This window comes from Streptomyces sp. NPDC006134 (assembly GCF_040628835.1).
Lineage (GTDB): Bacteria > Actinomycetota > Actinomycetes > Streptomycetales > Streptomycetaceae > Streptomyces.
Genome location: NZ_JBEXTV010000008.1, coordinates 1 through 55,393, shown reverse-complemented (window position 1 = coordinate 55,393; position 55,393 = coordinate 1). Strand labels below are relative to the sequence as shown.

48 protein-coding genes and 1 pseudogene (1 of these 49 cut by a window edge) are annotated in these 55,393 nt (G+C 72.9%); 27 read left to right on the top strand and 22 right to left on the bottom strand.

What is annotated here, in order from left to right; all coding sequences use genetic code 11:
• Positions 1–755: the 3' portion of a site-specific integrase gene (locus ABZ340_RS07260; RefSeq protein ID WP_358780761.1), read on the top strand. 319 nt of this gene lie to the left of the window's left edge; 755 of the gene's 1,074 nt are visible here — the last part of the coding sequence; the start codon falls outside the window, past its left edge; the stop codon is at positions 753–755.
• Positions 756–1,082: 327 nt separating this feature from the next.
• Here ABZ340_RS07260 and aceE read toward each other — a convergent pair whose 3' ends face one another.
• From aceE to ABZ340_RS07240, 4 genes are all read right to left on the bottom strand, one after another.
• Positions 1,083–3,938, bottom strand: coding sequence for a pyruvate dehydrogenase (acetyl-transferring), homodimeric type (gene aceE, locus ABZ340_RS07255; RefSeq protein WP_358780760.1), 2,856 nt, complete (start codon positions 3,936–3,938; stop codon positions 1,083–1,085).
• A 214-nt stretch (positions 3,939–4,152) separates the two neighbouring features.
• A complete protein-coding gene (locus ABZ340_RS07250) occupies positions 4,153–4,878 on the bottom strand; it encodes a GntR family transcriptional regulator (RefSeq protein WP_358780759.1) in 726 nt (241 codons plus the stop codon).
• Positions 4,879–5,136: 258 nt separating this feature from the next.
• Positions 5,137–5,499, bottom strand: coding sequence for a MazG-like family protein (locus ABZ340_RS07245; RefSeq protein WP_358780758.1), 363 nt, complete (start codon positions 5,497–5,499; stop codon positions 5,137–5,139).
• A gap of 51 nt (positions 5,500–5,550) precedes the next feature.
• Entirely contained in the window at positions 5,551–6,096 is a 546-nt protein-coding gene (locus tag ABZ340_RS07240) for a DoxX family membrane protein (RefSeq protein WP_358780757.1), read from the bottom strand.
• Between the two features lie 124 nt (positions 6,097–6,220).
• On the opposite strand from ABZ340_RS07240, the gene ABZ340_RS07235 reads away from it, so the two are divergent.
• Both ABZ340_RS07235 and ABZ340_RS07230 read left to right on the top strand, forming a co-directional pair.
• A complete protein-coding gene (locus tag ABZ340_RS07235; protein ID WP_358780756.1) occupies positions 6,221–6,547 on the top strand; it encodes a nuclear transport factor 2 family protein in 327 nt (108 codons plus the stop codon).
• A 166-nt stretch (positions 6,548–6,713) separates the two neighbouring features.
• Positions 6,714–7,697: an aldo/keto reductase gene (locus ABZ340_RS07230; protein ID WP_358780755.1), complete on the top strand. Its 984-nt coding sequence runs from the start codon at positions 6,714–6,716 to the stop codon at positions 7,695–7,697.
• A gap of 396 nt (positions 7,698–8,093) precedes the next feature.
• Here the strand turns inward: ABZ340_RS07230 and ABZ340_RS07225 are convergent, their stop codons facing one another.
• Positions 8,094–8,873, bottom strand: coding sequence for an SDR family oxidoreductase (locus ABZ340_RS07225; protein WP_358780754.1), 780 nt, complete (start codon positions 8,871–8,873; stop codon positions 8,094–8,096).
• A 143-nt stretch (positions 8,874–9,016) separates the two neighbouring features.
• On the opposite strand from ABZ340_RS07225, the gene ABZ340_RS07220 reads away from it, so the two are divergent.
• Positions 9,017–10,660, top strand: a complete 1,644-nt coding sequence (locus tag ABZ340_RS07220) for an alkaline phosphatase D family protein (protein ID WP_358780753.1) — start codon at positions 9,017–9,019, stop codon at positions 10,658–10,660.
• On the opposite strand, the gene ABZ340_RS07215 is transcribed toward ABZ340_RS07220, so the two are convergent.
• Entirely contained in the window at positions 10,647–11,717 is a 1,071-nt protein-coding gene (locus tag ABZ340_RS07215; RefSeq protein WP_358780752.1) for a Gfo/Idh/MocA family oxidoreductase, read from the bottom strand. The genes ABZ340_RS07220 and ABZ340_RS07215 overlap by 14 nt on opposite strands.
• Positions 11,718–11,976: 259 nt before the next feature.
• Here ABZ340_RS07215 and ABZ340_RS07210 point away from each other — a divergent pair, with 259 nt between their 5' ends.
• The 3 genes from ABZ340_RS07210 to ABZ340_RS07200 all read left to right on the top strand — a co-directional run bounded on the left by ABZ340_RS07210 (position 11,977) and on the right by ABZ340_RS07200 (position 16,047).
• Positions 11,977–13,371: a multidrug effflux MFS transporter gene (locus tag ABZ340_RS07210; RefSeq protein ID WP_358780892.1), complete on the top strand. Its 1,395-nt coding sequence runs from the start codon at positions 11,977–11,979 to the stop codon at positions 13,369–13,371.
• An 11-nt stretch (positions 13,372–13,382) separates the two neighbouring features.
• Positions 13,383–14,498, top strand: a complete 1,116-nt coding sequence (locus ABZ340_RS07205; protein ID WP_358780891.1) for a serine hydrolase domain-containing protein — start codon at positions 13,383–13,385, stop codon at positions 14,496–14,498.
• 556 nt (positions 14,499–15,054) lie between these two features.
• Positions 15,055–16,047, top strand: a complete 993-nt coding sequence (locus ABZ340_RS07200) for a small ribosomal subunit Rsm22 family protein (RefSeq protein WP_358780751.1) — start codon at positions 15,055–15,057, stop codon at positions 16,045–16,047.
• A gap of 153 nt (positions 16,048–16,200) precedes the next feature.
• Here ABZ340_RS07200 and ABZ340_RS07195 read toward each other — a convergent pair.
• Positions 16,201–16,386, bottom strand: a pseudogene (locus tag ABZ340_RS07195) (DUF6243 family protein); the annotation flags it as partial.
• A gap of 121 nt (positions 16,387–16,507) precedes the next feature.
• Between ABZ340_RS07195 and ABZ340_RS07190 the strand changes: the two are divergent.
• Together ABZ340_RS07190 and ABZ340_RS07185 are read left to right on the top strand one after the other, a co-directional pair.
• On the top strand, positions 16,508–17,197 hold the full coding sequence (locus tag ABZ340_RS07190; protein WP_358780750.1) for a TetR/AcrR family transcriptional regulator: 690 nt from the start codon (positions 16,508–16,510) through the stop codon (positions 17,195–17,197).
• A 269-nt stretch (positions 17,198–17,466) separates the two neighbouring features.
• Positions 17,467–18,201 carry a bifunctional DNA primase/polymerase gene (locus ABZ340_RS07185; RefSeq protein ID WP_358780749.1) on the top strand — a complete coding sequence of 245 codons (735 nt, stop codon included), beginning with the start codon at positions 17,467–17,469 and terminating at the stop codon, positions 18,199–18,201.
• Between the two features lie 153 nt (positions 18,202–18,354).
• Here the strand turns inward: ABZ340_RS07185 and ABZ340_RS07180 are convergent, their stop codons facing one another.
• Entirely contained in the window at positions 18,355–19,281 is a 927-nt protein-coding gene (locus ABZ340_RS07180; protein ID WP_358780890.1) for a hypothetical protein, read from the bottom strand.
• A 235-nt stretch (positions 19,282–19,516) separates the two neighbouring features.
• Between ABZ340_RS07180 and ABZ340_RS07175 the strand changes: the two genes are divergently transcribed.
• The gene (locus ABZ340_RS07175) at positions 19,517–20,161 is read left to right on the top strand and encodes a PhzF family phenazine biosynthesis protein (protein WP_358780748.1); all 645 of its coding nucleotides are present in this window, start codon (positions 19,517–19,519) and stop codon (positions 20,159–20,161) included.
• A 112-nt stretch (positions 20,162–20,273) separates the two neighbouring features.
• Here ABZ340_RS07175 and ABZ340_RS07170 read toward each other — a convergent pair whose 3' ends face one another.
• Together ABZ340_RS07170 and map are read right to left on the bottom strand one after the other, a co-directional pair.
• Positions 20,274–20,921 carry a biliverdin-producing heme oxygenase gene (locus ABZ340_RS07170; RefSeq protein WP_358780747.1) on the bottom strand — a complete coding sequence of 216 codons (648 nt, stop codon included), beginning with the start codon at positions 20,919–20,921 and terminating at the stop codon, positions 20,274–20,276.
• 226 nt (positions 20,922–21,147) lie between these two features.
• Positions 21,148–22,005, bottom strand: a complete 858-nt coding sequence (gene map, locus ABZ340_RS07165) for a type I methionyl aminopeptidase (RefSeq protein ID WP_358780746.1) — start codon at positions 22,003–22,005, stop codon at positions 21,148–21,150.
• A gap of 58 nt (positions 22,006–22,063) precedes the next feature.
• Here map and ABZ340_RS07160 point away from each other — a divergent pair, with 58 nt between their 5' ends.
• The gene (locus ABZ340_RS07160; RefSeq protein WP_358780745.1) at positions 22,064–22,294 is read left to right on the top strand and encodes a hypothetical protein; all 231 of its coding nucleotides are present in this window, start codon (positions 22,064–22,066) and stop codon (positions 22,292–22,294) included.
• A gap of 62 nt (positions 22,295–22,356) precedes the next feature.
• Here ABZ340_RS07160 and ABZ340_RS07155 read toward each other — a convergent pair whose 3' ends face one another.
• Complete coding sequence (locus tag ABZ340_RS07155) at positions 22,357–22,959, bottom strand: hypothetical protein (RefSeq protein ID WP_358780744.1); 603 nt, start codon at positions 22,957–22,959, stop codon at positions 22,357–22,359.
• A gap of 130 nt (positions 22,960–23,089) precedes the next feature.
• Between ABZ340_RS07155 and npdG the strand changes: the two genes are divergently transcribed.
• Both npdG and ABZ340_RS07145 read left to right on the top strand, forming a co-directional pair.
• A complete protein-coding gene (npdG, locus tag ABZ340_RS07150; protein WP_358780743.1) occupies positions 23,090–23,806 on the top strand; it encodes an NADPH-dependent F420 reductase in 717 nt (238 codons plus the stop codon).
• Between the two features lie 64 nt (positions 23,807–23,870).
• The gene (locus tag ABZ340_RS07145; RefSeq protein ID WP_358780742.1) at positions 23,871–24,062 is read left to right on the top strand and encodes a hypothetical protein; all 192 of its coding nucleotides are present in this window, start codon (positions 23,871–23,873) and stop codon (positions 24,060–24,062) included.
• Between the two features lie 60 nt (positions 24,063–24,122).
• On the opposite strand, the gene ABZ340_RS07140 is transcribed toward ABZ340_RS07145, so the two are convergent.
• Entirely contained in the window at positions 24,123–24,920 is a 798-nt protein-coding gene (locus ABZ340_RS07140; RefSeq protein WP_358780741.1) for a site-2 protease family protein, read from the bottom strand.
• Positions 24,921–25,050: 130 nt separating this feature from the next.
• On the opposite strand from ABZ340_RS07140, the gene ABZ340_RS07135 reads away from it, so the two are divergent.
• Positions 25,051–25,596: a Uma2 family endonuclease gene (locus tag ABZ340_RS07135; protein WP_358780740.1), complete on the top strand. Its 546-nt coding sequence runs from the start codon at positions 25,051–25,053 to the stop codon at positions 25,594–25,596.
• Positions 25,597–25,643: 47 nt separating this feature from the next.
• The gene (locus tag ABZ340_RS07130; RefSeq protein WP_358780739.1) at positions 25,644–29,009 is read left to right on the top strand and encodes a BTAD domain-containing putative transcriptional regulator; all 3,366 of its coding nucleotides are present in this window, start codon (positions 25,644–25,646) and stop codon (positions 29,007–29,009) included.
• Positions 29,010–29,013: 4 nt separating this feature from the next.
• Here ABZ340_RS07130 and ABZ340_RS07125 read toward each other — a convergent pair whose 3' ends face one another.
• The 3 genes from ABZ340_RS07125 to panB form a co-directional block, all read right to left on the bottom strand.
• The gene (locus ABZ340_RS07125; RefSeq protein ID WP_358780738.1) at positions 29,014–29,820 is read right to left on the bottom strand and encodes an ABC transporter permease; all 807 of its coding nucleotides are present in this window, start codon (positions 29,818–29,820) and stop codon (positions 29,014–29,016) included.
• On the bottom strand, positions 29,817–30,842 hold the full coding sequence (locus ABZ340_RS07120) for an ATP-binding cassette domain-containing protein (protein WP_358780737.1): 1,026 nt from the start codon (positions 30,840–30,842) through the stop codon (positions 29,817–29,819). Before ABZ340_RS07120 ends, ABZ340_RS07125 begins: the two co-directional genes overlap by 4 nt.
• A 266-nt stretch (positions 30,843–31,108) precedes the next feature.
• Entirely contained in the window at positions 31,109–31,975 is an 867-nt protein-coding gene (gene panB / locus ABZ340_RS07115) for a 3-methyl-2-oxobutanoate hydroxymethyltransferase (protein WP_358780736.1), read from the bottom strand.
• A gap of 300 nt (positions 31,976–32,275) precedes the next feature.
• Here panB and ABZ340_RS07110 point away from each other — a divergent pair, with 300 nt between their 5' ends.
• Both ABZ340_RS07110 and ABZ340_RS07105 read left to right on the top strand, forming a co-directional pair.
• Positions 32,276–33,328, top strand: a complete 1,053-nt coding sequence (locus ABZ340_RS07110; RefSeq protein ID WP_358780735.1) for an endonuclease/exonuclease/phosphatase family protein — start codon at positions 32,276–32,278, stop codon at positions 33,326–33,328.
• 136 nt (positions 33,329–33,464) lie between these two features.
• Positions 33,465–34,679, top strand: a complete 1,215-nt coding sequence (locus ABZ340_RS07105; RefSeq protein ID WP_358780734.1) for an MFS transporter — start codon at positions 33,465–33,467, stop codon at positions 34,677–34,679.
• Positions 34,680–34,983: 304 nt separating this feature from the next.
• Here the strand turns inward: ABZ340_RS07105 and ABZ340_RS07100 are convergent, their stop codons facing one another.
• Complete coding sequence (locus ABZ340_RS07100) at positions 34,984–35,949, bottom strand: zinc-binding dehydrogenase (RefSeq protein WP_358780733.1); 966 nt, start codon at positions 35,947–35,949, stop codon at positions 34,984–34,986.
• Between the two features lie 88 nt (positions 35,950–36,037).
• Between ABZ340_RS07100 and ABZ340_RS07095 the strand changes: the two genes are divergently transcribed.
• Entirely contained in the window at positions 36,038–36,661 is a 624-nt protein-coding gene (locus tag ABZ340_RS07095; protein WP_358780889.1) for a helix-turn-helix domain-containing protein, read from the top strand.
• A gap of 54 nt (positions 36,662–36,715) precedes the next feature.
• On the opposite strand, the gene ABZ340_RS07090 is transcribed toward ABZ340_RS07095, so the two are convergent.
• Positions 36,716–38,077: a glutamine synthetase family protein gene (locus tag ABZ340_RS07090; RefSeq protein ID WP_358780888.1), complete on the bottom strand. Its 1,362-nt coding sequence runs from the start codon at positions 38,075–38,077 to the stop codon at positions 36,716–36,718.
• A 369-nt stretch (positions 38,078–38,446) separates the two neighbouring features.
• Between ABZ340_RS07090 and ABZ340_RS07085 the strand changes: the two genes are divergently transcribed.
• The 3 genes from ABZ340_RS07085 to ABZ340_RS07075 all read left to right on the top strand — a co-directional run bounded on the left by ABZ340_RS07085 (position 38,447) and on the right by ABZ340_RS07075 (position 41,601).
• Positions 38,447–39,118, top strand: a complete 672-nt coding sequence (locus tag ABZ340_RS07085) for a DUF3105 domain-containing protein (RefSeq protein WP_358780732.1) — start codon at positions 38,447–38,449, stop codon at positions 39,116–39,118.
• Positions 39,115–39,735 (top strand): DUF305 domain-containing protein, encoded by a 621-nt coding sequence (locus tag ABZ340_RS07080; protein ID WP_358780731.1) that lies wholly within the window; start codon positions 39,115–39,117, stop codon positions 39,733–39,735. The genes ABZ340_RS07085 and ABZ340_RS07080 overlap by 4 nt, the downstream gene beginning before the upstream one ends.
• Positions 39,736–39,846: 111 nt before the next feature.
• On the top strand, positions 39,847–41,601 hold the full coding sequence (locus ABZ340_RS07075) for an NAD+ synthase (RefSeq protein ID WP_358780730.1): 1,755 nt from the start codon (positions 39,847–39,849) through the stop codon (positions 41,599–41,601).
• Positions 41,602–41,685: 84 nt separating this feature from the next.
• On the opposite strand, the gene ABZ340_RS07070 is transcribed toward ABZ340_RS07075, so the two are convergent.
• Positions 41,686–42,147, bottom strand: coding sequence for a VOC family protein (locus tag ABZ340_RS07070; RefSeq protein ID WP_358780729.1), 462 nt, complete (start codon positions 42,145–42,147; stop codon positions 41,686–41,688).
• A 27-nt stretch (positions 42,148–42,174) separates the two neighbouring features.
• Positions 42,175–42,684 carry a pyridoxamine 5'-phosphate oxidase family protein gene (locus ABZ340_RS07065; RefSeq protein WP_358780728.1) on the bottom strand — a complete coding sequence of 170 codons (510 nt, stop codon included), beginning with the start codon at positions 42,682–42,684 and terminating at the stop codon, positions 42,175–42,177.
• Between the two features lie 190 nt (positions 42,685–42,874).
• Here ABZ340_RS07065 and ABZ340_RS07060 point away from each other — a divergent pair, with 190 nt between their 5' ends.
• Positions 42,875–45,871, top strand: coding sequence for a bifunctional [glutamine synthetase] adenylyltransferase/[glutamine synthetase]-adenylyl-L-tyrosine phosphorylase (locus tag ABZ340_RS07060; RefSeq protein WP_358780727.1), 2,997 nt, complete (start codon positions 42,875–42,877; stop codon positions 45,869–45,871).
• 143 nt (positions 45,872–46,014) lie between these two features.
• On the opposite strand, the gene ABZ340_RS07055 is transcribed toward ABZ340_RS07060, so the two are convergent.
• Both ABZ340_RS07055 and ABZ340_RS07050 read right to left on the bottom strand, forming a co-directional pair.
• Entirely contained in the window at positions 46,015–46,899 is an 885-nt protein-coding gene (locus tag ABZ340_RS07055) for a phosphatase PAP2 family protein (RefSeq protein WP_358780726.1), read from the bottom strand.
• A 153-nt stretch (positions 46,900–47,052) separates the two neighbouring features.
• Positions 47,053–48,081, bottom strand: coding sequence for a LacI family DNA-binding transcriptional regulator (locus ABZ340_RS07050; protein WP_358780725.1), 1,029 nt, complete (start codon positions 48,079–48,081; stop codon positions 47,053–47,055).
• Between the two features lie 423 nt (positions 48,082–48,504).
• Between ABZ340_RS07050 and ABZ340_RS07045 the strand changes: the two genes are divergently transcribed.
• From ABZ340_RS07045 to ABZ340_RS07030, 4 genes are all read left to right on the top strand, one after another.
• A complete protein-coding gene (locus ABZ340_RS07045; protein ID WP_358780724.1) occupies positions 48,505–49,773 on the top strand; it encodes an extracellular solute-binding protein in 1,269 nt (422 codons plus the stop codon).
• Between the two features lie 107 nt (positions 49,774–49,880).
• Positions 49,881–50,885 carry a sugar ABC transporter permease gene (locus ABZ340_RS07040; RefSeq protein ID WP_358780723.1) on the top strand — a complete coding sequence of 335 codons (1,005 nt, stop codon included), beginning with the start codon at positions 49,881–49,883 and terminating at the stop codon, positions 50,883–50,885.
• Positions 50,886–50,892: 7 nt separating this feature from the next.
• Positions 50,893–51,807: an ABC transporter permease subunit gene (locus tag ABZ340_RS07035; protein WP_358780722.1), complete on the top strand. Its 915-nt coding sequence runs from the start codon at positions 50,893–50,895 to the stop codon at positions 51,805–51,807.
• Between the two features lie 189 nt (positions 51,808–51,996).
• Positions 51,997–53,700, top strand: a complete 1,704-nt coding sequence (locus ABZ340_RS07030) for a glycoside hydrolase family 13 protein (RefSeq protein WP_358780721.1) — start codon at positions 51,997–51,999, stop codon at positions 53,698–53,700.
• Positions 53,701–53,788: 88 nt separating this feature from the next.
• On the opposite strand, the gene ABZ340_RS07025 is transcribed toward ABZ340_RS07030, so the two are convergent.
• Complete coding sequence (locus ABZ340_RS07025; protein ID WP_358780720.1) at positions 53,789–54,376, bottom strand: helix-turn-helix domain-containing protein; 588 nt, start codon at positions 54,374–54,376, stop codon at positions 53,789–53,791.
• A 138-nt stretch (positions 54,377–54,514) separates the two neighbouring features.
• On the opposite strand from ABZ340_RS07025, the gene ABZ340_RS07020 reads away from it, so the two are divergent.
• A complete protein-coding gene (locus ABZ340_RS07020; RefSeq protein ID WP_358780719.1) occupies positions 54,515–55,297 on the top strand; it encodes an oxidoreductase in 783 nt (260 codons plus the stop codon).
• Positions 55,298–55,393: the final 96 nt, after the last annotated feature.

The following is a 55,393-nucleotide window of genomic DNA, read 5'->3' as shown; positions in this document are numbered from 1 at the left end:
CCTGCATCAACTCGGCCGTGCGCAAGCGCATCATCCCGTTCTCGCCGTGCGTGGACATCGCGCTGCCCGAGATCACCCGCAGGCGAGTGGTGCCCGCGACCCGCGAGCAAGTGTGGGCGCTGTACAAGGCGATGCCCGAGCACAACCGCGCGCTGATCATGGTGGGCGTGGGGTGCGGGCTCCGCTCAGGTGAGGCGTTCGGGCTGTGCCGGGACGCCATCGACTTCGCGGCCGGCACGCTGACCGTCAAGCGGCAGGTCATCGTGCTGAAGCACAAGCAGCCCCAGCTCGTCAACTACACCAAGACGAAGACCAGCCAGAACCGCGAGGTGCCGCTCCCGGGCTTCGTGCACCGTGCGCTGCTCGATCACCTGGACAGTCAGTCCGTCCTGGTGGACACGGAGGGGAGGGAGATCCTGTTCCGCTCCTCGCGAGGGAACGTGATCCGCCGGAACGCCTTCTACAAGACGTTCAAGCGGGCGCTCGTCGCAGCGGGTCTGCCCGAAGACTTCCGCTTCCACGACCTGCGGCACTCGTTCGCCTCGCATGCCCTTGATCAGGGCGTATCCGAGTCGACCGTCCAGTTCTACATGGGCCACGCGACTCGGGATGAGCTCTGGGAGGTGTACCGCCATCAGGTGAAGGGCGCGGCGGCGCGGGACAGGAAGGCCCTTGAGACGGTCTACTACGAGGACACCGAGGGCGTTGTGATCCCGGACGAAGTGTTCGACGATGATGACGAGGCCGCCGCCTAGAAGTGGCGGCGAAGCGCACCCCTCCGCGGGGTGTGGCGATGGCGTGGCGACCGGCTTCTTCCGAACCACGTTTCCGCAGGTGAGAACCTGTATGTGCACTGTTCCCGGCGTACAGCCCGGCTCGTCTGCCGCCCCCTCGGTGGAGAACGCCGGCCCGTGTACGCGGTCATGGGTTCGCAGGCCGCCGGCTTCGAGGAGATCTCCGCGTGGGCCGCAGCCGACGGCAGGCCCGTTCCCCGCCCGCGCCTGATCCCGGTCGGCCCGCGTGTGGACCATGAGGGGGACACCGCCCCCGGGCCCGCCGGAGACCCGAGGGCGGCCCGGTCCCTACCGGCCCCGCTGCGCGGTGAGGACGTCCTGTTTGCGGACGCGGCCTCCGATGCCGCTGCCCCGGACGGCGGACAGGTCCACGCCGCTGTCCCGGGCGAGCCGGCGCACCAGCGGGCCGGCGTAGACGTCGGTGTCCGCCGTGCCGGTGTTCCCGGCGGCCCCGGCGGCCCCGGGGTCCCCGGCGACCGGCTCGCCGGAGGCGGGCAGGCCGTAGTGGGCCGCGGCGCGGGACGGCAGGCCGGGGTCGACGGCGCCGTCGGCCGCCAGCGTGCGCAGGGTGTGGACGACGATGGACTCGGCGTCGACGCCGAAGTGCCGGCGGGCGTGGGCGCGGCTGTCGGACAGGCCGAACCCGTCGGTGCCCAGCGAGGTCCACCGGCGCGGAACCCACGGCGCGATCTGGTCGGGGACGGCGCGCATCCAGTCGGAGACCGCCACGACCGGTCCGGAGCCGCGGCCGAGGGCCTCCGTCACGTACGGGACGCGGCCGGCGCGCTCCGCCTCCATGGCCTCGCGGCGCAGCAGCGTCCAGGACGGAGCCGACCAGACGTCGGCGGCCACCTGCCAGTCCTCCGCGAGCAGGCGCTGGGCCTCCAGGATCCAGTGGATCGCCGTACCGGAGGCCAGCAGCTGGACGCGGGGCGCCGCCGGGTCGGTGAGGCCGGACTCCCGGTAGCGGTACAGGCCGCGCACGATGGCGTCCTCGATGCCCTCGACGGCGGGCATCGCCGGCTGCGCCTTGGGCTCGTTGTAGACGGTCAGGTAGTAGAAGACGTCCTCGGCGGCCTCGCCGTACATCCGGCGCAGACCGTCCTTCACGATCACCGCCACCTCGTAGGCGAACGCGGGATCGTACGGCAGACAGGCCGGGTTGGTGGAGGCGATGAGGTGGGAGTGGCCGTCGGCGTGCTGGAGGCCCTCGCCGGTCATCGTGGTGCGGCCCGCGGTGGCGCCGACCACGAAACCGCGGCCGAGCTGGTCGGCCAGCGCCCAGAACTGGTCGCCCGTGCGCTGCCAGCCGAACATCGAGTAGAAGATGTAGAACGGGATCATCGGCTCGCCGTGCGTGGCGTACGAGGTGGCGGCGGCCGTGAAGGAGGCCAGCGAACCGGCCTCGGTGATGCCCTCGTTGAGGATCTGGCCGCTGGTGCTCTCCTTGTAGTAGAGGAGCTGGTCGCGGTCGACCGGTTCGTAGGTCTGGCCCTTCGGCGAGTAGATCCCCGCGGAGGGGAACAGCGACTCCATGCCGAAGGTGCGGGCCTCGTCCGGGACGACGGGGACCCAGCGCGGGCCCGTCTCCTTGTCCCGCATCAGGTCCTTGACCAGGCGGACGAAGGCCATCGTCGTCGCGATCTCCTGGGTGCCCGAGCCCTGGGCGAGCGCGGCGAACGGCTTGTCCGCGGGCGGGGGCAGCGGGCGGTGCCGGACCCGCCGTTCGGGCGTCGGGCCGCCCAGGGCGCGGCGGCGTTCGCGCAGGTAGGCGACCTCGTCGGAGTCGGGGCCGGGGTGGGCGTAGGGGACCAGGCCCTCGCCCAGACGGGAGTCCGGGATGGGCAGCTCCAGCAGGTCCCGCATGGCGCGGAACTCCTTGCCGGAGAGCTTCTTCATCTGGTGGTTGGCGTTGCGGGACTCGAAGCCCGGACCCAGCGTCCAGCCCTTGACCGTCTGGGCCAGGATCACCGTCGGGGCGCCCTGGTGGGCGAGCGCCGCCCGGTACGCGGCGTACACCTTGCGCGGTTCGTGGCCGCCGCGCGAGGTGCCCACGATCCGCGCCAGGTCGGCGTCGGAGTACGGCGCGGCCAGCGCCGCGAGCGGCCCGGCGAACAGGCGCTCGCGGATGTAGGCGCCGTCGCGCGCGGCGAACGTCTGCAACTGCCCGTCCGGCAGCGTGTCCAGCGCGGCCAGCAGCAGCCCCTCGGAGTCCGCGGCGAGCAGCCCGTCCCACTCCACGCCCCACGGCACCTTGACCACGTTCCAGCCGGCCGCCCGGAACTGCGCCTCCAGCTCCTGCATGATCTTGAAGTTGCCGCGGACCGGGCCGTCCAGGCGCTGGAGGTTGCAGTTGATCACGAAGGTGAGGTTGTCCAGCTCTTCGCGGGCGGCGAGCGCGAGGGCCGCGGTCGACTCGGGCTCGTCCATCTCGCCGTCGCCGAGGAAGGCCCACACGTGCGAGCCGGAGGTGTCCTTGATGCCGCGGTGGGTCAGGTAGCGGTTGAACCGCGCCTGGTAGACGGCGGAGAGCGGGCCCAGGCCCATGGAGACGGTCGGGAACTCCCACAGCCACGGCAGGCGGCGGGGGTGCGGGTACGACGGCAGGCCGCCGCCTTTCGCCTCCATCCGGAAGCGGTCCAGCTCGAACTCGCCGAGCCGCCCCTCCAGGAAGGCGCGGGCGTAGATGCCGGGGGAGGCGTGGCCCTGGACGTACAGCTGGTCGCCCGAACCGGCCGCGTCCCCGGCGTCCTTGCCCTTGAAGAAGTGCTGGAAGCCCACCTCGTACAGCCAGGCCGCGGAGGCGTAGGTGGCCATGTGGCCGCCCAGGCCGCCGCGTTCGTTGCCGCGGGTGACCATGACGGCCGCGTTCCAGCGGTTCCACGCGGTGATCCGCGCCTCCATCGCCTCGTCGCCGGGGTAGGGCGGTTCGGCGGCGGTCGGGATGGTGTTCACGTACGGAGTGGTCGCCAGGTGCGGGAGCGGCGCGCCCGACCGCCGGGCGTGGTCGACCACCCGGCGCAGCAGCCGTCCGGTGCGTTCCGGGCCCACGGCGCGCAGGGCGCCGTCCACGGAGGCCAGCCACTCGGCCACTTCCTGGGGGTCCGGCTCCGGCAACTGGTCCAGCTGGTGTTTCGGGGACATGGGGTCAGTCCCTCCTCGACTCGGGTGGCATCAGGGGCGGCCGTGATCACGGCGCCGTGCCCCTGGCGGCCGGTCCTGTGGGTCGGATCGGCCGACTTCCGTCGACGAGCCCTCGCGTATTCCGGAGTTCGGAAAGGTTTTTTCTCATTGCAGAAGCTAGGAGGGGTGGAGGGGATGGGTCAACGCTTACTGGTGAGTAATTTTCAATGATCGATCATTTTTCGGCCGTGGGCTGTGCGGCGTACTCCATGACGTGCAGCTCCATCAGGCGCCCGATGTAAGGGTCCCGGCGGCGCAGGCCGTCGACGATCGCCTGGTGGTCCTCCACGTTCTCGTGCGGCTCCGTGCGCAGCCAGCGCAGGGACAGGCGGGTCCACGCCTCCACGCCCAGCCACTCCCAGTGCCGGACCAGGACCGGGTTGCCGCAGGCGTGCACGAGCGTCCGGTGGAAGGCGACCGCGTGGGTGATCTGCGCCTCCAGGTCGGCCCGCTCGGCGGCCCGTGTCATCGCGGCCAGGTGTCGCTCCAGGGCGCCGACCTCGCCGGCCATGCGCCGGGCCGCCAGCTCCGCGGCCCGGCGCTCCAGCGCGGCCCGCACCAGGTAGACGTCCCGGAGCCGTTCGAGGGACAACTCCCTGACCGTGACCCCCCGGTTGGGCGCGGAGCGGACCAGTTCCATCGTCTCCAGCTCGCGCAGGGCCTCGCGCACCGGGGCCTGGCTGATGCCGAGCTCCAGGGCGATCCTGCGTTCCACGATCCGGTCCCCGGGCTCCCAGCGGCCGGCGACCAGGCCGTCCAGCAGGAAGCGCCGGACCTGCTCGTGCAGGGGTGCGCGGTTCAGGGGCGCGTGGTTCGAGGGAACGCGGTTCAGGGGCGTGCGGTTCGGGGGCGGAGCCTTGTCCGGTGGCTCCGGGTGGGCGGGGGTGGGGAGGGAGGGCATCTCGACTCCGGGTCTTCTCAGGATGTTTGAGCAATGATCGATCATCCGCTACGGTACGGGAACACGACGAACCGCGCAGACGGATCGCCCCACGGGTCGGTCCGCTCCGTGCGCCGGGTGTGGGCCCGGCCTCGCGACCTTCGGATTTCTCACCGGCGCCACGGGCGCCCTCTGCCGTACGGCGGTGCGGGGGACGGCAGGTACGCCGACCCCCGCCACCTCGCCACCTGCGGTGCCGCCCGGTGCGCCACCGCCCGCTCAGCCGCCGAGCGAGCGTTCCCTGACCCGGTTCAGGTGACGGGTGAAGACCTCCCGCGCCTCGGGGGTGAGCGTGCGCAGGGTCACCAGCGCCGTGATCACGACGTCGCACAGCTCGGACTGGACGTCCTCCCAGGTGTGGGTGACGCCCTTGCGTGGGTTCTGGCCGGTCGCGCCGATCACCGCCTGGGACACCTCGCCGACCTCCTCCGACAGCTTCAGCACGCGCAACAGCACCTCCTCCTCGCCGTCGGCCGGTCGGCTCGCCTCCAGCCACCGCCACAGGGCGTCGACGGTGTCCCAGAGGCCGGGCCCGGCCGGGGCGGGGGCGGGGGCGGGGAGAGGGGGGATGCGGTCGTTCATGCGGGGCAGCCTGCCACGCGGGCGGTCGTGCGTGTCGGGGAGACCGGCAGGTCATTCCTCGAACAGAGGTTCCTGCGTGCCTTCCGTCGCCCTCCGCAGCCGCCGGTTCCGCGCCCCGATCACCAGCGCCGTGCCCGCGCCCACCGCCGCGAACGCCGCCGGCACCATCCAGCCGCGGTTGACCGCGTGACCGAGCGCGTGGTCCACGGAGAGGCGGCCGGGCCCGGTGACGGCGAGACCGGCGGCGGTCAGGCCGAGGGACACCGCGTACTCGTAGCCCCCGGACTGGGCGAAGAAGCCGTTCGGGGCGTGCACCGCGGCGGCGCCCGCCATCGCGCCGGCCGCCGCCGCGCCCGCGGCCGGGGTGGCCAGGCCCAGAGCGAGCAGCGCGCCGCCCCCCGCCTCCGCCAGGCCCGCGGCCATGGCGCTCGCCCGGCCCGGCGCATAGCCCATCGACTCCATGGCCTGGCCGGTCCCCTCGAGGCCGCCGCCCCCGAACCAGCCGAACAGCTTCTGCGCCCCGTGCGCGGCCAGCACGCCACCGGTGCCCAGACGGAGCAGCAGCAGTCCCAGATCACGTCGGTCGTAACAGTTCACGTCGGCTCCCTCGGCGGACGGCGGTCCCCTCGCCCCTCCACCGTCGCACCGCCGGTGCCCGGCGGGCCCGCCCTGGGTGCCGTTCGGGTGGCGGGGCCCGGCGGCCGGTGTGACGCTGACCGGCATGACGATTCAGACCACCCGCCTCAGCGACCCCGCCGTCCGCGCCTTCGTCGCCGCCGTCAACGCCCATGACCGCGAGGCCTTCCTGGCGCTGCTCGCGCCCGGCGCCACGATGGCCGACGACGGCCTGGACCACGACCTCGACGACTGGATCGACCGGGAGATCTTCTCCTCCAACGGCCACCTGGAAGTCGACCGGGAGTCCAACGGCGGCCGGGCCCTGCTCGCCCACTACCGCAACGACACCTGGGGCGAGATGCGCACCCGGTGGAGCTTCACCGTCGACGAGGACGGCCGGATCTCCCGCTTCGAGACCGGGCAGGCCTGACGGCCGGGGGCGAAGGGCAGGAGTCCGGGGCCGGGGCTGGGGCCGGGGCCGAGGGGCAGGAGTCAGGGTCCGGGTCCGGGGCCGGAGACCCGCGGACCCGGCAGCTCGAAGAAAGGTTCCCGAAGACCTTGCCTTGGCGCGCGCTCCAACTCCTAGCGTTCCGGGCATGGAAACCACACGCGTCCTGGGACGCAGCGGTATCGAGGTGAGCGCCCTCGGGTTCGGGTGCTGGGCGATCGGCGGGGAGTGGCAGGACGCCGACGGGCAGCCGCTGGGCTGGGGGAAGGTGGACGACGAGGAGTCCGTGCGGGCGATCCGGCGCGCCCTCGACCTCGGCGTCACCTTCTTCGACACCGCCGACGTCTACGGCACCGGGCACAGCGAGCGCGTCCTGGGCCGCGCCCTCGGCAAGCGCAGGGACGATGCCGTCGTCGCCACCAAGTGGGGCAACGTCTTCGACGAGGACACCCGCACCCTCACCGGCAGCGACGACTCCCCGGAGCACGCCCGCCGCGCGCTGACCGCCTCCCTGCGCCGCCTCGGCACCGACCGCATCGACCTCTACCAGCTGCACATCGCCGACGCGGACCCGGCGCGCGCCGCCGAACTGCGCGACGTGTGCGAGGAGTTCGTACGGGAAGGGCTCATCCGCGCCTACGCCTGGAGCACCGACGACCCGGAGCGGGCGGCCGTGTTCGCGCGAGGGGAGCACTGCGCGGCCGTCCAGCACATGGCCAACGTGCTCCAGGACGCGCCGGAGATGTTCGCGCTCGGCGAGGAGACGGGCCTCGCCTCCGTCATCCGCAGCCCGCTCGCGATGGGGCTGCTGAGCGGGAGGCGCCGGGCCCACCGGCCGCTGGAGGCGGGAGACATCCGCAGCCGGCCGCCCTTCTGGCTCCAGGGCTTCGACGACTCGGGCGCCGATCCCGCGTGGCTGGCCCGCGTCGACGCGCTCCGGGACGTCCTCACCAGCGACGGCCGTACGCCCGCCCAGGGCGCCCTGGCCTGGCTGTGGGCGCGCAGCCCGCGGGCCGTGCCCATCCCCGGGTTCCGTTCGGTCGCGCAGGCCGAGGAGAACGCGGGCGCGCTGGAGAAGGGACCGCTCGGCGGGGAGCAGATGGCGGAGGTGGAGCGCATCCTCGGGCGGTGACCGCTCCTGCGCGCGGTGACCACCTCCGCGTGCGGCCGCGCGACGCGAGGAGAGGAGGCGCGAGGAGAGGAGGCGCGACGAGACGAGATTCGACGAGAGGGAACTCGACGAGAGGGAACTCGTCGCGACGAAACTCGACGCGACCAGGTGTGCGGCAGCCGTCCCACGCACCGGCGTGCACCCGCGGTCCCGCGGGTCCACCCCCGGCCGGTGCGGTGGGACGGCTGCCGTCTTCCCCCCTCGGTATGGCTTGCGGAAGACCAGTGCCCCAAGTGTGAAGCTTCGGTGCGGGGGAGTCGAGCATAAGCCCGTCACCGGCCGCGATAGTGCGGAAGCTGCAACTCCGCTTGTGCGGATCGAGGGCCGCGCGCGTCCGCGGGGCGGGGTGGCGCCGCCTCAGCCCCGTCCGATGTACGGCATCGCCGTCGCCAGCACCGTCGCGAACTGCACGTTGGCCTCCAGCGGCAGCTCCGCCATGTGCCGCACCGTGCGCGCCACGTCGGCGACGTCCATCACCGGCTCCGGCGCGATCTCGCCGTTGGCCTGGAGGGCGCCCGTCTGCATCCGCGCCGTCATGTCGGTCGCCGCGTTGCCGATGTCGATCTGGCCCACCGCGATGTTGTGGCGCCGGCCGTCCAGCGACAGCGACTTGGTCAGGCCCGTCAGCGCGTGCTTGGTCGCGGTGTACGCCACCGAGTGCGGACGGGGTGTGTGCGCCGAGATCGAACCGTTGTTGATGATCCGGCCGCCCTGCGGCTCCTGCTCCTTCATCTGCCGGTACGCCGCCTGCGCGCACAGGAACGCCCCGTTGAGGTTGGTGTCCACCACGTGCCGCCAGGCGTCGTAGGACAGTTCCTCGACCGGCACGCCGCCCGGCCCGAACGTCCCCGCGTTGTTGAACAGCAGGTCCAGCCGCCCGAAGCGGTCGCGCACGGCGTCGAACAGGGCCGTCACGTCCTCCGGCCGTGACACGTCGGCGCGGACGGTGAGTGCGGTGCCGCCCGGCACGAGGGCGGCCGTCTCCTCCAGCGTCTCGGGGCGGCGGCCGGCCAGGGCCAGCGACCAGCCCGCGCGCAGCAGTTCGACGGCGACCGCGCGGCCGATGCCGGACCCCGCACCGGTCACCACGGCGATCCGGGAGCCGGTGTCCGGCCGGTTCGTTTGCATGGCATTCATGCGCCCGCAGCGTACGGGAAGGTCCGCCATCCGGAACTCATCCGCCCGCCATGCGGATGTTGTGTACGTGCCAATCGGTGGTCGTCTCCGGCGAATCCAATGCCCCTTGCACCTATTCATGAGGTTCGCCAGGGGAGGACCGGATGACACCCGCAGACCGTCCGTCACAGCACACCCCGGAACTGCGCGCCGCCGCACGGCACTTCGGCCGCCGCCGCTTCCTGACCACCACCGGCGCCGCCGCCGCGCTCGCCTTCGCGGTGAACCTGCCGGCCGCGGGCGCCGCGAGCGCCGCCGAACTCGACGCCGCCCGGATCACCGACGACCCGTTCACCCTCGGCGTCGCCTCCGGCGACCCGCTGCCCGACTCCGTCCTGCTGTGGACGCGCCTGGCCCCCGCCCCGTACCAGCCCGACGGCGGACTGCCCGCCCAGCGGGTCACCGTCACCTGGGAACTGGCCCTCGACGAACGGTTCCGCCGGGTCGTCAGACGCGGCCGGGCCACCGCCCACCCGGAGTTCGACCACACCGTGCACGTCGAGGTCGGCCACCTCGCGCCCGCCCACGTGTACTACTACCGCTTCCGCGCGGGCAGCTGGGTCAGCCCGGCCGGCCGCACCCGCACCGCCCCCGCCCGCGGCAGCCGGGCCGGGGCCGGCCTCAGCTTCGGCCTGGTCTCCTGCCAGAAGTACGACGAGGGCTACTACACGGCCTACAAGCACCTGGCCGAGGAGGACGTGGACGTCGTCTTCCACCTCGGCGACTACCTCTACGAGTACGCCGTCAACTCCGCCGGCGGCTCCCGCGTCTACCCCACCGGCACCCTGCCCGCGGAGTTCAACCGCGAGACGGTGACGCTGGAGGACTACCGCCTGCGGTACGCCCTGTACAAGTCGGACCCCGACCTGCGGGCCGCGCACGCCGCGCACCCCTTCGTCGTCACCTGGGACGACCACGAGACCGAGAACAACTACGCGGACGACACCCCCGAGAACAGCGTCCCGCCGGAGGAGTTCCTGCTGCGCCGGGCCGCCGCCTACCGGGCCTACTGGGAGAACATGCCGCTGCGCCGCCCCCAGCTCCCCGAGGGCCCCGACCTGAAGCTCTACCGCCGCCTGCACTGGGGCCGGCTGGCGCAGTTCGACGTGCTCGACACCCGCCAGTACCGCTCCAACCAGGCCTACGGCGACGGCTGGCAGTACTCCGGCCCCGAGTCGGAGGACCCGAGCCGCACGCTGACCGGCGACGCCCAGGAACGCTGGCTGATCAACGGCTGGCACCGGTCGGACGCCGTGTGGAACGTGGTGCCCCAGCAGGTCACCTTCTCCCGGCGGTACAACTCCACCACCCTGCCGTCCAAGGTCTCCATGGACTCCTGGGACGGCTACCCGGCCTCCCGCGAACGGGTGCTGGCCGGCGCGCAGGCCGCCGGTGTCGAGAACCTGATGGTCCTCACCGGCGACGTGCACGTGCACTACGCCTTCGACATCAAGCGCGACTTCTCCGACCCCGGCTCCAAGACCATCGGCACGGAGATCGTCACCACCTCCGTCACCAGCGGCCGCGACGGCGCGGAGAAGCCGTCCAACTGGGACACCCTCATGACCGCCAACCCGCACATGAGGTTCTTCAACGGGCGGCGCGGCTACGTGACGGTGTCCCTCGGCCGGGAGCTGGCGCGGGCCGACTACAAGACGGTGTCCCACGTGACGACGCAGGGCGCGCCGCTCACCACTGCGGCCTCCTTCGTGACGGAGGTGGGCGACCAGGGCCTCAAGCCGGCGTGACGACGGCGTCCTCCGTCCCGCCGGCCCCACCGGTACCGCCGACCATGGCTTCGGCGTCGGCGGTCTCGGCCGGGTAGCGGACGCCGACGCGGTCACGGATCGTGTCGAGCGTCCGCATCACGGCGAGCGTGCCGTCGAGCGGGACGAGCGGGGACTCGGTCTCCCCGGCGCGCAGCGCCCGCATCACCTCCCGGGCCTCGTGCCGGTAGCCGGCCCGGGGGCCGTCGGCCGGATCGGCCGCGAACTCCTCCGGTTCGCGGCCGTCCCGGTGCAGTACGAACCGGTCCGGGTCGAAGAAGCCGGACGGAAGGTCGATGCGGCCCAGCGAGCCGGTGACCGACGCCGACGTCGCCGTACCCCCGACGAGGGAGCAGTGCACCGAAGCAAGAGCGCCGCTCTCCCAGGAGAGCAGCGCACCCGTCTGGAGATCGACGCCCTCCGGCGAGAGCACCGCTCGCGCCGCCACGTCCGACGGCTCCCCGAGCAGCAACTGCGCGAACGACACCGGATACACACCGAGGTCGAGCAGCGCGCCCCCGCCCTGCGCCGGGTCCCGCAGCCGGTGCGAAGGCGGGAAAGGCCCGGACAGCCCGAAGTCGGCCTGCACCGTGCGCACTTCCCCGATCGCCCCGTCGTCCACCAGCGCCTTCAGCCGGCGCACCAGCGGGTTGCAGTACATCCACATCGCCTCCATCAGGAAGCGGCCACGCGCCCGCGCCAGCGTCACCAGCTCCGCGGCCTCGCGCACGTTCAGCGTGAACGGCTTCTCGCACAGCACGTTCCGGCCCGCCTCCAGGCACAGGCCGGCCGCCGCCCGGTGCGCCGCGTGCGGGGTCGCCACGTACACGACGTCGACGTCCTCGTCCGCCGCCAGCCCCGCCCAGTCGCCGTACGCCCGCGGCACCCCGAACCGTCCGGCGAACGCCCGCGCCGCCTCCTCCGTCCGCGAGGCCACCGCCACGATCTCCGCGTCCGGCAGATCGACGAGGTCCGCCGTGAACGCCGCCGCGATCCCCCCGGTCGCCAGGATTCCCCAGCGCACTTTCTCTTCCGACACCCTGTCCCCACCCTCGCTCACGTTCGTACACGTCCCCACAAGCCGTCCTGCGGGTCCTCGGCACGAGCTGAGAGCATAGGTGCCGGATCTGTCGAAGAGGGAGGGGCACATGCCCGAACACAGGGCATCGATACCGAACACGCCACAGGAGACAGCACAGAAGACCCCGCAGCAGGCACCGCGGAAGACGTCACAGAAGACGACGCAGAAGGCGTCACAGAAGACGACGCAGCAGACGACGCAGAAGGCGTCACAGAAGATGTCGCAGAAGACGTCACAGAAGAAGACCGGGCAGGCGGCCGGACCGGCGACGGAACCGGCCGCCGACGCGCTGCGCGGCCCCCGCCGCACCAGCCTGCTCGTCACACTGATCCTCGGCGGCCTCACCGCCACACCCCCGCTGGCGATGGACATGTACCTCCCCGCGCTGCCGGAGGTCACCGAGGCCCTGCACGCACCCGCCGCCACCGTCCAGCTCACCCTCACCGCCTGCCTGGCCGGCATGGCCCTCGGGCAGATCGTGGTCGGCCCGATGAGCGACCGGTGGGGGCGGCGGCGCCCGCTCCTCGCCGGCCTCGCCGTCTACGTCGTCGCCACCGTCCTGTGCGCGCTCGCGCCCACCGTCGAACTCCTCGTCGCCTTCCGCCTGGCGCAGGGCCTCGCGGGCGCCGCCGGCATCGTCATCGCCCGGGCCGTCGCCCGCGATCTGTACGACGGCGTGGCCATGGCCCGCTTCTTCTCCACCCTCATGCTGATCTCGGGCGTGGCCCCGGTCGTCGCACCGCTCGTCGGCGGGCAGATCCTGCGGGTGACGGACTGGCGGGGCGTGTTCGTCCTCCTCACGGTGGTCGGGGTGCTGCTGGGCGGGATCGTCTGGGCGAAGCTCCCCGAGACCCTGCCGCCGGCCGAACGCCACGGCGGCGGCGTCCGCGACGCCCTCGGCTCGATGCGGACCCTGCTCGCCGACCGCGCCTTCACCGGGTACATGCTCGCCGGCGGCTTCGCCTTCGCCTCGCTGTTCGCCTACATCTCGGCCTCGCCGTACGTGGTCCAGGAGATCTACGGCGCCTCCCCGCAGACGTTCAGCCTGCTGTTCGGCCTCAACTCCATCGGCCTGGTCGCCGTCGGGCAGATCAACGGCAAGGTGCTGGTCGGCAGGGTGGGCCTGGACCGGGTGCTCGGCATCGGCCTCGCGGTCGTCATCGCCGCCGCCACCGCGCTGCTGCTGATGTCCCTGGGCGTCTTCGGCGAGGTGGGGCTGGCGCCGATCGCCGCCGCGCTGTTCGTGCTGATGTCCGCCATGGGCATCACCCTGCCCAACACCCAGACTCTCGCCCTGATGCGGGTCCGGCACGCCGCCGGCTCCGCCTCCGCGCTGCTGGGCACCTCCTCCTTCCTCATCGGCGCGGTCGCCTCCCCGCTCGTCGGCATCGCCGGCGAGGACACCGCCGTGCCGATGGCCGTCGTCCAGCTGGTCGCGGCGCTGGTGGCACTGGCCTGCTTCGCGGGAATGTGCCGTCAGGGGAAGGGACGGGCCACCGCGGAGGGCGGAGAACCCGTCCGCGCGGGGAACACCGAGAGGGCCGAGGGGACCGAGAGGCCCGAGAGCACCAAGAGGGCAGAGAAGGCCGAGAGGACCGGGGAGGACAGCTGAGCGTGCCGAGACTGCGCAGCGACACGCCGGGGCGGGCCGGACTCGACCCCCGGCAGCTGCGCCACCTCGTCGAGGACGTCCACGACCTCACCACCGGCGAACGCCCCTGGGCCGCGGGCGCCGTCGTGGTCGCCGGGCGCGGCCCGGTACTGGCCGTGGAGGAGGCGGCGGGCTGGGCCGTACGGTACGCCTCGTACGACCCGCGGACCGACACGGGCGTGGAGCTGCCGGCCGCCTCCCGCGTGCCGATGACCGTCGGCACACCCTTCGACCTGGCCTCCCTCACCAAGCTGTTCACGTCCGTCGCCGCCGTGCAGCAGATCGAGCGGGGCACGCTCGGCATCGACGCCAGGGTCGGCGCCTACCTCCCGGAGTTCCACGCCGCCGCCCGGCACGGCATCACCGTACGGCAGTTGCTCACGCACACCTCCGGCCTGCGGCCCGAACTCCCGCTGTACGACTGCGCCGACGACGGGGAACGGCTGGCCCGGCTGAAGGCGGAGCCACCGGTGGGCGTACCCGGCACATACTGCTACTCCGACCTGAACATGCTGCTCCTCCAGCACGTCCTGGAACGCGTCACCGGCCGCACTCTCGACGTCCTCGTCCGTGACGGGATCACCCGCCCGCTGGGCATGACCGCGACGCGCTTCGGCCCGTGCCCGGGCGCGGCGGCCACCGAGGACCAGCGGCGGCCGTGGGCCAAGGCGGACCGGGGGATGCTGCGCGGCGTCGTCCACGACGAGAACGCGTGGGCGCTGGGCGGCGTGGCCGGCCACGCGGGGCTGTTCTCCACCGGGCGGGACCTGGCCGTGTTCTGCCGCGCCCTGCTGGCGGGCGGCGCGTACGGGACCGCCCGCATCCTCGGTCCCGACTTCGTGGAGCTGCTCCTGACCCCGCCGGGACTGGGCTTCGCCCTCGACCAGCCCTGGTTCATGGGGGAGTTGGCGGGGCGGGGAGCGGCCGGGCACACCGGGTTCACGGGCACGATGCTGGTCCTGGACCGGGCGACGGACACGTTCCTCGTGCTGCTGGCGAACGCGGTGCATCCCCGCCGGCGACGACCGGACAACGCGCCGCGCGCGGCGGCGGGGAGCCGGATGGCACGGGCGGTGAGGGAGAGGTGAGGGGAGGTGGGGGAGGTGGGGGATGAGGGTGGTGCTCACGGAGGGGAGCGGTGATCTCTGAAGTGAGCGCTGATCTCTGAAGTGAGTGTTGATCTCGGAGAGGAGCGGCGATTGCAAAGGGGAGCGCTGACCTCAAAGAGGAGCGCTGACTTCGAAGAGAGGTGACCCCGAAGGTGAGCGGTGCTCTCGAAGGGGGGCGACGCTCTTGAAGGGGGGCGACGCTCTTGAAGGGGAGCGGCGATCTCGCGGAGTCGGCGCCTTCAAAAAGGAGCGCCGTCCTCAAAGGAGATCGGCGCTCTCAAGGGTGAGCGGGGCGCTCGGAGGAGAGCGACGCCTTCGAGGGAGAATGTCGCCCTTGAGGGAGAGCGGCGCCCTCGGAGGAGAGTGGCGATCTCAGAGGAGAGCGGCGACCTCGAATGAGAGCGGTGGCCTCGAACGAGAGCGACGACCTCGAATGAGGGCGGCGGCCTCGAGCGAGAGCGACGACCTCGAACGAGAGCGGCGACCTCGAATGAGAGCAGTGCTCGCGCGAGCGACACCCCCGTAGAATCACCGGGTGACCGCTCCCGTATCCCCAGCCGAAACCCTGCGTGCCGCCCTCGCCGGGCTGCTCGACGGGCTGCCGCCGCGGCAGGCCGCGCAGGCCGTGGAGCGGCTGATCGCCAACTACCGGGGCGCCACCCCGACCGACGCGCCGATCCTTCGGGACCGCGCGGACGTGGTCGCCTACGCCGCCTACCGGATGCCCGCGACCTTCGAGGCGGTGAGGTCGGCGCTCACGGCGTTCGCGCAGGCCGTGCCCGCCTGGGTGCCCGGCAGTCATGTCGACGTCGGTGGCGGGACCGGTGCGGCGACCTGGGCCGTCAGCGCCACGTGGGACGGTGCCCGCCCGGTCACCGTGCTCGACTGGGCCGAGCCGGCACTCGCCCTCGGCCGGGAGATCGCCGCCGCCAACCCCTCTCTCGAAGACGTCGCATGGCGGCGCTCTCGGATCGGAGCGGCGCTCACCCTGGAGAGCACCGATCTCGTCACCGTCTCCTATGTCCTCAACGAGCTGACCGCACCCGACCGCGCCGCCCTCGTCGACGCCGCCGCGTCCGCCGCGCAGGCCGTCGTGATCGTCGAGCCGGGCACTCCCGACGGTTACGCCCGCGTCATCGAGGCCCGCGACCGCCTGGTCGCCGCGGGCTTCCACGTCGCCGCCCCCTGCCCGCACAGCGACTCCTGTCCCATCGCGCCCGGCACGGACTGGTGCCACTTCTCGGCCCGGGTCAGCCGTTCCTCCCTGCACCGCCAGGTCAAGGGCGGATCCCTCGCCTACGAGGACGAGAAGTTCAGCTACGTCGCGGCGGCCCGCTTCCCGGTCGCGCCGGCCTCGTCCCGCGTGGTCCGCAGGCCGCAGATCCGCAAGGGCCAGGTGCTGCTCGACCTCTGCGAGACCGAACCGGCGCTCCGCCGGGCCACGGTCACCAAACGCCACGGCGACCTCTACAAGGCGGCCCGCGACGCGGACTGGGGCGACCCCTGGCCGCCGGCGGACCGCCGGTAGGACGGCTGCCTGGCTCCCGGAACGTCCGCGTCGGCCTGGAAGCCCTCCCGCTCAGGACGGCCCGCCGCTCCTCTCGCTCCCGCCGTCACCCCTCTCGCCCCCGCTGCCCCTTTCGCTCTCTCCGCTCCCCCCGTTCTCTCCGCTCCTCCCGTTCTCTCCGCTCCTCTCGCTCTCCTCTCGCTTCTCCTGCAGCTTGCGCAGCAGTTCCCGCTTCTGGGCCTGGCGGTCGAGGCCGCCGCCGGTCCGGCCACCCCGGCCGCCGCCGCGCAGGGCCTCGCGGCCGAGGTGTCGACGGGTGCCGCCGACGCCCAGCATGTTTCCGGCTCCACCTCGGGTCATGACAGAACTCCTTCCGGTCGGCACTCGGCATTCCATAGAAACGAGACGTTTCGTCTCGCCTTCTCGTTCGCTCCACTGTGTGGCGAGACGTTCCGTCTTGCCAACCTGATACATTCGCCCCATGGCCGACCAGAAGTCCGCACCCCGCCCCGACGCGCCCCGCCGCCCCGACACCTCGCGCCGCAGCGAGAAGTCCCGCCGCGCCATCTACGACGCCGCCCTCGCGCTCGTCGTGGAGGTCGGCTACCCGAAGACCACCATCGAGGGCATCGCCGCCCGCGCCGGCGTCGGAAAGCAGACGATCTACCGCTGGTGGTCGTCGAAGGCGGACGTCCTGCTGGAGGCATTCCTCGACCTGGGCGAACAGATGACCCAGGCCGCGGAGCAGTCCGCCACCTCGTCCGCGGAGCGGCCCGCCGGGCAGGCCGGCGGCCCGGAGTCGTACGCGATCCCGGACACCGGTGACCTCGCCGCCGATCTCAAGGCCGTGCTGCGGGCCACCGTCGACGAACTGCGCGACCCGAAGTTCGAGGCCCTCTCCCGCGCCCTGGCCGCCGAGGGCGTCGTCAACGAGGAACTCGGCCGGGTCTTCGTCGCCAAGCTGCTGGAGCCCTCCCTCCAGCTCTACGTGGAACGGCTGCGCTCCGCGCAGGAGGCCGGCCAGGTCCGCCCGGACATCGACCCGCGCATCGCGCTGGAGCTCTTCGTCTCGCCGCTCGCCCAGCGCTGGCTCCAGCGAACGGCCCCGATCTCCTACGCGTACACCGACACGCTCGTCGACTACGCCCTCCACGGCCTCGCGCCGCGCTGACCCGGCAGGGTGCCCCCCAGGGGGGCGGAGGTGCCACGAGCAGGCCGCGCGGTACACCAAGACGACGTGTGCCCCCCCCAGGGGGGCGGAGGTGCCCGCAGGGCAGGGGGAGGCGGCAGGGGAGTCGCCTGTGCCCAGGCGGGATACGTCTCGCCCGGTGGGGTACCCCGTGTCCGACCTGCCCCGAATGTGAGCACCGGCCCCCCGGCGCTCAGGATGGTGGGACCATAGGGCATGCTGTTCCGCACGACGGCGAGGCGAGGGGATAGATGAGCGCGGAGTTCGGCGGCCGAGGCGGCCTGCAGGGCAGAATCTCCCAGTGGCTGCGCGGACGCCGCCCGAAGGAGGCCGCCGCCGGTGAAGGCGGCCGGGAGGCCCTGCTGCTCGCCGCCGCCGGCGCGGGACTGCCGCTGGCGCCCGCCGCGCACCCGGTCGGCTACATGTGCTCCTGTGACCGGGTCGGCTGTCCCACCCCGGCCCGGCACCCGATCTCGTTCGCCTGGCAGACACAGTCCACGACCGACCGCGCGCAGATCGAGCGCTGGGCCCGGCACCAGCCGCAGGCCAACTTCATCACCGCGACCGGCATGGTGCACGACGTCCTCGACGTCCCCCTGGAGGCCGGCCGCGAGGCGCTCGCCCGGCTGCTCGACGCGGGGATCGACGTCGGCCCGGTCGCCGAGAGCGACGACGGCCGCATGCTGTTCTTCACCCTCACCCGCGGCACCCCCGAGGACGAGGACGAGTGGTGGCCGTGCGAGCTGGACTGCCACCCGGAGACGATGGACGAGCATCCGGGCCTGCGCTGGCACTGCCGCGGCTCCTACGTCCTCGTACCGCCCGCCCGGCTGCCCGGCGAGCACCAGACGGTGCACTGGGTCCGCGGCCCGGAGCACCCCCTGCCGGACCCGCTGACCCTGCTGGAGGCGCTGACCGACGCCTGCGCCCGGTACGCAGCCGAGGACTCCGACCACGCGGGCACGGCCTGGCCCCTACGCCACTGAGCGTCCCGGAACCCACCACTTTGGCAGCGGACGCACACCGGCCGCCGACCGGCGTCGCCTCGGCGCCGAGGCGACGCCGGTCGGGGCAGTGCCGGGATCGAGCCGGGGCCGTTCCGGACGAGGGGCCCCGGCCGCACCGCGGACAGACAGACCCTAGCCGCCCTGCGCCGACGTCAGGCCCTGGATCCTCCCCACCACCGTCACCTGCTCCTCGCCCGAACCCTTCGCCGGATCGAGGGCGACCTCGTTGGAGACGAACTCCATCGTCAGGGACTGCTTGATCTCACCGGTCGTCAGCGCCAGCACGTCCTTGTTGGGCGTGGGCACGGAGGCGCCCTGCGCGGCGGTCTGCTTCTCGAAGTGGCGCGTGGCGAAGAAGACCAGCGCGCCGCCGTCGGCGGTGCGCAGCGCCAGCGGCGCGTAGTCGCCGTTCGTCAGCGGTTCGTCGATGTACTGCCGGGCCAGGCCCGGCCGGATCGCCCACTTCTTCCGCAACTCCCGCCAGCCGCTGGTGTGGACGCCGTCCGCGAAGGTCTTCCCGCCGTCCTTCAGGTAGGTGGTGTAGCCCTTGCTCAGGTCGGCGGGCGGGACGGCGAGGTCGGTGGAGTTGGCGGGGACGGCCTCGGCCCACCCGTCCTTGTCCGTCTTGAACTTCGGTACGTCCCCGGCGGCGGCCAGCGTCAGGTACGCCACCTCCCAGGGCTCGTCCAGGCCGTCGCGGGTGAACACCAGCAGCCAGCGCGCGTCGCCGCCCTTGTTGCCGCGGGCGTCGGCCAGGAACCAGCGCGGCCAGCCCGCCTTCTTCGGGATCGTGAACTTCGCGTCCGTCAGCTCCAGCGGCGTATGGGTGGGGTTGCCGGCCGGGTTGTTGGCCTTGCCCGCCTTCAGCCGGGCCGCGTCGATGGCGGCGAGGGCACCGGTGGTGTGGTCGGCGTCCAGCGAACTGTCGTACGCCTTGTCCGCCTTGTTGTACGCGGTCGTGAACTGCCGGAGCGCCTCGGCGGCTTCGGCACGGGTGGTCGCCGGGAGCACCTCGCGCTCGCCGTGCACCACCACGCAGCCGCTCGCCGTCAACGACAAAGCGGTCACGGAGGCCGCTATCAGTGCGCTCCGGTCAAGCCTGCGGAGCCGTAGAGAGCCGCGATCCCTGCTCATCAGGTCTCTTCACCTTCCCCTTTCCGGAGGCGAACCCTACCGGGACGGGGCCGGGCGCGGGCGCCCGGTCCGGGTACAGCGGCCACACCGTGACCTGTCGGGGTTCGTACGTCCACCACGTCCGCCCGCACGTCCGCCCGCGCGATGCTTGAATGCCCCCGTGATCGATTACGACGTCCTGCGCGTCTTCTGCGGGCCCGGCGGCGGATACGGCAACCGGCTGGGCGTCGTCCGCGACGGATCGGTGCTGCCGGAGCGCGGGAAACGGCAGGCGTTCGCCGCCGGACTCGGCTTCAGCGAGACGGTGTTCGTGGACGACCCCGAGCGCGGGGTCGTCGACATCTACACCCCCACCCTGCGCCTGCCCTTCGCCGGGCACCCCTGTGTCGGCACGGCCTGGCTGCTGGACGTGCCCGAACTCGTCACGCCCGCCGGGGTGGTGGGGGCCCGGCAGGACGGGGAGTTCTGCTGGATCGAGGCCCGCGCGGAGTGGGCCCCGCCGCGCACCCTGCGCCGGTACGCCACCGCCGCCGAGGTCGACGATCTGCCGGTACCGCCGCCGGGGGAGTGGATCTACGCCTGGGCGTGGGAGGACGAGGCGGCCGGCCGGGTCCGCGCCCGCGGGTTCCCCGGCCGCGGTGACGGCATCGACGAGGACGAGGCGACCGGCGCGGCGGCCCTGCTGCTGACCGAGCGCCTGGGCCGGGCCCTGAACATCACCCAGGGCGCGGGCTCGCAGATCCTGACGGCACCGCAGCCGGGCGGCCGGGTGGAGATCGGCGGGCGGGTGACCCTGGAGCGGTGACGCCTCCCGCGCGGCGAGTGGTGACGCCTCCCGTGCGGTGAACGGTGGCGCTTCCCGTGCGGCGAGCGGTGGCGCTTCCCGTGCGGCGAGCGGTGACCCCTCCCGTGCGGCATCACGCCGACAGCGGGAACTCCTCGCCCAGCGCGCGGAAGACGGCGGTGTTCAGGGCGAACGCCTTCTTGCACTCCGCCACCACCCGCTGCTTCTCCAGGTCGTCCACGCGGATCGCGTCCAGCAGCTGCCGGTACACCCGCTTGAACGCGGCCGGGTTGGCGATCTCCTCGAAGACGTAGAAGCGGACGCCGTCGCCCTTCTTCGCGAAACCCCACGTCCGCTCCGCCTTGCCGCGGATGATCTGGCCGCCGGACAGGTCGCCGAGGTAGCGGGTGTAGTGGTGGGCGACGTAACCGCCGGGCCAGCGCTCGGCGCACTCGCGCACCCGGTCCGCGTAGGCCCGCGTGGCCGGCAGCGCGGACAGGGACGCCCGCCAGCCGGCGCCCCGCAGGTGCTCCAGGTCGCGCTCCAGCGAGGCCAGGCGCATCAGCTCGGGCCGGATGAAGGGCCCGGCCACCGGATCGGACGCCAGCCGGCCGGCCCCGGCCTCCAGCGCCTCGTACACGAACCACAGCTGCTCGGTGTACCGGGCGTAGGCGTCGACGCCCAGCCGCCCGCCCAGCAGGTCGCTCATGAACGTCGAGGTCTCGGCCTCCGTGTGCTGCTCATGGGAGGCGGTGCGGATGAGCGTCGAGAAGGAGTCCATGAGCCCGATCTTCTTTGGTAAGGCTTGCCTAAGTCAATGCCCTTGCCGACGGCTCGTCGGAAACGTTTCCGACAGGCTGTCGGTAAAACCGTACCCCGATCGGACGCGAAAAACCCGCCCTCCCGGAAGGAGGGCGGGTCGTCGTCGATGCGCGGGGCGCGGCGGACGTCCGCCGGAACCGGCGGCCCGCAGGCCCAGTGGCCCGGAGATCCAGCGGCCCGGAGGGCTACGGCAGCGTGAGGATGTCCGCCCCCGTCTCCGTCACCACCAGCGTGTGCTCGAACTGGGCGGTGCGCTTGCGGTCCTTCGTCACGACCGTCCAGCCGTCGTCCCACATGTCGTACTCGTGCGTGCCGAGCGTCAGCATCGGCTCGATCGTGAACGTCATCCCGGGCTTCATGACGGTCGTCGCGTGCGGGCTGTCGTAGTGCGGGACGATCAGCCCGGAGTGGAACGAGGTGTTGATGCCGTGGCCGGTGAAGTCGCGGACGACGCCGTATCCGAAGCGCTTGGCGTACGACTCGATGACCCGGCCGATGACGTTGATCTGGCGGCCCGGCTTGACCGCCTTGATCGCCCGGTTGAGCGCCTCGCGGGTGCGCTCGACCAGCAGGCGGCTCTCCTCGTCGACATCCCCGACCAGATAGGTGGCGTTGTTGTCGCCGTGTACGCCGCCGATGTACGCCGTCACGTCCAGGTTGACGATGTCGCCGTCGCGCAGCACCGTGGAGTCCGGGATGCCGTGGCAGATCACCTCGTTGATCGAGGTGCACAGCGACTTGGGGAAGCCGCGGTAACCGAGCGTGGAGGGGTAGGCGCCGTGGTCGCACATGTACTCGTGCGCGACCCGGTCCAGTTCGTCCGTGGTCACGCCCGGCGCGATGAGCTTGGCGGCCTCGGCCATCGCCTGCGCCGCGATCCGCCCGGCGACGCGCATCGCCTCGATCGTCTCGGGCGTCTGCACCTCCGGGCCGGTGTACGGCGTGGGCGCCGGCTTGCCGACGTACTCGGGGCGGCGGATGTTTCCGGGTACGGAACGGGTGGGAGACAGCTCCCCTGGTACGAGCAGCGACTGGCCAGACATGACAGCGAGTCTAACCAGCGGGCATACGAGACCATGTCCCCGGCGAAAGGAGCCGCTCATGGCCCTGTTCAAGAAGCGCACGGCCGGAAAGCCGGGCGAGTGGTACTACTGCCTGGAGCACAGGAAGGTCGAAGAGGGGCCCGACTGCCCGGGCAAGGACCGCTTCGGACCGTACGCCTCCCGCGCGGAGGCCCAGCACGCGATGGAGACCGCCCGCGAGCGCAACCTCCAGTGGGAGAACGACCCGCGCTGGCACGACGCCCCCGCGGCCCGCACGGACGACGACTGACCGGCCCGCCCCCTACGACGACTGACGGGACCGCCCCCTGCGACGACTGACGGGCCCGCTCCCTACCAGTGCCCGGGTGGCGGTGCCGTCAGCTGGTCCGCCAGCCGGGACAGGCGGTCCCGCAGGCGCCGCCGGCCCCGGGGCGCGGGCAGCGCGTTCTCGCCCGCCGCGGCGCTGACCAGGTGCTGCACGGTGTCCAGGTCCAGCTCGGCCCCCTCCGGCACCGCCAGTTCCTCGTGCGCCATGGCCGCCAGGTCGCCCTCCCCGGCGTCCAGGGCCAGCACCGTCGCCCCCGCCCGCCGGGCGTCGTGCACACGTTCGAGAAGAGGGGGGCCGGGTTCCTCCGGCGCCACCACCAGCAGCGTCTCACCGCGCCGGGCCGCCGCCAGCCGCCCCAGCCCCACCGCCAGATGCGGCGGGTCCGCCGGGCGCGGATCGTGCCGTACCAGGGTCGGGGCCAGCTCCGGCGTCCCCGACCACGCCGCCTCGTCCACCAGGTGGGCGGCCAGGTGCCACGGCTCGTACCGCTCCGTGCCCACCAGCAGCAGTCCGCCCCCGTGCGACACCACCGACCCCCGCAGCGCCCCCGCGAAGCTGCGGGTGGCCCCCAGCCACTCGGTCCCGGCGAGCACCTCGCGCAGCAGCGCGACCCGTACGGCGTCCATGGGCGCATCCTGCCGCAACCGGCCGCCCGGGACCGGCGGTTCGCCCCGGATTCCCCCGGTCCGGCGCCGGGACCGGGCACGCGGCTCACCCGATCCGGTGGGTGCGGCGGGGCGGACGTAGAGTCGGCCCATGACCTCTACCGACAGTGCCGCACAGGGTGCGCAGAAGGCCCCCGCCAAGGACCCCTGGGACCTGCCCGACGTCTCCGGGCTGGTCGTCGGGGTGCTGGGCGGGACCGGGCCGCAGGGCAAGGGCCTGGCCTACCGGTTCGCCAAGGCCGGCCAGAAGGTGATCATCGGCTCGCGGGCCGCCGAGCGCGCACGGGCCGCCGCCGAGGAGCTCGGGCACGGCATCGAGGGCGCCGACAACGCCGAGACCGCCCGCCGCAGCGACGTCGTGATCGTCGCCGTGCCCTGGGAAGGCCACGGCGAGACCCTGAAGTCCCTGCGCGAGGAGCTGGCCGGCAAGCTCGTCGTCGACTGCGTCAACCCGCTCGGCTTCGACAAGAAGGGCGCCTACGCCCTCAAGCCGGAGGAGGGCAGCGCCGCCGAGCAGGCCGCCGCGCTGCTGCCGGACAGCCGGGTCACCGCCGCCTTCCACCACCTGTCCGCCGTGCTGCTCCAGGACCCGGCGATCGAGGAGATCGACACCGACGTCATGGTGCTGGGCGAGGCGCGCGCCGACGTGGAGACCGTGCAGGCCCTCGCCGGGCGCATCCCCGGCATGCGCGGCATCTTCGCCGGACGGCTGCGCAACGCCCACCAGGTCGAGTCGCTGGTCGCCAACCTGATCTCCGTCAACCGCCGCTACAAGGCGCACGCGGGGCTCCGGGTCACGGACGTATGAGGCGATGGGGGACACTGGGGGACGCAAACCGTGTCACCCGTGTCCCCCGACAGGAGCCGACCCCATGCCCCGCCTCGCCGTCTACGCCCTGATCGTCTGCGTGCTCGCTCTCGCCGCCGCCGTCGTCTCGTTCGTGCAGGGCAGCGTGCCGATGGGGGTCGTGTGGGTGCTGCTGACCGGTGTGTCGTCCAACATGTGCTGGTACTACCTCAAGCGCGGCCGGGACGCCCGCCGCTCCTCCACGACCACGGGCTGACCGCGCCCGCCGCTCCCGCCCGACGACCACCGGCCACCGCCCGGCCACTCCCGCCGCCGGTCACGGCGTGGCCGAGCAGATCTCGGCCGTCTGCCAGAAGCGGTACAGCTCGAAGCCGCAGTACGTGTCGAAGTCGCCGATCCCGAGCGCGCGCAGGACCGCGTCGACCGCGCCGAAGAACGCGCCGTTCAGCGCCGGCACCCACAGCAGCGCGAACACCAGCAGCAGGCCGAACGGCGCGAACGGCTCCAGCTGCCGCCGCACGTTGTACGACAGCCAGGGCTCGATCACCCCGTAGCCGTCCAGGCCCGGCACCGGCAGGAAGTTCAAGATCGCGGCCGTGACCTGGAGCAGCGCCAGGAAGGCCAGCGCGAGCCGGGCGTCGCGCGGCACGCCGTCCAGCGCGTCCAGCCAGAACGGGGCCGTGCACACCACGGCGAACAGCACGTTCGTCAGCGGGCCCGCCGCGGAGACCAGGCTGTGCCGCCAGCGGCCCGGGATGCGCCCGCGCTCGATGAACACCGCCCCGCCCGGCAGACCGATCCCGCCCATGATCACGAAGATCACCGGCAGCACGATGCTCAGCAGCGCGTGCGTGTACTTCAGCGGGTTCAGCGTCAGGTAGCCCTTCGCGCCGACCGAGATGTCGCCGCCGTGCAGGGCGGTGCGCGCGTGCGCGTACTCGTGCAGGCACAGGGAGACGATCCACGCGGACGTCACGAACAGGAACACGGCCAGGCCCGGCTGCTCGGCGAACCCGGTCCAGGTGGCCCAGCCGGTGACCGCGGCGACGGCCAGGATCCCGACGAAGACGGGGCTGATACGCCGCTCGCCGTGGCGGGTGGTGGCGGTGGTCATCGGGCAGGACTCCTGACATGGGGGACGGCGCGGCGTCGACCGTACCGGTGACGGGAGGAGAACGTCCTGCGGACGGACGGAGGTTCCTGCTACTCGTTACGCTGTAACCGAGTCGCTAGAGGAGGTGGCCATGACGATCGCCGACAGCTGGGTCGAGTCCATGCAGGAAGCAGTGGAACTCCCCAGGAGCGCGCGCCTCCGGCTCACGAGGAACGGGCTCACTTTGGTACCGGTCACCCATGCCCACACCACCACGGCCCGGCGGATCGCCAACCAGATCGAGGAGGGACTGCCGGGCTGGGCACCGGTCGGCGAGTTCTCGGTGGTCCCGCCCCGGGAAGGCTACAAGCCCGAGCCGGACGCCTCGGCGCTGCCCCTCGAACAGGTGGACCCCGCCAAGAGCGAGATCCACGAAGCGCTGCTGCCGTTCGTGGTGGAGGTCGTGTCGCCGGAGAGCAAGCACCGCGACTACAACACCAAGCCCGAGCACTACGCGCTGCGCGGCATTCCCGCGTACCTGGTCGTCGACGTGCTGGCGGCCACCTGGACCCTGCTGACCCGGCCGGAGGACGGGGCATACCGACGCACCCTGTCCGGCGTGTTCGGCGAGGAGATCGACATTCCGGTCGGCGACCGCACCCTCACCCTCGACTCCTCCCAGTTCATGCGCGTGTGAAACCCACGCGCGGCGCCGGAGCGTCCGCACAGACATCCGCAGGGACAATGGACCCCGTGCGCTACCGCATCCTCGGCACCACCCAGGCACTCCGCCCCGACGGCACCGCCGTCCCGGTCGGCGGGGCGCGGCTGCGCGCCCTGCTGACCGTGCTGGCCCTGCGTCCCGGCCGGACCGTGCCGGCGGGCCTGCTGGTGGAGGAGGTGTGGGGCGACGACCCGCCCGCCGACGCGACCGGGGCCCTCCAGGCGCTGGTCGGACGGTTGCGCCGGGCGCTCGGCGCGGACGCGGTCGCCTCCGCCGGCGGCGGCTACCGGCTCACCGCCGCCCCCGACGACGTCGACCTGCACCGCTTCGAGCGGCTGACCGGCGAGGGCCTGCGCGCCCTGGCCGACGGCGACGCCGCCAAGGCGGCCGAACGGCTCGACGACGCCCTCGCCCTGTGGCGGGACCCCGCCCTGGCCGACCTGCCCGGCCGCACCGCCGAGGCGGCCCGCCGGGAGACCCGGCACCTGGACGCGCTGCGCGCCCGCCACACCGCCGCGCTCGCCCTCGGCCACGCCGAGCGGGCCCTGCCCGAGCTGACCGCCCTGTGCGACGCCCACCCCCTGGACGAACCCCTCCAGGCCCTGCGGCTGCGCGCCCTGCGCGACACCGGCCGCACCGCCGAGGCGCTGGCCGCCTACGAGGACGTACGGCGGCTCCTCGCGGACCGGCTCGGGGCCGACCCGGGACCCGAGCTGCGGGCCCTGCACGGCGAGTTGCTCCAGCCGGACCCCGCGCCCGCGCCCACACCCGCGCCCGCGCCCACACCTGCCTCCGCGCCCGCGCCCATACCCGAACCCGCACCCGTGCCCGCCGCCCCGCCCGCCCGGGCCGCCCGCCCGCGCGGCAATCTCCGCGCCCGCCTGACCTCCTTCGTCGGCCGGGACGCCGACCTCGAGGCGATCCGGGACGACCTCGCCACCGCCCGCCTCGTCACCCTGCTCGGGCCCGGCGGCGCCGGCAAGACCCGCCTGTCGCAGGAGGCCGCCGAAGCCGCGGGGGACGTGGCCCGGGACGGCGTGTGGCTGGCCGAGCTCGCGCCGGTCGACGACCCGGACGCCGTCCCCGAGGCCGTCCTGACCGCCGTCGGCGCCCGCGAGACCGTGCTCTATGGCGCCGGCGCCGAGGAGATACGGGCCGTCACCGACCGGGGCGGCAACCCCGTCGACCGGCTCGTCGAGCACTGCGGCCGGCGCCGCATGCTGATCGTCCTGGACAACTGCGAGCACGTCGTCGAGGCCGCCGCCCGCCTCACCGAGGACCTGCTCGCCCGCTGCCCGCACCTCACCGTCCTGGCCACCAGCCGCGAACCCCTCGGCGTACCGGGGGAGTTGCTGCGCCCGGTGGAGCCGCTGCCCGAACCGGCGGCGCTGACGCTCCTCGCCGACCGGGGCGCCGCCGCCCGCCCCGGCTTCCGCGTCGAGGACGACCCCGACGCCTGCGCCGAGATCTGCCGCCGCCTGGACGGCCTGCCCCTGGCCATCGAACTGGCCGCCGCCCGCCTCCGTCTGCTGACGCCCCGCCAGATCGCCGACCGGCTCGACGACCGATTCCGCCTGCTCACCTCCGGCAGCCGCACCGTCCTGCCCCGCCAGCAGACCCTGCGCGCGGTCGTCGACTGGTCCTGGGAACTGCTCGACGAGGACGAACGCGACGTGCTGCGCCGCCTGTCGGTCTTCGCGGGCGGCTGCGACCTCGCCGCTGCCGAGGCCGTGTGCGGGCCCGCCGCGCTGGAGGCCCTCGGCTCCCTCGTCGACAAGTCGCTGGTGGTGGCCGCCCCGTCGGACGACGGCGAGATGCGCTACCGCCTCCTGGAGACCGTCGCCGAGTACGCGGCCGAACGCCTCGACGAGACCGGCGGGCGCGCGGACGCCGAACGCGCCCACCTGACGTACTACCGCGAACTCGCCCGCACCACCGACCCGCTGCTGCGCGGCCCGCGGCAGCTCGCCGCCATCGGGCGCCTGGAGCGGGAGTACGAGAACCTGCGCACCGCCCTGCGCCGCGCCGTCGCCGCGCGCGACGAGCAGGAGGCGCTGTGCCTGGTGCTGTCCCTCGTCTGGTACTGGCAGACGCGGGACCTGCGCGTCGAGGCCCGCACCTGGTGCGGCGAGGTCATGGCCCTCGGCCCCGACCCGTTCGCCGAACCGGTCCGGTCCGCCACCCCCCTGTGGGAGCCGTGCACGGCCACGCCGCCCCCCATGACCGGGGAGGTCCTCGCCGAGGCCCGGCGCGGCGTCCACCTGGCCCACCTGGCCTGCATGGACACCGAGCTGGACGCCTGGCAGAACCCGCGGGCGCAGCGCAAGCTGCACGCCATCTCCGCCGCCTACGAGCCCGGCATGCCGCAGACCTGCCGCAGCCCCGGCCTGCTCTGGATCTACGCCGTGATGCTCACCGGCGACATGGACCGGCTGCACGCGGTCGTCGACGCCGCCGTGCGGACCTGCCGCGAGACGCCCGGCTACGAGTGGGAGCTCGCCGGAGTCCTGCACATGCGCGCCAACCTGCTCGCCAACCGGGCCGACTGGGCGGGCGACGCGGCCCGCGACGCCGACGAGGCGCTGGAGATCTACCGGCGCCTGGGCGACGCCTGGGGAACCGCCGAGGCGCTCTCCGCGCGGGCCGAGGCCCACGAGCGCAAGGGCCGCCACCTGCTCGCCGCCGCCGACTACGAGACCGCCGCGGAGCACGCCGAACGCCTGGGCGCCCACGCCCAGGTGGCGGTGTTGCGCGCCCGGCTCGGCAACGCGCTGCTGGACTTCGGCGACGCGGCCGAGGCCGAACGGGGCGAGCGCATCCTGCGCGAGGTGATCGAGCAGACGGCCGGGTCGGCGCACAACGGGGCCCTGCCCGCCGCCCGGCTCTTCCTCGCCGGACGGCTCGGCATGACCGGCCGGACCGCCGAGGCGCGCGAGCAGCTGCGGCTGCTGCGGGAGGAGTTCACGATCACCCACTTCGTCGTCTTCGACTCCTTCATCCTCGCCTCGGAGGCATGGCTGGCCACGCTGGAGGACCGCCACGAGGAGTCCCTGACGATGATCCGCAAGGCCCTGGAACGGGCCGACGACCCCCTGTCCACGGCCATCGCCCCGCACGCGCGCTCCACCTGCCTGACCATCGCCGCGATGGCGCTGGCCCGCGTCGAGGGCGGGCGCCGGGTCCGGGACGCCGCCCGGTGCCTGGGCGCCGCCGCCGCGGCGACGCCGCCCGCCCACGTCGCCACGGCCCTGGAGCGCGACATCTGCGAACGGGCCGCCGCACGGGCCCGGGAGGTGCTCGGCGCCGAGGCGTACGAGGCCGCGTACGCCGAGGGCGGTGGCCTCTCCCCCGAGGAGGCCACCGCCCTGGTCCGGTCCCTGGCCTGACCGGTCAGTGCTTCGTACGGAACTTGTGGATCGCGACGGGCGCCATCACCGCCGTCAGCACCACCGACCAGCCGAGCGTCACCCACAGGTCGTGCGCGACGGGACCGCCCACCATCAGCCCCCGCGCGGCGTCCGCGAGGGAGGAGAGCGGGTTGTAGTCGGTGAAGGCCTGGAGCCAGCCCGGCATCGAGTCGGTCGGCGCGAAGATCGACGAGCCGAACTGCAACGGCATCAGCACCAGGAACCCCATCCCCTGCACGGCCTGCGCGCTCTTCATCACCACGCCGAGGGTGAGGAACACCCACATCAGGGCCGAGCCGAACACCGCCGACAGGCCCACCGAGGCCAGCAGCCCGGCCCAGTCGGTGACGTCGAAGCCCACCAGGACGGCGACGATCATCAGCACCGCGGTCGCGAACAGCATCCGCAGCAGCTCCACCGCGATCTTGGCGAACAGCACCGAACCGCGTCCGATCGGCAGGGACCGGAAGCGGTCCATCACACCGGAGTTGAAGTCCTGGTTGAAGCCGGTGCCCACGCCTTGGGCCATGTTCATGCCCATCATGGCCATCAGTCCGGGCACGACGTACTGCACGTACGCCTGCTGCCCGCCGCCCAGCGACTGCCCGATCGACCCGCCGAAGACGTACACGAACAGCAGCGTGAAGACGATCGGGAACAGCAGGGCGTCGAACATCGACTCGGGGTCCTGCCGGATCCACAGCAGGTTGCGGCGGACCAGCGCGCCGGTGTGCCGCAGATGGGCGCGCGGGGAGATGCGGGCGTCGGGCTGGACGGTGGCGGCGCTCATACGGCGACCTCCTGACGGGTGTCGGCGGGCGCGGCGTCCTGCGGGGCACTGGCACGGTGGCCGGTGAGGGACAGGAACACCTCGTCCAGGCTGGGCAGTTCGGTGGTGACGGCGGCGAGCGTGATGCCGCGCGAGCCGACGGCGCCGACCACGGCGGTCAGCTGCTCGTCGCTGAGGATCGGCACCAGGACGCAGCCGCGCTCGGCGTCCACGGTGGCGGTGGCCAGGCCGGTGACGCCCAGCTCGTCCAGGAAGGCGGCCAGGGGACGCAGCTGCGCCGGGTCGGCCGGGCGTATCCGCAGGGTGCGGCCGCCGACCTTCGCCTTCAGCTCCTCGATGCCGCCGTTGGCGATGACCTTGCCGCGGTCGACGACGGTCAGCTCGGAGGCGAGCTGCTCGGCCTCCTCCATGTACTGGGTGGTGAGCAGGACGGTCACCCCGTCCCCGACCATCCGCTGGACCTCGTCCCACACCTCGTTGCGGGTGCGCGGGTCCAGTCCGGTGGTGGGCTCGTCCAGGTACAGCACCACCGGCCGCCCGATCATGGAGGCGGCCAGGTCCAGCCGGCGCCGCATGCCGCCGGAGTACGTTCCCGCGGGCCGCCGGGCGGCCTCGGTGAGCGAGAACCGCTCCAGCATCTCGTCGGCGCGGCGCCGGGCCTCCTTGCGGGGCAGGTCCAGCAGCCGGCCGATCATGTACAGGTTCTCCCAGCCGGGGAGCTTCTCGTCCACGGAGGCGTACTGCCCGGTGAGCCCGATCACGCGCCGCAGCTGCCGCGGCTGCCGCACCACGTCGTAGCCGGCGACGGTGGCCTGCCCGGCGTCGGGGGTCAGCAGGGTGGACAGGATGCGTACGAGGGTGGTCTTGCCGGCCCCGTTCGGCCCGAGGACACCCATCACGGTGCCCTGCCGCACGTCCAGGTCGACACCGTCCAGCGCCTTGGTCTCGCCGTAGTGCTTGACCAGTCCCCGCACGGTGACCGCGTTCTGCGCGGCCTCGGGGAAGTCGTCGATTCGCGTCATGCGGAAGACGCTCCCAGGCCCCGCCGACAAACCGCCGACAGCCGGCCGACGGCACCGACATCCCGCCGACAGCCGGCCGGCCGGCAGCCGACCGCGGTGCCGGGCGCGGGCACGAGGGACGGGGCGCGGGCAGGAGAGGCGGAACGGGGCACGGGCACGAGAGGCAGGGCGGGGCACGGGCACGGCGGGATGAAAAAGGGGCAGCCCGCCGACGGGGGAGGATCGGCGGGCTGCCCGTGCTACCGCGATGGCTCGGCCGGGAGGGCTCAGTGGACGGAGTGCTCCTCCTGCGGGAACGTTCCGCCGACGACGTCCTCGGCGAACGCCTTCGCCGCGTCACCCATCACCTGACGCAGGTCGGCGTACTTCTTCACGAACTTCGGCACCCGGCCGCCGGTCAGCCCGAGCATGTCGGTCCACACCAGCACCTGCGCGTCCGTCTCCGGTCCCGCCCCGATGCCGACGGTCGGGATGTGCAGGGTCCGCGTCACCTCGGCCGCGAGCTCGGCCGGCACCAGTTCCAGCACCACGGCGAAGGCGCCGGCGTCCTGCACGGCCTTGGCGTCCCGCAGCAGCTGCTGGGCCGCCTCCTCGCCGCGCCCCTGCACGCGGTAGCCCATGGCGTGGACGGACTGCGGGGTGAGCCCGATGTGGGCCATCACCGGGATGCCGGACTCCACCAGCAGCTCGATCTGCCGGTGCGAGCGCTCGCCGCCCTCCAGCTTCACGGCGCCGACGCCCGCCTCCTTCACCAGCCGGGTCGCCGAGCGCAGCGCCTGCACCGGCCCCTCCTGGTACGAGCCGAACGGCAGGTCGGCGACGATCAGGGCGCGGCCGGTACCCCGTACGACGGCCGCCGACAGCATGGTCATCTCGTCGAGGGTGACGGGCACGGTGGTGTCGTACCCGAGGTGGCAGTTGCCCGCGGAGTCGCCGACGAGCATGACCGGGATGCCGGCCTCGTCGAACACGGACGCGGTCATCGCGTCGTACGCGGTGAGCATCGGCCACTTCTCGCCGCGCTCCTTGGCGGCGGCGATGTCGCGGACGGTGATGCGGCGGGTGCCCTTGCCCCCGTACAGCGCCTTGCTGCCGTCGGCGGGCTTGTTGCGGGCAGCCGAAAGCTGCGTCATGGCAACGGCTCCTTCATGTCATCTCGAGGCGCCCTGACGGCGTCCCCGGATCCCCTCCATGGTGGCACCTCGTGCCGGCGAGGACCAGAGCACCCCCGGCGCGAACCGGCGTCCCGCCCTCGAATGTGCGCGTTTCGTCACAAGCACCACACGCCGTGCCCTTCGCTGCAACTCCGCACACCGGCATCCACGTCATCCTGCCCGTACGGCCGTCATGGACGGCGGGAACGGAGCCGATCATCCCCTAGGGTCTTGTGGCACGGGGGCGACGGTGTGCACGGCAGGCAGTGAGGCGACGGTATGGCGCAGCAGGCGTACATGACGGAGACGGACAACGGCGGCTCGGGACCCGAGCACCGGGGCCCCCGGTTCCGGCGCCTGTTGGACCGGCTGGTCACGGGCTGGAGAGGCGACCGGCGGATCTGGCGCCGCGGCCTGTTCACCGCCGCCGTGGCCGTCCTCCTCGCGGTCGTCATGGCGGCGCACTCCCACATCCCGAACGCCGTCGGCAACCTCGGCAGCCTCACGGAAACCTTCCTGCCGTGGCTGGGCCTGCTGGTCCCCGTCCTCCTGGCGGTCGCCCTGCTGCGCCGCTCGGCGACGGCGCTGATCGCGGTCCTGGTTCCGGCGGTCGTGTGGCTGAACCTCTTCGGCGGCCTGCTCACCGAGAAGACCGCCGCCGGCGGCGACCTGACGGTGGCCACCCACAACGTCAACGCCGGCAACGCGGACCCCGCCGGCACCGCCCGGGCCGTGGCCGCCTCCGGCGCGGACGTGCTCGCCCTGGAGGAGCTGAAGGCGTCCGCGGTCCCCACCTACGAGAACGCGCTGGCGTCGACGTACGAGTACCACGCGGTCGTCGGCACGGTCGGGCTGTGGAGCAAGTACCCGATGAGCGACGTCGATGCGGTCGACATCCGCCTCGGCTGGAAGCGCGCAATGCGGGCCACGGTGGCCACCCCCGCCGGGCCGGTCGCCGTCTACGTCGCCCACCTCCCCTCCGTCCGGGTGAAACTGGAGGCCGGGTTCACCGCCCGGCAGCGGGACAAGAGCGCCGACGCGCTGGGCGAGGCCATCGCCGGTGAGCGGCTCGACAAGAAGATCCTCCTCGGCGACCTCAACGGCACGATGAACGACCGCGCGCTGAACGCCATCACCTCCCAGATGCGCTCCACGCAGGGCGCGGCCGGCGACGGCTTCGGCTTCAGCTGGCCGGCGTCGTTCCCGATGGCCCGCATCGACCAGATCCTCGTCACGGGCGTCGAGCCGGAGACGAGCTGGACCCTGCCGGAGACCGGCAGCGACCACCTCCCGGTCGCCGCCCGTGTGAAGGTCGACACATCCGCGTCCTGAAACCCCAGGTCACCTCGTATTCGGTGGCCCTCGGCAACCACCCCGTAACCTCGCGGAATACTCGGCCTGAGACGCTTTGTTCCGTACGGGAACATACGAACGTACGGACCTCCGCTCTCGAAAGGCACGACCCTTCATGCCCCTGGCCCTGCTCGCCCTTGCCGTGGGCGCCTTCGGCATCGGTACGACCGAGTTCGTGATGATGGGCCTGCTGCCCGACGTCGCGGACGATCTGGACATCTCGATCCCCGCCGCCGGCCACCTGGTCTCGGCGTACGCGCTGGGCGTCGTCATCGGCGCCCCGCTGCTCGCGGCGGTGACCGCCCGGCTGTCCCGCCGTACCGTCCTCATCGGCCTGATGGCCCTCTTCGTGGCGGGCAACGCCCTGTCGGCCGCCGCGCCGGGCAACGGCACCCTGCTGGCCGCCCGTTTCGTCAGCGGCCTGCCGCACGGCGCCTTCTTCGGCGTCGGCGCCGTGGTCGCCACCGGCATGGTGGCCCCCGAACGCAAGGCCCGCTCCGTCTCCCTGATGTTCCTCGGCCTGACGGTCGCCAACATCGTGGGCGTGCCCGCAGCCACCGCCATGGGCCAGCACCTCGGCTGGCGGGCGACCTTCCTCGGCGTCAGCGCGATCGGCGTGGCGGCGATCGCCGCGCTCGCGTTCCTGATCCCCCGCGACCACGCCCCGGCGCCCGCGTCCGGCCTGCGCGGCGAACTGGCGGCCCTGCGCTCCCTGCCCGTCTGGCTGGCCCTCGGCACCACCGTGGCCGGCTTCGGCGCGCTCTTCGCCGCGTACAGCTACATCACGCCGATGCTCACCGACGCCGCCGGGTACGCCGACGCCAGCGTGACGCTGCTGCTGGCCCTGTTCGGCGTGGGCGCCACCGCGGGCAACCTGCTGGGCGGCCGGCTCGCCGACCACTCCCTGCGGGCCACCCTCTTCGGCGGCCTGGTCTCGCTCGTCGCGGTCCTCGCCCTCTTCCCCGTGCTGATGCGCACGCCGGTCACGGCGGCGCTGGCGGTCGCCCTGCTCGGCACGGCCGCCTTCGTCACCGGCTCCCCCCTCCAGCTGATGGTCATGGAGAAGGCCGCCGCGGCCCCCTCCCTGGCCTCCTCCGCCAACCAGGCCGCCTTCAACCTCGCCAACGCCGGCGGCGCCTGGATCGGCGGCCTCGCCCTGGCGGCGGGCTTCGGCGTCACGTCCCCCGCCCTGGCCGGCGCCGCCCTCGCGGTCCTCGGCCTCGCGGTGGCCGCCCTCGCGTACACCGTCGACCGGCGCTCTCCGCGGGCCGGCCGGGAGCGCGTGGTCACCGGGCACGTCCCGGAGCCCGCGCGGACCGCACGCCGCTGACACCTAGGGGGCACCGGACCGGGCCATCCCGCCACGCGGGGTGGCCCGTCCTTCTGCCGTGAGGCGCGTCCTGGTACGGCGCGTACGGCGAAGGGGCGCGGGACGACGGCCGAGGCGGGGACGGAACGGCTCGGGAGCGAGGCGGACGGTCCGGGCTCCGGGCCCGGACCCTCGCGCCCCGGGAGTCGCGGGCCTTCGTCGAGCAGACGCTCGGAGAGCCATGAGCCGCACCCCCGCTCACCAGGACGTCTCCGCCGCGTGGGCGGACTTCGTCGCGGTGACCGCGGAGCGCTGACCGCCCTCCTCAGGGCACCAGCACGATCCGGCCGAACACCTCGCCCGCGTCCATCTTCCGGTGCGCCACGGCCGCCTCGGCCAGGGGCAGCACCTCGTGCACGACCGTCCGCAGGCCGCCGCGGGCCGCCTCGGCGAACTGGGCCGACTGTACGGTTTGGCGGTCGGGGCCGGGCACCGTGTCGGAGCTGAACGTGGCGAACGTCAGGGACTTGGTGAAGGCGTCCATCAGCCGCATGCCGAAGTCCGCCGGCGGCGGCCCGGCGACCATGCCGACGGCCACGAACCGGCCGCCGGGGCGCAGCCGGTCCAGGAAGCGGGGGACGTGAGGGCCGCCCACGACGTCGATCACCACGTCGAAGCCGGAGGGCGCGTCCGGGCCGCCGCCCTCGCCGGCGCGGTCCAGGACGTGGGTGGCGCCCAGCTCCCGCAGGCGGACGCCGCGCTCGGCGGACGAGGTGGTCACCGCCACCGCGTCCGCCCCGCCCCGGGCCGCGAGCTGGACCGCCGCGATGCCGATGCTGCCCGCCGCGCCGCGCACCAGCACGGTCTCGCCGGGCGCGAAACGGGCGTGCCGCAGGGCGAAGTGGGCGACCGCACCGGACCCGCCGAGGGTCACGGCATCGACGGCGGACAGCCCGTCGGGCAGCGGGAGGACGTCCCCGGCCGCGGCGACGGCGTGCTCGGCGTACCCACCCGACAGGCCGGTGAACGCCCACACCCGGCGCCCCCGCCACGAGGCGTCCACGCCCTCGCCCACCGCGGTGATCCGCCCCGCGACCTCGCTGCCGAGGAGATGCCCCTCCCGGAAGCCGTACCCGGCGAGCGCGCCCCGGCGGACGACGGCGTCCACCCCGCCCACCCCGGCCGCCTCCGTGGCGATCCGCACCTGCCCCGGCGCGGGGTCGGGCACGGGCAGGTCGACGACCTCCAGGCCGTCGGCGCTCCCGAACGTTCTGATCACGACAGCCTTCATCTCGGCTCCTCGGTACGGTGGTTCCTCGGTACGGTCGACTTTCGGAACGTAACGGACGCCCCCGCCCGCCCGACCGAAGTGAGAGATGATGACCGGCCGTTTGTCTCACCCCGCCCGCTCCGACGCCCGCGACAACCGCGCCCGCATCCTGGAGGCGGCCCGGGAGGTGTTCGGCGAGGAGGGGCTGGGCGCGCCCGTGCGCGAGGTCGCCCGGCGCGCGGGCGTCGGCCCCGCGACGCTGTACCGGCACTTCCCGGCCAAGCGGGACCTGATCGAGGCGGCCTTCGCCGACCAGCGGCGCATCTGCCGCACCGTCGTCCGCGACGCCCTCGCGGACACGGACCCGTGGCGGGGCTTCCGGAGCATGGTCGAGCGCATCTGCGAACTCCACGCCCGAAGCCGCGGGTTCGCCGAGACGTTCATGACCGCGTGCCCCGAGGCCTTCGACTTCGCCGCCGACCGGGAGCGGAGCCGGCGCGAGGTCACCGAACTGGCCCGCCGGGCCCGGCGGACCGGCGGGCTGGGAAGCGGCTTCGTCGTGGACGACCTGGCCCTGATGCTCATGGCCCACCGGGGCGTGCTGGACCTGCCGCCCGCCCACCGGCTCACGGCCTCCCGCCGCTTCGCCGCCTACATGATCGAGGCGTTCCGCGCCGCCTCCGGGACGGACCCACGGTCACCGCTGCCCTCGGCGCCGCGACCGCGGCGGTGAACGAGGACGGGGCCGGCGGATCGCACCGCCGGCCCCGTCCGCCGAACCGGGTGCCTACAGCACCGGCAGGTTCTTCCGCAGTTCGAACGCCGTGACCTCCGAGCGGTACTCGTGCCACTCGGCGCGCTTGTTGCGCAGGAAGAAGTCGAAGACGTGCTCGCCGAGGGTCTCGGCGACCAGGTCGCTGCGCTCCATCAGGGTCAGGGCCTCGCCGAGGTTCTGGGGGAGCGGCTCGATGCCCATGGCGCGGCGCTCGGCGTCGGACAGGGCCCACACGTCGTCCTCGGCGCCCGGCGGGAGCTCGTAGCCCTCCTCGATGCCCTTGAGGCCGGCGGCCAGCAGGACGGCGTAGGACAGGTACGGGTTGGCGCCGGAGTCCAGGGAGCGGACCTCGACGCGGGCCGAGCCGGTCTTGCCGGGCTTGTACATGGGCACGCGGACCAGGGCCGAGCGGTTGTTGTGGCCCCAGCAGATGTAGGAGGGGGCCTCGCCGCCGGCGCCGGCGGTGCGCTCGGAGCCGCCCCAGATGCGCTTGTAGGAGTTCACCCACTGGTTGGTGACGGCGGAGATCTCCGCGGCGTGCCGCAGCAGGCCCGCGATGAAGGAGCGGCCCACCTTGGAGAGCTGGTACTCGGCGCCCGACTCGTAGAAGGCGTTGCGGTCGCCCTCGAAGAGGGACAGGTGGGTGTGCATGCCGCTGCCCGGGTGCTCGGAGAACGGTTTCGGCATGAAGGTGGCCTGCACGCCCTGCTCCAGCGCCACCTGCTTCATGACCAGGCGGAACGTCATGATGTTGTCGGCCGTGGAGAGCGCGTCCGCGTAGCGCAGGTCGATCTCCTGCTGGCCGGGGGCGCCCTCGTGGTGGGAGAACTCCACCGAGATGCCCATGGACTCCAGCATGGTGATGGCCTGGCGGCGGAAGTCCATGCCGATGTTCTGCGGGGTGTGGTCGAAGTAGCCCGAGTTGTCGGCGGGGGTCGGCACCGAGCCGTCGACCGGCTTGTCCTTCAGCAGGAAGAACTCGATCTCGGGGTGGGTGTAGAAGGTGAAGCCCTGGTCGGAGGCGCGGGCCAGGGCCCGCTTGAGGACGTAGCGCGGGTCGGCGAAGGACGGGGAGCCATCCGGCATGAGGATGTCGCAGAACATGCGGGCCGTGCCCGGCGCCTCGGCCCGCCACGGCAGGACCTGGAAGGTGGACGGGTCCGGCTTGGCGATCATGTCGGACTCGTAGACGCGGGCGAAGCCCTCGATCGCGGAGCCGTCGAAGCCGATGCCCTCGTCGAAGGCCTGCTCCAGTTCGGCCGGGGCCACGGCGACGGACTTGAGGAAGCCCAGCACGTCCGTGAACCACAGGCGTACGAACCGGATGTCGCGCTCCTCCAGTGTCCGGAGCACGAACTCCTGCTGCTTGTCCATCTTCCGCTTCCCATCCTTGCTGGTCAGGCCGCCTGTCCGGTACCGCGGGAGGCGGTCGGGCACCTGGGCATCCCACCACACGGCCGTTTCGTACGCGTTGCGGACCTCGATCGGCCGGCCGACCCCGGTCTGAACACCGGGCCGGCGGTCGTGCTCGCGGCGGATGTACTGCTCTGCCGCCATCTTGCCTGCCCGGACCGACAACCGTAACGGCCGGGGCGCCCCCCGGCAGAGTAGAGGCAGGTGTTCGATCGGGCCATTCCTGGGCCCGCCCGCGTCAGATCCCGCACGGACTCTACGACAGACCCCTCCGGGCCCCTTACGATCAGCGGACTCACCGGTCCCCCCGTTCCCAGAAGGGCACACCCCATGGGTTCCGCCAAGAACAGCAGCACCGCGACGCGCAAGGCGCGAATAGAGGAGATGCAGCGTGCCGAGCGGGCGCGCGAGCGCCGGAACCGGGTGCTCACCGTCGTGACCGCCGCCGTGGTCGTCGCCGGGCTCGTCGTCGGCGGGGTCTTCCTGGTCCGGTCGCAGTCCGACGACTCCGGCTCCGGTGGCGCGGCGGCCGACGACAAGTCCGCAGGGCGCTTCGTCACCGGCGAGGACGGCGTGAAGAAGTGGGAGGGCACCCTCTCCCGCAACCACGTCGCCAAGAGCGTGACCTACCCGGTCGAGCCCCCGGTCGGCGGCGACCACAACCAGGTCTGGCTGAACTGCAACGGCGACGTCTACACCGAGGCCGTCCCCCGCGAGAACGCCGTGCACTCGCTGGAGCACGGCGCGGTCTGGGTGACGTACACCGACCGGGCGCCCAAGGCCGAGGTCGATGCGCTGGCGGCCAAGGTGAAGAAGACGCCGTACTCGCTGATGAGCCCCGACGACGAGCAGAAGGACCCGATCATGCTCACCGCGTGGGGGCACCAGCGCACGGTGACGGGCGCGAGCGACCCGGCCGTCGACGCGTTCTTCGAGAAGTTCGTCCAGGGCGAGCAGACGCCCGAGCCGGGCGCCCCCTGCACCGGCGGGCTGTCACGGTGAGGCACGCCGGGTGGATCGCGGGCGCCGCGGCGGCGGTGCTCGTCGCGGCCGGCGCGCTCACCTACGCGGTCGCCGGGGACGACGGCGCCGCGCGCACGCCCGCCGCGGACTCGGCGGACGCCGGGTTCGCGCGGGACATGGCGGTGCACCACCAGCAGGCCGTGGAGATGTCGTACCTCGTGCGGGACCGCACCGAGGACGAGGAGGTGCGGCGCCTCGCGTACGACATCGCCCAGACGCAGGCCAACCAGCGGGGCATGCTGCTCGGCTGGCTCGACCTGTGGGGGCTGCCGAAGGTGTCGTCCGACCCGCCCATGACATGGATGGGGATGGGCGGCGCCGGCGCCGGGGAGGACGGCGCGCTGATGCCGGGGATGGCCACGAACGCCGAGATGGAGCGGCTGGGCACGCTCAGCGGGAAGGCGGCGGAGGTGTACTACCTCCAGCTGATGACCACGCACCACCGGGGCGGCGTCCACATGGCCGAGGCATGCGTCGCCCGGTGCGCGGTGGGCGCGGAGAAGCGGCTCGCGCAGGGCATGGTGGAGGGGCAGGAGTCGGAGATCGGGCTGATGGCGCGGATGCTGGAGGAGCGGGGTGCCCGGCCCAGGCCGTGAGAGCGCGGGGTGCCCGGCCGAGGCCGTGAACGCGCGGTGCCCGGCACCGCCCGGCACCCGGCATCCGGTTTCGCCAGGACATCGCGTCGCTTTGACGATTAAACTGGGCGGGTGCCTCAACTACGCCTCGCTCTGAACCAGATCGACTCCCGCGTCGGCGACCTGGCCGCGAACGCCGGGTCGATCGTCCGCTGGACCCGGCACGCGGCCGGGCAGGGGGCGCACCTGGCGGTGTTCCCGGAGATGGCGCTGACCGGGTACCCCGTCGAGGACCTGGCCCTCAGGCCGTCCTTCGTGGCGGCCTCCCGCCGGGCCCTGCGGGAGCTGGCTGCGCGGCTGGCCGGGGAGGGCCTCGGGGAGCTGCCGGTCGTCGTCGGCTACCTCGACCGCTGTGAGAGCGCCCAGCCGAAGTACGGCCAGCCCGCGGGAGCGCCGCAGAACGCGGGCGCGGTGCTGCACCGGGGCGAGGTGGTGCTCGCCTTCGCCAAGCACCACCTGCCGAACTACGGCGTCTTCGACGAGTTCCGCTACTTCGTGCCCGGCGACACCATGCCCGTGCTGCGGGTGCACGGGATCGACGTGGCGTTCGCCATCTGCGAGGACCTGTGGCAGGACGGGGGGCGGGTGCCGGCGGCGCGGTCCGCGAAGGCCGGGCTGCTGGTGTCGATCAACGCCTCGCCGTACGAGCGCAACAAGGACGACACCCGGCTGGAGCTCGTGCGCAAGCGGGCCCAGGAGGCCGGGTGCACCACCGCCTACCTGGCGATGACCGGCGGGCAGGACGAGCTGGTCTTCGACGGCGACTCCATCGTCGTCGACCGGGACGGGGAGGTCGTGGCGCGCGCCCCGCAGTTCACCGAGGGGTGCGTGGCCCTGGACCTGGAGCTGCCGGCCGCGGCGGCCGACGCGCCGGACGGGGTGGTGGACGACGGGCTGCGCGTCGACCGGGTGGTGCTGTCGCCCCAGCCGCTGCCCGCGTACGAGCCGGAGCTGGCCGGGGGGTACGCGCCGCGGCTCGACGACGACGAGGAGGTCTACTCGGCGCTGGTCGTGGGCCTGCGGGCGTACGTCGTGAAGAACGGCTTCCGGTCGGTGCTGGTCGGGCTGTCCGGCGGGATCGACTCCTCGCTGGTCGCGGCGATCGCCTGCGACGCGGTGGGCGCGCAGAACGTGTACGGCGTGTCGATGCCGTCGAAGTACTCTTCCGCGCACTCGAAGGACGACGCGGCGGAACTGGCGCGGCGGACCGGGCTGAACTACCGCACCGTACCGATCGAGCCCATGTTCGACGCCTACATGGGATCCCTGGGCCTGACCGGACTGGCGGAGGAGAACCTCCAGTCGCGGCTGCGCGGGACGCTGCTCATGGCGCTCTCCAACCAGGAGGGCCACATCGTGCTCGCCCCCGGCAACAAGTCGGAGCTGGCGGTCGGCTACTCGACGCTGTACGGCGACTCGGTGGGCGCGTACGGGCCCATCAAGGACGTCTACAAGACCTCGGTGTTCCGGCTGGCCGAGTGGCGCAACCGGGCGGCGCGGGAGCGGGGGCAGACGCCGCCGATCCCCGAGAACTCGATCACCAAGCCGCCGAGCGCGGAGCTGCGCCCGGGGCAGGTCGACACGGACTCGCTGCCCGACTACCCCGTGCTCGACGCGATCCTGGAGCTGTACGTCGACCGGGACAAGGGCGCGGACGAGATCGTCGCCGCCGGGTTCGACCGGGAGCTGGTCACCAGGACGCTCCGGATGGTCGACACCGCCGAGTACAAGCGCCGGCAGTATCCGCCGGGGACGAAGATCTCGCCCAAGGGGTTCGGCAAGGACCGGCGGCTGCCGATCACGAACGGGTGGCGGGAGACCGTCTGACGGCCCCGGCCCGGCTCCGCGAGGAGCGGGGCGGGCCGGGCGGGCGGGAGTGTGTGCCGGGCGTCGCGACGCCGCGGAGATCCATCAGGAGCCCCCCTGGCCCTCCTGCCGCCGCCTCAGCTGTGCCAGCAGCTCGTGCAGCGGTTCCGTCGCCCGGCGCCGGTACTCCTGGACCGACCAGCCGTTGCCGTCGGGGTCGGTGAAGTACATGAACGTGGCACCGTCGTCCGGGGCGTACCGCACCGGCTCGGAGACCTCCAGGCCCCGTCCGACGAGCTCGGCGCGGGCCGCCTCGATGTCGGCGACGCACAGCTGGAGGCCCTGGTAGGAGCCGGGCGTGGGCCGCGGGCCCTTGGCCATCTCCCAGATCGTGTCGCCCAGCGCGATCGAGCAGCCCGAGCCCGGAGGCGTCAGCTGCACGATCCGCATGCCCGGCACGACCTCCTGGTCGATGTCGACGTGGAAGCCGACCTTGTCCCGGTAGAAGTCCCGGGCCCGGTCGATGTCGCCGACCGGCAACGGGATCACTTCGAGGGTCATGTCCATGAAGGACTCCTTCGTCGACGTCGGGCGTCAGGCGAACCGCCAGCGCGTCTGGCTGAACGGCTCCCCCTTACCGAAACCGAAAACGGTGCGCGGCGCCACCGAGTAGACGACGGCGCGCCCCGGACCGTGGCGGAAATACCCCTCCCGTACCTCGTAATGCCAGAAGTCGCCGTACTTCGCCTCCCACCCCGCGGCCAGCAGGCGCAGCCGCCCGTCGTCGGTGACGCGGACCGCCTCCCCCTCCACCACCACGTCGTAGCCCTCGTTCCAGGTGCTGACGCCCGTCGTCAGCACCACCTGCGGGTTGTGCGCCAGGTTCCGCGCCTTGCGCTCCTCGGGGCCGGTGCAGAAGTGCAGCGCGCCGTCCGACCAGACGGCCGGCAGCGGCGTCACGTGCGGCCGTCCGTCCGGCCGCACCGTCGACAGCCAGAACAGCTCCGCCTCGGTGAGCAGCGCCTGTGCCCGCGACCAGGGGACCGCGACGGCGCCCTCGCTGCTGTACCGGGGATCCAGCTCCGCCAGGGGTTCGATGGCCATGGCGTCGTCCCTTCGGTCCTTCGGCCCTTCGGTTCCGTCCTCGCCAGTGCAGACCCCGTCCGCCCCCGCAACTCATCGCCCCCCCACAACTCATCTCCCCCGCAACTCATCTCCCCCGCGCGGGAGCCCGCTTCCGCCGCTGCCGCTAGGCTCGAAGGCGCGTACGACCTTGATCCGACGGGAGGCCGGGATGACGGCGCCGGGGCGCAGGAGCAGCACCTTCACGCGACTGCTGCGACACGGTTTCACCGATCCGTCCGCCGCCGAGCGGCTCCTGGACGGCGCGGAGCCGACACCGCTGCGCAACGACCCGGTGCTGCTCGAAGCGCTCGGCGCCACCGCCGACCCCGACCTCGCGCTGCACGGCCTGGTCCGGCTGCTGGAGGCCCAGCCCGGCCCCGCCGACCGCCGCGCCCTGCTCGACACCCTGACCTCCGCCAAGCCGCTGCGGGACCGCCTGCTGGGCGTCCTCGGCGCCTCCGAGGCCCTCGCCGACCACCTGGCCCGGCACCCCGGCGACTGGCGCGCCCTGGTCACCTATGAGCCGCGCGATCTCCACCCCGGCGTGGCGGAGTTCGAACGCTGTCTCGCAGGGGCCGGCGACCCCGTCGCGCTGCGCGTCGCCTACCGGCGCTGCCTGCTGTCCATCGCCGCCCGCGACGTGTGCGGCACCATCGACGTCGCCGAGACCGCCGCCGAACTCGCCGACCTCGCCACCGCCACCTTGCGCGCCGCCCTCCGCATCGCCGAGGCCGCCGCGCCCGACGACGCCGCGCTGTGCCGGCTCGCGGTGATCGCGATGGGCAAGTGCGGCGGCCACGAACTGAACTACGTCTCCGACGTCGACGTCGTCTTCGTCGGCGAGGCCGCCGACGGCGCCGACGAGGACAAGGCGCTGCGCGCCGCCACCCGGCTCGCCTCCCACCTGATGCGGATCTGCTCCGAGACGACCGTCGAGGGCTCCATCTGGCCGGTCGACGCCAACCTCCGCCCCGAGGGCAGGAACGGCCCGCTGGTGCGCACCCTCAGCAGCCACCTCGCCTACTACCAGCGCTGGGCCAAGACCTGGGAGTTCCAGGCGCTGCTCAAGGCCCGTCCGGTGGCCGGCGACCCGGAGCTCGGCGCCGCCTACCTCGCCGCCGTCGAGCCGCTGGTGTGGCAGGCCGCCGAGCGGGAGAACTTCGTCGCCGACGTGCAGAAGATGCGCCGCCGGGTGGTGGAGAACATCCCCGCCGCCGAGGTCGACCGCCAGCTCAAACTGGGGCCGGGGGGCCTGCGGGACGTCGAGTTCGCCGTGCAGCTGCTGCAGCTGGTGCACGGGCGGGCCGACGCCTCGCTCCGCAGCCGTACGACCCTGGAGGCGCTGAAGGCGCTGGCCGCGGGCGGGTACGTGGGCCGCGCGGACGCCGCCCTGCTCGACGAGGCGTACCGCTTCCTGCGCTCCATGGAGCACCGCATCCAGCTGCACCGGCTGCGCCGCACCCACCTCGTCCCCGAGGACGAGGCCGACCTGCGCCGGCTCGGCCGCTCCCTGGGCCTGCGCACCGACCCGGTCGCCACGCTGCTGCGCGAGTGGAGGCGGCACGCCACCGCCGTACGCCGCCTGCACGAGAAGCTGTTCTACCGGCCGCTGCTCGACGCGGTCGCCCAGCTCGCACCCGGCGAGGCCCGGCTGAGCCCCGAGGCGGCCCGGGAGCGGCTGGTCGCCCTCGGCTACGCCGACCCGGCCGCCGCGCTGCGGCACCTGGAGGCGCTGGCCTCCGGCGTGTCCCGGAAGGCGGCCATCCAGCGCACCCTGCTGCCGGTGCTGCTGGGCTGGTTCGCCGACTCCGCCGACCCGGACGCCGGACTGCTCAACTTCCGCAAGGTGTCGGACGCGCTCGGCAAGACGCCCTGGTACCTGCGGCTGCTGCGCGACGAGGGCGCCGCCGCCGAGAACCTCGCCCGCGTCCTGTCCGCCGGACGGCTCGCCCCCGACCTGCTGATGCGGGCGCCCGAGGCCGTGGCGCTGCTCGGCGACGGCGACGGCGGGGGGCTGGCGCCGCGCGGGCGGGCCCAGCTGGAGCAGGAGATCCTCGCCGCCGTCGGACGCGCCGACGGGGCCGTGCAGGCGGTCACCGCCGCGCGCGGGGTGCGGCGCCGGGAACTGTTCCGCACGGCCGCCGCCGACATCGTCGGCTCCTACGGCACCGAGGCCCGGCCCGCCGAGGCCGACCAGGGCGCGCTGGTGGACCGGGTCGGGGCGGCGGTGTCGGACCTGACGGCGGCGACGCTGGCGGGCACGCTGCGGGCCGTGGTCCGGGAGGGCTGGGGGGACACCCTGCCGACCCGGTTCGCGATCATCGGCATGGGACGGTTCGGCGGGCACGAGCTGGGCTACGGCTCGGACGCGGACGTGCTCTTCGTGCACGAGCCGCGGGACGGCGTCGACGAGCGGGAGGCCGGGGAGGCCGCCCACAAGGTCGTCGCCGAGATACGGCGGCTGCTCCAGCTGCCGAGCGCCGACCCGCCGCTGCTCGTCGACGCCGACCTGCGGCCCGAGGGGAAGTCCGGGCCGCTGGTGCGGACCCTGAAGTCGTACGAGGCGTACTACCGGCGGTGGGCGCTGACGTGGGAGGCGCACGCCCTGCTGCGGGCGGAGTGCGTCGCGGGCGACGAGGAGCTCGGGCGCCGGTTCATCGAGCTCGTCGATCCGCTGCGGTATCCGGCGAACGGGCTGGACGAGGAGGCCGTACGGGAGATACGGCGGCTGAAGGCGCGGATGGAGTCCGAGCGGCTGCCGCGCGGGGCCGACCCGAAGCTGCACGCCAAGCTGGGACCGGGCGGGCTGTCCGACGTGGAGTGGACCGTGCAGCTGCTGCAGCTGCGGCACGGCCACACCGAGGCGGGGCTGCGGACCACGCGCACGCGGGAGGCGCTGGCCGCGGCGAGGCGGGCGGGGCTCGTCTCGCAGGAGCACGCGGCGGTGCTGGACGAGGCGTGGGTGCTGGCGACGCGGGTGCGCAACGCGGTGATGCTGGTGCGGGGGCGGGCGGGGGACACGTTCCCCACCGAGAGCCGGGAGCTGGCGGCCGTGGGGCGGTACCTGGGGTACGGGCCCGGGCACGTGGGCGACATGCTGGACGCGTACCGGCGGACCGCGCGGCGGGCCCGGGGGGTCGTCGAGGAGCTGTTCTACGGGGGGTGACCCGTGCCGGGCGCGTCTATGGGCTGATCCGTGCCGGGTGTGTCTACGGGCTGACCCGTGCCGGGGGCGCCGGCGCGGGGAGTGGGTCGGGGCCGTGGGGGTGCGGTTTCGTCCGTTGCCGGGGTGGGCCGGTACGGGACCGGCTAAGCGGCGGGCTGCGCCGCACCCCCGCGGCCCGCTCCCGTCGTCTCGCGGCTGCGGGCCGTCCGCGCGGGGAGGCGGGGCAGGGCGTGGGGGAGGGCGCCGTACCACAGGCGGGCCACCGTGTAGCCGAAGGCGAGGCAGAGCATGCCGCCGACCGCGTCCAGCCAGAAGTGGTTGGCCGTCGCGACGATCACCACGAGGGTGAGCGCGGGGTAGAGCAGGCCGAGGACGCGCACCCAGGGGACCGTCGCCAGGGCGAAGATCGTCAGGCCGCACCACAGGGACCAGCCGATGTGCATGGACGGCATCGCGGCGTACTGGTTGGACATGTGCTTCAGGTCGCCGGACGCCATCGATCCCCAGGTCTGGTGGACCATGACGGTGTCGATGAAGCGGCCGCCGTTCATCAGCCGGGGCGGGGCCAGCGGAAAGAGGTAGTAGCCGACCAGGGCGACGCCGGTGGTGGCGAAGAGGACCAGCCGGGTCGCCGCGTAGCGGCCGGGATGACCGCGATACAGCCACACCAGGACGCCGAGCGTCACCACGAAGTGCAGGGTCGCGTAGTAGTAGTTCATGCCGACGATGAGCCAAGTCACCGAGTTCGCGGCGTGGTTGACGGCCTGCTCGACGGCGATGCCGAGCTGGTGCTCGGCCTTCCAGATCCAGTCGGCGTTGCGCAGCGCCTGCGCCCGCTGCTCCGGTACGGCGTTGCGGATGAGCGAGTACGTCCAGTAACTCACCGCGATCAGCAGGATCTCGAACCAGAGGCGGGGCCGGCGCGGGGTGCGGAGCCGATGCAGTACACTTCGCCCCTTTTCGTCCGCGACGAGGTGGGGAACGGCCTCTTCCTGGCCTTCCGTAGTCGTCACGGTCGTCTCACCCATAGGCACAGAGTCTGCCAGAAAAGCCCTCGTCCACCGATCATCCCCCGGTCGGGTTCCGGTCGCATGTTCTACACCGGCCGGAGGTGCGTGGTTTCCTCCCCGGGCAGGGGGAAGGTACCGGTTCCTCCGTCTCGAGGACGATCCGGCGGGCGGTCAGGGGCGGTTGCCGGGGGCGGAGGCCGTGGAACCGCGCACCACCAGCTCCGGCATGAACACGAACTCGCTGTGCGGCGCAGGCGTACCGCCGATCTCCTCCAGCAGCGTGCGCACCGCCGCCTGGCCCATCGCCGGGACCGGTTTGCGGACGGTGGTCAGCGGCGGGTCGGTGAAGGCGATCAGGGGGGAGTCGTCGAAGCCGACGACGGAGATGTCCTTGGGCACGTCCAGGCCGTGCTGCCGGGCCGTCCGTATCGCGCCGAGCGCCATCATGTCGCTGGCGCACACCACCGCCGTGCAGTTCCGCTCGATGAGCGCCGAGGCGGCGGCCTGGCCGCCCTCCAGGGTGTACAGGGAGTGCTGGATCAGCTCGGACTCGATCGTCGCGGGGTCCAGGTGGAGCTGGTCCTGCACGGCGCGCACGAAGCCCTCGATCTTGCGCTGCACGGGCACGAACCGCTTGGGGCCCAGGGCGAGGCCGATGCGGGTGTGGCCGAGGGAGACGAGGTGGGTGACCGCCAGGGTCATTGCCGCCCGGTCGTCGGGGGAGATGAACGGCGCCTGCACTTTCGGCGAGAAGCCGTCGACCAGGACGAACGGCACGCCCCGCGCGCGCAGCTGCTCGTAGCGCTGCATGTCGGCGGTGGTGTCGGCGTGCAGCCCGGAGACGTAGATGATGCCGGCCACGCCGCGGTCGACCAGCATCTCCGTCAGCTCGTCCTCCGTCGATCCGCCCGGGGTCTGGGTGGCCAGGACGGGGGTGTACCCCTGCCGGGTCAGCGCCTGCCCGATGACCTGGGCCAGGGCCGGGAATATGGGGTTCTCCAGCTCCGGGGTGATCAGGCCCACCAGGCCCTCGCTGCGCTGCCGCAGCCGCACGGGGCGCTCGTAGCCCAGGACGTCGAGGGCGGCCAGCACGGACTGGCGGGTGGTGGCGGCGACGCCCGGCTTCCCGTTGAGGACGCGGCTGACGGTCGCTTCGCTCACCCCCGCCTGAGCGGCGATGTCGGAAAGCCGTGTGGTCACAGCACTGGACTGTAGCGGCCGTGTCTCCCCTTGCCCACCGACCGGGCGCCTGGTGCGGGCCGTGGCACGGCCCGATGCGTGCTGCTGCGTCATGGCGATCCCCCATGTCGTGGTCGGGCGTCCGGTCCGCAACGGATGGTCGCCCGGCGCTGAAACGTATGGCAAGTGCTTGCAGAGTCTTGCACATGTGTCCGAGGCCCCGTAGTACGGCGGAAACAGCCGTTCGGGGAGAGGGGGAGGGCGGGTCACGGAGGGATAACTCTCCGGTCCTTGCACTTTTTTTCTGCAAGGTCTTTCGTAAAGCTTTCCACGCTGTTACGTTCACGTCGCCCGACGGCGGCAACGGCGCAGTCGGCAAGTCGGCAGGAACGGCGACGGGACCGTCCCCTGCACCACTCGGGCTTTCACCCTCAAGGAGAACTCATGCGGCGTGGCATAGCGGCCACCGCGCTGGTGGCGTCCCTGGCCCTCGCGGCGACGGCCTGCGGCGGCGACGGCAGCGACAGCGAGTCGGGCGGACCGGTCACGATCACCTGGTGGGACACCTCCAACGCCACCAACGAGGCACCGACGTACAAGGCCCTCGTCGAGGAGTTCGAGGCCGCTCACAAGGACATCAAGGTCGACTACGTCAACGTCCCCTTCGACCAGGCGCAGAACAAGTTCGACACCGCCGCCGGTTCCAAGGGCGCCCCGGACGTGCTGCGCTCCGAGGTCGGCTGGACCCCCGCCTTCGCCAAGAAGGGCTTCTTCACGCCGCTGGACGGCACCGAGGCCCTCGCCGAGCAGGACAAGTTCCAGCCCAGCCTGATCGAGCAGGCGAAGTACGAGGGCAAGACCTACGGCGTGCCGCTGGTCACCGACACCCTGGCCCTCGTCTACAACAAGGAACTGTTCGCCAAGGCCGGCGTCGAGGTCCCCAGGACCTGGGACGACCTGAAGAAGGCCGCCGCCACCATCAAGGACAAGACCGGCGCCGACGGCTACTGGGGCTCCACGGCCGGTTACTACGCGCAGCCGTTCCTCTACGGCGAGGGCACCGACACGGTCGACGCCGAGGGCAAGAAGATCACCGTCGCCTCGCCCGAGGCCAAGAAGGCGTACGGCACCTGGCAGGGCCTGTTCGACGGCAAGGGCCTGCACAAGGCCGACACCACCGCCGAGGCCTACGCCCACATCCAGGACGCGTTCGTCAGCGGCAAGGTCGCCGCGATCATCCAGGGCCCCTGGGAGATCACCAACTTCTACAAGGGCTCCGCGTTCAAGGACAAGGACAACCTCGGCATCGCCACCGTCCCGGCCGGCTCCACCGGCAAGGCGGGCGCCCCGACCGGCGGCCACAACCTCTCCGTGTACGCCGGCTCCGACGAGGCGCACCGGAAGGCCGCGCTGACGTTCGTGAAGTTCATGACCTCGGCGAAGGCGCAGGAGACCATCGCCCTGAAGAACTCCACGCTGCCGACGCGCGAGGACGCCTACACCGCGAAGGTCAAGGCCGACCCCGGCATCGCGGGCTTCCAGACCGTCCTGCCCGCCGCGCGGCCCCGCCCGGCGCTGCCCGAGTACAGCTCCTTCTGGGTCCCGCTGGACGACGAGCTGCCCAAGATCGCCAGCGGCAAGGTGTCCCTGGACGAGGGGCTGAAGAACGCCGAGACGGCCATCACCAAGCTGGTGCCGGACTTCGGCAAGTGAGCCCGCACGGCCGCCGGGTCCCCCGACTCCGGGGGAGGGGACCCGGCGGCCGCCGGACTGTGCGCCGTACCCCTTGACCCGCAGGATTCCGAGAAGGTTGTCGAACCATGACAGTCGCCATCGACCGCGCGACCGGCAAGCGCCGCGGTGACCGCACGCCGAGGCCCGGACCGGGCCGGCGCCTGAAGCACGCCTACCAGAGGCACTGGTACGCCTACGCCATGATCGCGCCGGTGGTGATCGTCCTCGGCGTCCTCGTGCTGTACCCCCTGGCGTACGGCTTCTACCTCACGCTCACCGACGCCGACAGCCTCAACTCGGCCCGTACCATCGGCGTCAACGAGATCGAGGCCACCTACGAGTTCGTCGGGCTCGACAACTACGCCGACATCCTGTGGGGCGAGACCGCCTACGACCGGTTCTGGTCGCACTTCATCTGGACCATCGTCTGGACGGCGGCCTGCGTCACCCTGCACTACACCATCGGCCTGGGCCTGGCCCTGCTGCTCAACCAGAAGCTGCGCGGCCGGACCTTCTACCGGCTGATCCTGGTCCTGCCCTGGGCCGTGCCCACCTTTGTCACCGTCTTCGGCTGGCGCTTCATGCTCGCCGACGCCGGCATCGTCAACTCCGCGCTCGACGCGCTGCACCTGCCGACGCCGCAGTGGCTGGAGGACGCCTTCTGGCAGCGGACCGCCGCGATCATGGTCAACACCTGGTGCGGGGTGCCGTTCATGATGGTCTCGCTCCTCGGCGGCCTGCAGTCCATCGACGCCTCGCTCTACGAGGCCGCCGAGATGGACGGCGCCAACGCCTGGCAGCGGTTCCGCCACGTCACCCTGCCCGGCCTGCGCTCGGTCGGCTCCACCGTCGTCCTGCTCGGCATCATCTGGACCTTCAACCAGTTCGCGATCATCTTCCTGCTGTTCGGCAACACCGCGCCGGACGCGCAGATCCTGGTCACCTGGGCCTACCAGCTCGGCTTCGGACAGCAGCCGCGCGAATTCGCCCAGTCCGCGGCCTACGGCATGCTGCTGCTGGCCGTCCTGATCGTCTTCACCTCCGTCTACCGCCGCTGGCTGAACCGCAACGAGCAGCAGCTCGCGATCTGAGGCATCCATGACCACCACCACCGCCACCCAGGCGACCGGTCCGGCCGAGCAGGGCCCCGCGCCGGCCGCCGCACCCCGCAAGGCACGGCCGCGCGGCCGGCGTGGCCCGGCCGCGGCCCTCGCCTCCCACGTCGTGCTCTCCGTCGCCGGCCTGATCGCGCTGTTCCCCATCGCCTGGCTGGTCTACCTGTCCCTCGGCCCGGACAAGGACGACTACCTCCACCCCGAGCGCATCTGGGGCAAGATGACGCTCGACAACTACACGTTCGTCCTGCGGAAGACGAACTTCTTCGACTGGCTGCAGAGCTCGCTGATCGTCTCGCTCGGCACCACCGTCATCGGGGTGCTGGTCGCCGCCAGCACCGGATACGCCGTCTCGCGGATGCGCTTCCCCGGCTACCGCAAGATGATGTGGGTGCTGCTGCTGACGCAGATGTTCCCGATCGCCGTGCTCATCGTGCCGATGTACCAGATCCTGTCCGGGCTCCAGCTCGTCGACAGCTACCTCGGCCTGATCCTCGTCTACTGCTCGACCGCGGTGCCGTACTGCGCCTGGCTGCTCAAGGGCTACTTCGACACTATCCCGTTCGAGATCGACGAGGCGGGACGCGTCGACGGGCTCACCCCGTTCGGCACCTTCTTCCGGCTGATCCTGCCGCTGGCCCGGCCGGGCCTGGCGGTCGCCGCCTTCTACAGCTTCATCACCGCGTTCGGCGAGGTCGCCTTCGCCTCCACGTTCATGCTGTCCGACACGAAGTACACCTTCGCCGTCGGCCTGCAGAGCTTCGTCAGCGAGCACGACGCCCAGCGCAACCTGATGGCCGCCACCGCCGTGCTGATCGCCATTCCCGTGTCCGCTTTCTTCTACCTTGTACAGAAAAATCTGGTGACCGGCCTGACCGCGGGCGGTACCAAGGGGTGATGCCCCGGCCGGGGGACTCCCGTACGGCTGCCCGTGCGGGCGGCGGCCGCGGTGACCTCCCCCAGGCTCTTCGAGCAGGGGGAGACCTCCAGACCCCGCTGCCACCGCGGCCGCCTCGTCGTCCTCCGCCCACCCGAAGACCTCACACGCCGAAGACCGATGACACATCCGTTACGCACCAAGGACGCCATGAGCCAGCACTCCGCCCCGGCACCCTCCTCCAACCTCTTCGAGCGGGGGGGAACCCCAGCCCTGGCCGCCGTCGCCAAGCGCCGCGACTGGTGGCGGGACGCGGTGATCTACCAGGTCTACCCGCGCAGCTTCGCCGACAGCAACGGCGACGGCATGGGCGACCTGGAAGGCGTACGCACCCGCCTGCCGTACCTGCGCGATCTCGGCGTGGACGCCGTGTGGCTCAGCCCCTTCTACGCCTCGCCGCAGGCCGACGCCGGCTACGACGTCGCCGACTACCGGGCCGTCGACCCCATGTTCGGCACCCTGCTCGACGCCGACGCCCTCATCCGCGACGCCCACCGGCTGGGCCTGCGCATCATCGTCGACCTGGTCCCCAACCACTCCTCCGACCGGCACGAGTGGTTCAGGCGGGCGCTCGCCGAGGGCCCCGGCTCGCCGCTGCGGGAGCGGTACCACTTCCGCCCCGGCAAGGGAAAGAACGGCGAACTGCCGCCCAACGACTGGGAGTCCATCTTCGGCGGGCCCGCCTGGACCCGGGTCACCGAACCCGACGGCACCCCCGGCGAGTGGTACCTGCACCTGTTCGCCCCCGAGCAGCCCGACTTCAACTGGGACCACCCGGCCGTCGGCGACGAGTTCCGCTCCATCCTGCGCTTCTGGCTCGACATGGGCGTCGACGGCTTCCGCATCGACGTCGCCCACGGCCTGGTCAAGGCCGAGGGCCTGCCGGACCTGGGCGCCCACGACCAGGTGAAGCTGCTGGGCAACGACGTGATGCCGTTCTTCGACCAGGACGGCGTGCACGAGATCTACCGGCAGTGGCGCCGCATCCTCGACGAGTACGCGGGGGAGCGCATCTTCGTCGCCGAGGCGTGGACCCCGACCATCGAGCGCACCGCGCACTACGTCCGCCCCGACGAGCTGCACCAGGCGTTCAACTTCCAGTACCTGGCCACCCACTGGGACGCCGGGGAGCTGCGCGAGGTCGTCGACCGCACCCTGGAGGCGATGCGCCCGGTCGGCGCGCCGGCCACCTGGGTGCTGTCCAACCACGACGTCACCCGGCACGCCACCCGCTTCGCCAACCCGCCCGGTCTCGGCACCCAGATCCGCCTGGCCGGTGACCGGGAGCTGGGGCTGCGCCGGGCGCGCGCGGCGACGCTGCTGATGCTGGCGCTGCCCGGCTCCGCCTACCTCTACCAGGGCGAGGAGCTCGGCCTGCCCGACGTCGTCGACCTGCCGGACGAGGTGCGCCAGGACCCGGCGTACTTCCGCGGCGCCGGACAGGACGGCTTCCGCGACGGCTGCCGGGTGCCGATCCCCTGGACGCGCACGGGATCGTCGTACGGCTTCGGCGACGGCGGCAGCTGGCTGCCGCAGCCGGAGGGCTGGGGCGAGCTGAGCGTCGAGGCGCAGACCGGCGTGCCCGGCTCGACGCTGGAGCTGTACCGGACCGCGCTGGCCGTGCGCCGGGAACACCCCGGCCTGGGCGCGGGCGACGCGGTGGAGTGGCTGCGGGCGCCCGAGGGCGTGCTGGCCTTCCGGCGTGGCGACTTCGTGTGCGTCGCCAACACCACCGGCGAGTCGGTGGCGATGCCCGCGTACGGGCGGGTGCTGCTCGCCAGCGGCGAGGTGACCGAGGTGGACGGTGAGGCGAAGGTGCCCGCCGACACGACCGTATGGTGGACGAAGGACTGACGGCCGCCGCCGCTCGTCCCGAGGGCCCGCCGCTTCCCGACCGGGGAGCGGCGGGCCCTTCGGCGATCGGACGGTGGCCGGGCGGCGGTCAGGCGGTGGCCGGCTTGCCGACGCCGTGCAGCAGGGTGTCGACGACGCGCGTGGCGAGGGCGTCCACGGCGGCGTCGGTGTCCGGCGCCTGGGCCGCGGCCTCGTGGATGAGGGCGTAGTAGACGCGCCGCGCCCAGTCGAGGTCGGCGTCGGACGGGAGCAGTCCGGTGTCGCGGGCGCGGGTGAACAGCCGCTCGCACTGGGCCAGTACGTCGGCGTGCACGCGCGCGACCTCGGGATCGTCGGTGGGGAGGGCGCCCATGGCGAAACCCCATCCGATCTTCACGCGAAGCACGTTCGCGGTGGCCTGGTAGAGCGCGACGGCGGGCGGGGCGGTGTCCGGCCGTGCGGCTGTGACGGCCTCGTGGAACTGCCGGGTCGCCCATGCGGCCAGCGCCCTGATGAGCGCCTCCCGCGAGGCGAACCGCCGGTGAACGGTGGTCCGCGCGACCCCGGCGGCCTCCGCGATCTGCTCCATCGTGGCCGCCGGGTTGGCGGAGAGCACCCGCTCGGCGGCCGTGAGGATCGCGCGCACCGTGCGCTCGGTGTCGGCTCGCAGCGGCTTGGTGGAGGCGGGCGGCGCCATGAAGCGGGACCTTCCGGGACGGTGGTGACTCCATGAGTGTACGACAGTGCGGCAGGTCATCCATGACTTGCAACATTGGTGATGCATGTCTTACGTTCATTGCAACACAGCTGATGCGAGTTGTCCTGGAGGAGCGCCATGGATCTGCACTTGAACGGCAAGACCGCCCTGGTTACGGGCGCCAGTCGGGGGATCGGGCTGGCCGTCGCGCGTGCCCTGGCCGCCGAAGGCGCCCGCGTCGTCGCCGCCGCCCGCAAGCCCACCCCGGAGCTGGAGGCGGCCGGCGTGACACCCGTGGCGGTCGACCTGACCGACCCCGCCGGAGCCGAGCGCCTGATGGCCGAGGCCGTGACCGAACTGGGGGGCCTGGACATCCTCGTCAACAACGTCGGCGGCGGTGACAGTGACGTGACCGGGGGGTTCCTCGCCCTGACCGACGACCGGTGGGCGCAGATGATGGACCTGAACTTCTTCACCGGCGTCCGCGTCACCCGCGCCGCCCTGCCCGCACTGCTGGCCACCCGCGGTGCGATCGTCAACGTGTCCTCCATCAGTGCCCGCGTCCCGCACGGCGGACCCGTCGCCTACGCGGCGGCCAAGGCCGCGCTCACCGCGTTCGGCAAGGCCCTGGCGGAGGAGTTCGGCCCGCGAGGGGTCCGGGTGAACACCGTCTCGCCGGGGCCGGTCCGCACCGCCCTGTGGGAGAGCCCGGCCGGCTACGGCGCCGGACTCGCCGCGGCCATGGGCGTCCCGCACACCGAACTCCTGGCCGGGCTGCCGAAGTCGATGGGCATGCTCATCGACCGGCTCGTCGAACCGGACGAGGTGGCGGCCCTCGTCGCCTACCTCGCCTCGCCGCTCGCCGCCGCGACGACCGGCGCCGACCACCTCGTCGACGGCGGGGCGGTCAAGACCGCCTAGGCGTGGCCGCCTTCCGCGCGGCGCCCGGTCGCGGGGGGGGGGGGGGGGGCGGGGGCGCCCCGCGCCCCCCCCACAAGCCACACCCAAAGCAAAACA

Coding starts and splice junctions, on each gene's coding strand:
- ABZ340_RS07185 (WP_358780749.1), top strand. CDS start 17,467: ATGAGCGCGGAGTTCGGCGGCCGAGGCGGCCTGCAGGGCAGAATCTCC.
- ABZ340_RS07210 (WP_358780892.1), top strand. CDS start 11,977: ATGTCGCAGAAGACGTCACAGAAGAAGACCGGGCAGGCGGCCGGACCG.
- npdG (WP_358780743.1), top strand. CDS start 23,090: ATGACCTCTACCGACAGTGCCGCACAGGGTGCGCAGAAGGCCCCCGCC.
- ABZ340_RS07085 (WP_358780732.1), top strand. CDS start 38,447: ATGGGTTCCGCCAAGAACAGCAGCACCGCGACGCGCAAGGCGCGAATA.
- ABZ340_RS07145 (WP_358780742.1), top strand. CDS start 23,871: ATGCCCCGCCTCGCCGTCTACGCCCTGATCGTCTGCGTGCTCGCTCTC.
- ABZ340_RS07095 (WP_358780889.1), top strand. CDS start 36,038: ATGACCGGCCGTTTGTCTCACCCCGCCCGCTCCGACGCCCGCGACAAC.
- ABZ340_RS07130 (WP_358780739.1), top strand. CDS start 25,644: ATGGACCCCGTGCGCTACCGCATCCTCGGCACCACCCAGGCACTCCGC.
- panB (WP_358780736.1), bottom strand. CDS start 31,975: ATGACGCAGCTTTCGGCTGCCCGCAACAAGCCCGCCGACGGCAGCAAG.
- ABZ340_RS07090 (WP_358780888.1), bottom strand. CDS start 38,077: ATGGACAAGCAGCAGGAGTTCGTGCTCCGGACACTGGAGGAGCGCGAC.
- ABZ340_RS07235 (WP_358780756.1), top strand. CDS start 6,221: ATGACGATTCAGACCACCCGCCTCAGCGACCCCGCCGTCCGCGCCTTC.
- ABZ340_RS07160 (WP_358780745.1), top strand. CDS start 22,064: ATGGCCCTGTTCAAGAAGCGCACGGCCGGAAAGCCGGGCGAGTGGTAC.
- ABZ340_RS07035 (WP_358780722.1), top strand. CDS start 50,893: ATGACCACCACCACCGCCACCCAGGCGACCGGTCCGGCCGAGCAGGGC.
- ABZ340_RS07055 (WP_358780726.1), bottom strand. CDS start 46,899: ATGGGTGAGACGACCGTGACGACTACGGAAGGCCAGGAAGAGGCCGTT.
- ABZ340_RS07110 (WP_358780735.1), top strand. CDS start 32,276: ATGGCGCAGCAGGCGTACATGACGGAGACGGACAACGGCGGCTCGGGA.
- ABZ340_RS07045 (WP_358780724.1), top strand. CDS start 48,505: ATGCGGCGTGGCATAGCGGCCACCGCGCTGGTGGCGTCCCTGGCCCTC.
- ABZ340_RS07120 (WP_358780737.1), bottom strand. CDS start 30,842: ATGACGCGAATCGACGACTTCCCCGAGGCCGCGCAGAACGCGGTCACC.
- aceE (WP_358780760.1), bottom strand. CDS start 3,938: ATGTCCCCGAAACACCAGCTGGACCAGTTGCCGGAGCCGGACCCCCAG.
- map (WP_358780746.1), bottom strand. CDS start 22,005: ATGTCTGGCCAGTCGCTGCTCGTACCAGGGGAGCTGTCTCCCACCCGT.
- ABZ340_RS07250 (WP_358780759.1), bottom strand. CDS start 4,878: ATGCCCTCCCTCCCCACCCCCGCCCACCCGGAGCCACCGGACAAGGCT.
- ABZ340_RS07225 (WP_358780754.1), bottom strand. CDS start 8,873: ATGAATGCCATGCAAACGAACCGGCCGGACACCGGCTCCCGGATCGCC.
- ABZ340_RS07070 (WP_358780729.1), bottom strand. CDS start 42,147: ATGGACATGACCCTCGAAGTGATCCCGTTGCCGGTCGGCGACATCGAC.
- ABZ340_RS07060 (WP_358780727.1), top strand. CDS start 42,875: ATGACGGCGCCGGGGCGCAGGAGCAGCACCTTCACGCGACTGCTGCGA.
- ABZ340_RS07140 (WP_358780741.1), bottom strand. CDS start 24,920: ATGACCACCGCCACCACCCGCCACGGCGAGCGGCGTATCAGCCCCGTC.
- ABZ340_RS07030 (WP_358780721.1), top strand. CDS start 51,997: ATGAGCCAGCACTCCGCCCCGGCACCCTCCTCCAACCTCTTCGAGCGG.
- ABZ340_RS07025 (WP_358780720.1), bottom strand. CDS start 54,376: ATGGCGCCGCCCGCCTCCACCAAGCCGCTGCGAGCCGACACCGAGCGC.
- ABZ340_RS07100 (WP_358780733.1), bottom strand. CDS start 35,949: ATGAAGGCTGTCGTGATCAGAACGTTCGGGAGCGCCGACGGCCTGGAG.
- ABZ340_RS07230 (WP_358780755.1), top strand. CDS start 6,714: ATGGAAACCACACGCGTCCTGGGACGCAGCGGTATCGAGGTGAGCGCC.
- ABZ340_RS07190 (WP_358780750.1), top strand. CDS start 16,508: ATGGCCGACCAGAAGTCCGCACCCCGCCCCGACGCGCCCCGCCGCCCC.
- ABZ340_RS07155 (WP_358780744.1), bottom strand. CDS start 22,959: ATGGACGCCGTACGGGTCGCGCTGCTGCGCGAGGTGCTCGCCGGGACC.
- ABZ340_RS07040 (WP_358780723.1), top strand. CDS start 49,881: ATGACAGTCGCCATCGACCGCGCGACCGGCAAGCGCCGCGGTGACCGC.
- ABZ340_RS07105 (WP_358780734.1), top strand. CDS start 33,465: ATGCCCCTGGCCCTGCTCGCCCTTGCCGTGGGCGCCTTCGGCATCGGT.
- ABZ340_RS07220 (WP_358780753.1), top strand. CDS start 9,017: ATGACACCCGCAGACCGTCCGTCACAGCACACCCCGGAACTGCGCGCC.
- ABZ340_RS07170 (WP_358780747.1), bottom strand. CDS start 20,921: ATGGACTCCTTCTCGACGCTCATCCGCACCGCCTCCCATGAGCAGCAC.
- ABZ340_RS07245 (WP_358780758.1), bottom strand. CDS start 5,499: ATGAACGACCGCATCCCCCCTCTCCCCGCCCCCGCCCCCGCCCCGGCC.
- ABZ340_RS07135 (WP_358780740.1), top strand. CDS start 25,051: ATGACGATCGCCGACAGCTGGGTCGAGTCCATGCAGGAAGCAGTGGAA.
- ABZ340_RS07020 (WP_358780719.1), top strand. CDS start 54,515: ATGGATCTGCACTTGAACGGCAAGACCGCCCTGGTTACGGGCGCCAGT.
- ABZ340_RS07125 (WP_358780738.1), bottom strand. CDS start 29,820: ATGAGCGCCGCCACCGTCCAGCCCGACGCCCGCATCTCCCCGCGCGCC.
- ABZ340_RS07065 (WP_358780728.1), bottom strand. CDS start 42,684: ATGGCCATCGAACCCCTGGCGGAGCTGGATCCCCGGTACAGCAGCGAG.